We start from the raw sequence: 57671 nt of genomic DNA, 5'->3' as shown, positions 1-57671 counted from the left end.
AAACACAGTCACCGGGAGATACGAATTCATTGATTAAGCCGAAGCAAGCCATTAACATCCTGTTTGTCAATAACAAACTTGTTTCCGGTGATGTGGTTACAGATGTCAGTATCGGATTTTACACACGGTACCCGCTCGATAGTGGTGTACAGGTGTTCGCTCCGACATGGGGAATCACCGTTAATGAGGAAGAGGATTTTTACGTCACGGCTATCGAAAATCGCGTCTTTACCAGTGATGAGGTTAACTTCTTAAAAACGGCTGCAAGATCTGTTTTTAATAAAGTCAGAACGACCGGAGAAGAGACAAAATTGAAGGAATTTGTCATGGATCGTATTAATAAAAAGCTATCAGAACTTAATCGGAGTGAGACAGAATGACATTACGGTTTAGTGTACTTGCCTCGGGGAGTACGGGGAATGCATTTTATATAGAATCGGACCGGGAGAAGATACTTGTTGATGCTGGACTCAGCGGGAAGCAGCTGGACAGGCTTTTTGGGGAAATTCAGGTAAATCCGGCTGAGTTGTCCTGCATCCTGGTAACGCATGAGCACAGTGATCATATAAAAGGGCTCGGGATTTTTGCGCGTAAATATAATTTGCCTATTTATGCTAACGAAAATACATGGAAGGCAATGGAGAACGCAATAGGAACTATTTCACTGGATCAGAAATTCACGTTTGGAACAGGTGAAATCGAAACATTCCGTGATATCGATGTGGAATCATTCGGCGTATCTCATGATGCTGCAGAACCGATGTTTTTTACCTTTCACCATAACCGGAAAAAGGTAGCGCTTGTTACGGACTTAGGTTATGTGTCGGAACGGATCAAAAAGACGGTGGAGGATGCAGATGCCTATATTTTTGAAGCCAATCATGATGTCAGTATGCTGCGGATGGGACGGTATCCGTGGAATGTGAAACGGCGCATCCTTGGTGACTCCGGCCATGTTTCCAATGAGGACAGCGGTCTTGCTCTCAGCGACATCATTTCCAACCGGACCAAGCGTATTTATCTGGCACATTTAAGCCAGGATAACAATATGAAGGATTTGGCACGTATGTCCGTTTCCAACGTGCTGAAGGAACGCGGGATACAGCTTGATATCCAGGATACAGACCCGAAAACGGCAACATCACTTTATGAAGTCGTATAATCATAACCCCGGAAACAGACAATAGTATAGAACTGTATAAGAGGATTTTTGAACACATACGTTTAATCCTTTTATTGAAGGAGATGGGTCAATGGGGTACTTTGATGAAGATTACGTACCGAAGTCGAAAAAAGAACGGCGTTGGCTGGTTCCGGTTCTTTCGGGGATTATCATTGGTATGATTATCGTCCTGGCAGCATTACCCGGGATATTGAAATCAGACATACTTCCGGAATCATGGACTGGCGGCACGGAAATCACGGATTCAGGCAAGGATGGCAGTGGATTGAAGTCGACTGATTTTGTATCTGTGGATGTATCCACACAGATTACCGATGTTGTCGATGAAGTTTCCAAAGCAGTAGTCGGTGTCATAAATATTCAGCGGCAAGGGAACTTCTGGGAACAGCAGGAGGATGATCAGGCTGGCACGGGTTCCGGGGTCATTTACAAGAAGGAAAATGGCTATGCATACGTCATTACCAATCATCACGTTATCGAAGGTGCTGATACCGTCGAAGTCGTGTTGTCAGACGATACACGTGTTCAGGCAAAAATTCTTGGGAGTGATCTGTTTTCCGATTTGGCTGTTTTGCGTATGAAGGCCAAACAGGTTAAGAATACCATTAAGATGGGTACTTCGGGATCAGTTAAAGTCGGCGAACCGGCGATAGCGATCGGCAATCCACTTGGAATGAAGTTTTCCGGATCGGTAACCACTGGGGTCATCAGTGGGAAACAACGGACGATTCCCCAGGATTTCAACCAGGACGGCCGTGCTGACTGGCAAGCGGAAGTTATCCAGACCGATGCTGCGATCAACCCCGGCAACAGCGGGGGTGCACTGATTAATATTGAAGGTCAGCTGATTGGGATTAATTCGATGAAAATTAATGAAACATCGGTCGAAGGGATTGGATTCGCGATTCCGATTGATACGGCCAAGCCGATTATTGAAGAACTGGAGACAAAAGGGGAAATCACCAGACCATACATGGGGGTTGAAATATATTCCCTTGATGATATTCCACAGACCGAATGGGATAAGACATTGAATCTCCCGGAAAATGTAAAAGGCGGAGTTTACGTCTGGACGGTTGAACCGTTGTCACCAGCAGATCAAGCAGGAATGAAGCGGTTGGATGTCATTACAAAAATCGATGGAAAAAAAGTTATGAACATGATTGATTTGCGAAAGATCCTGTATGAGGAAAAACAAGTCGGTGATTCGCTGAACGTAACGTTTTACCGCGATGGCAAGAAAAAAGAAACGACAATCAAACTTGGTGTACAGGAATAAGCTATCCTTTGCGGGTAGCTTATTTTTTTAGGGCAGATAAACTTTCTTACTGGATAAGTGCAACTAAGGCTGTCACCTAAAGGCTTGCACTCAAGAGCATAAGGGCTTCTAAGAAAGCACAAAACGCTTTCATAAGATTCCCTTTAATGACAACCAGGTTTTCTAAGATTGAGATAGTAGGGGAGATCATGACCACTTTAATAAGTTATCCCCAACCTGTGAATAAAATGTTTATAAAAACTATATATAGTACAGAACAAAAATTCTATAACAAAATAACTGCGAACATTTGTGCATATGTGGATAACTCTGTGGATAGTGTGTCGTTTACATATAATTCAGAGTATACTAAATTATTTAGGGTACGAAATATTCGAATGCGAAAGGAAATACCTGCTTATGACGAACGATTCTTCACAAACAGGTACATATCGATGATTTTGCAGCTGATTCCGGTGATGTTTTTAGTTGCCTTTACCATCTCAGCTATCGGTCTGTTAATTGCCAGCACACTAAAAACAGCACAAGGTTTTCAAATGGTCATTCAAATTCTGTTATTCCCGATGCTATTTTTATCCGGTGCCATGTTTCCACTGAACGGGCTTCCCCTATGGATGGACATTATCGTAAAAATTAATCCGCTCACCTATTCGGTTGATATGTTCAAAGACATTATCCTGAAGCCGGAAACGATGAGTGCTGCAATAAGCCAGGCAATGGGGCTCGACCTGGAAAATTTCAATCATATCATCACATTTGCCGAGGAAGCTATTGTTGTTGGTGTCATTGGTGCTGTGTTTGTTGTTTTTGCCACGATACGATTTTCAAAGGCAGAAGCATAATTCATTTCAGCAGTTTGCCAGGTGCATGCTGAAAAATCAAAATCAGCAGGATAAGTACGACAATATCCAATCTTGCATGAAGCAGGAATTGTAAAATCCCTTCGTTCCCAGTCAGAATGGGGATTTTGGTAAGAAAAATTGCCGCCAGTATAATTAAAATCAAGGGTGCGGTCGCGTGTTTTAAATAGAGCCTGGCAACAACAAGCGCGCCGCACACAATTTCTACAAGCGCAACCACAAACAGTATCGTGTGCGGATATGGCAATCCCAAATCGGTAAATACCAGTTTAAAATCTTGTTCAATCAGCTTGAGCGTTCCGGTTGTAATAAAGACAAATCCGACTGCATAACAGATCCACTTATCCATCGGTAAATTCTTCATCAAAACACCTCCACGGTCATTCTGATTCATATATATGCAGCTTCAGGGACAACCTTGACAACCTTTTTTAAGAAGAAAGATCCATCCATTGCCATTCCTGTTGTTTAATCGTATAATTTCTTTTGTATATAACGTAAAGGAAGTGCAACCATGATCAGACGATTTTTTTCATACTATAAACCGCATCGCCGGCTGTTTGTTGTCGACTTTACTTCAGCGGTGATTGTGGCATTACTCGAACTTGCTTTTCCGATTGCGGTACAGGCCTTCATTGATAAGCTGCTGATAACCGATAATTGGGATTTAATTGTACTGGTCAGTATTGGGCTGCTGTTCGTATACATGCTGAGCACATTTTTGCAGTATGTCGTTACATACCTAGGCCATAAACTCGGAGTGAATATTGAAACCGATATGCGCCAGGACTTGTTCCAGCATGTGCAGCGGCAGTCATTCCGGTTTTTTGATAATACAAAGACCGGCCATATTATGAGCCGGATCACCAATGATTTATTTGATATCGGTGAACTTGCCCATCATGGACCAGAGGACTTTTTTATCGCGATAATGACGTTTGTTGGTGCATTCTGGTATATGTTCTATCAAAACGCACAGCTTGCCTGGATTATCTTAATTGCGGTACCGATTCTCGTATTTCTGATTTCGTACAGTAATATAAGAATGAATCAGGCGTGGCGCGCAATGTACCGTGATATTGCTGAGGTGAATGCGCGTGTTGAGGATGCTGTGTCCGGTGTCCGTGTTGTTCAGTCATTCACTAATGAACCATATGAAATGGATCGTTTTACAAAAGATAATTACAGTTTCCGAAAAGCGAAAATTGGTGCATATAAAGTAATGGCATTTGTGCATTCCAATATTTACATGATGATGCGGTTGATTATTATCATTGTTTTGGTTATCGGTGCGTGGTTAACGATTAATGACAGGCTGTCCACTGGGGAATTGGTTGGATTTGTGCTGATTGTGAATGTGTTATTTAAGCCAATTGAGAAAATCAGCGCATTGTTGGAACTGTACCCGAAAGGCATGGCCGGATTTAAACGGTTTACCGATATGCTGGATATTGCACCGGATGTCGTTGACAGGGAAGATGCAAAAACAGTGGAATCGCTGACAGGGAGGATTACGTTTGAGGATGTCACGTTTGCCTATGAAAAAACACAGTCACCTGTCTTACATGATCTCAGTTTTGGCATTCAAAAGGGTGAAACCGTCGCATTTGTTGGTCCGTCCGGCGCAGGGAAAACGACGATTTGCTCGTTGATTCCCAGGTTTTACGATGTCGATCGCGGCAGTATTATGATTGATGGAATCGACTTGCGCGAGATGACCAAGGAGTCGCTGCGGAAACAGATTGGTATTGTGCAGCAAGATGTGTTTTTGTTTACCGGAACACTGCGGGAGAATATTGCATACGGAAAGCTTGATGCAACGGATGAGGAAATAAAGCGGGCTGCAAGACAAGCCCATATGGAAGATTTCATCCAGGAACTTCCGGATGGTTATGAAACACAGGTCGGGGAGCGCGGATTGAAATTGTCGGGCGGTCAAAAGCAGCGGATTGCCATTGCCCGCATGTTTCTAAAGAACCCGCCGATTCTCATTCTGGACGAAGCAACATCAGCACTTGATACCGAGACAGAGACAATTATCCAAAAAGCGCTGACTGAGCTCTCTAAAGACCGGACAACTTTAGTCATCGCCCACAGGCTTGCCACTATCAAGAATGCTGATCGGATTATGGTCGTGACCAAGGAAGGCATCGAGGAAGAAGGCAGTCATGAAGAACTGCTCGAGCGCGACGGGATTTTTGCACATTTGCATAAGGTGCAGATGCGCTAATGAAGTGATAAAAGAAAGGCTCTGCTGTTGCGAAAAACAGTGGAGCCTTTTAATCGTCAGTACGCCGTATTTTTTGAAACAACAGTGTCATTGCATAAGCAATAAAGACAACTGCTACATCAATCAGCGCCAGTATAAACAGATTCATCCCTTTATGAAATCGGGCCATATCAACGGCTTCTGCCAGCGATCCAAAACCGTATGCGAAAACAAAACTGCCAATTAACGAATAAACCCAGAAGTTTTTATTGCGTTTCATACAGTATTGGTAAAGAAGCATGAAAAATACCGGGAATAGAACAGATGAAACGGTTATTCCCTGTGGAAGCAGATAGGAAAGACTGTGAATGTGATTAAAGTAATTGTTTGAGGTCAAATAGCTGTCCACCGTTACCCACAGGATATGATTGGAGTAACCAAAAAACGCAATCCTGAAGATGTTTTTCCGGTCTACGACAATAAACCAGATAATCAGCGGTATCAAAACGGTGAGTATATTAATCCAAAAAAACATCGTTCCCGGATTGGAATAAAGTTTCCAGTATTCTGTAATAAGACCTCCGAGTTGTTCTTTTAAATGATAAATTTGCTGATACAATTCCTGTTCTTTTTCGCTCATTTTGCAAAATACCCCGCTTAATCAGAATCATTTTATTAGCTTGGCCATTTCGAAAGATCCTATACAATGTTCATGTTATCCCCAATTTTCTGTGGATAACCTGTTAATAATTGTTAGCTTTAGCCAATTTATACAACGATTGGTATAATAAAAACAGCAGCATGGTTCGACTACGTTAAAAATAAGGAGGAGAAAATCGATGGAACGCTTAAGTGAGGAACAAATTGAAAAAGAATTGGAAGCAGTACCGGACTGGAAACGTTTGGATGAAAAATGGATTGCCCGCAAATACCGTTTTAAGGACTTTCTGAATGGAGTCCGCTTTGTTGACCAGGTAGCGGCATATGCTGAAGAAAAACAGCATCATCCATTTATTTCTATTGACTATAAGGCCGTAACATTGAAAATTTCCTCGTGGCAGATGAAAGGCCTGACAGACCTGGATTTTGAAATGGTCAACCACTTTGATGAATTATACGATGCGACAGCAAAATAAGCTGGGAAATTTGTCGATATTTCCCGGGAAATATTGAACCCTTATGGTGAATCATAAGGGTTTTTGGTTTGTTGAATTTTAATAAACGGAAGTGGAAGGATTGCGGGAGGTATTGGAATTTATCAGACACCAAGCAGACCGTGTGACTGAACATCATTTACAGCCCTAGCGATAATTCGGGCAGCGGTAAACCTTTTGATCTATTCCTTATTGAATTTGTGAATAAATACACAGGAACAGTGCATATAGTATGCGCAAATAGTACCTATTCTTTGATCGTTTATTGTAAATGACCGGCAGTACTGTTAATCTTAAACGTAATTATAATGGTTGACCATGTTTCGTATCTGCTTCAAAACGATTCTGCACAACATGTTTATTATGGCACATTACTTCACGCGGTTAACCCAGCCACTCATGATGATTGCTACATATTCGATACCACCACGACAAATAAAATGATAAAGGATGTGAACTTGTTTATGCAGCGAAGTTTTATTAAAAAAGCTTCCATTTTCCTCGTTCTTGTACTGATGGTTTCCGTTGCATTTATGTACGGGGGAAAAGCGTCAACATCCGAAGACTCCACACAAATTGCCTCCGCAGAATCTGTTCAACTCGATGAAAAATTGGAAGAAATCCTGCAAAATGAACATTTGGATGGGACGACAACTGGTATAAGTATTCGTAATGCCGATTCAGGCAATATTTTATTCCAACATGCCGGAGATAAACGGCTGCACCCTGCCTCCAACATGAAACTGCTGACTGGAGCAGCAGCATTTGCGACCCTCGGTCCTGATTACCGGTTCACAACAGAAGTATTAACGGATGGAAAGATCAGAGGTAAAACACTCCAGGGTAACCTGTATTTAAAAGGTAAAGGGGATCCAACGTTGATGAAAGAGGATTTGGATCAGTTTGCCAAGGAATTGAAGGAAAAGGGCATCCGGAATATTCATGGGAACCTGGTTGCCGATGACAGCTGGTATGATGCTGTCAGACTATCACAGGATTTAAACTGGTCGGATGAGCCTTTTTATACAGGTGCACAAGTTTCAGCACTATCTTTGTCACCAAATGAGGATTATGATGCGGGCACCGTTATTGTGGAAGTATATCCTGCGTCAGAGGCCGGCGAAGGTCCGAAAGTGAAGGTAACCCCAGAAACAGATTATGTAACGATTGTAAATAAAGCTAAGACCGTGTCCGCCGATGGTTCAAAAGATATTTCCATCAAGCGTGAGCATGGTTCAAATGACATTGTAGTGAAGGGTACCATCCCGCTTGATGGTTCCAGATCAAGATCATGGGTGTCGGTTTGGGAGCCAACTGGTTACGCGCTGGATGTATTTAAAAAATCGCTTCAGGAACATGGCATTAAACTTGTCGGTAATTCAAAAGTGAAGAGAGGTGTCACGCCGGAAGATGCCACTTTGCTTACATCACGAAAATCGATGCCGCTGAAGGATTTGTATATTCCATTCATGAAGTTAAGCAATAACGGGCATGCCGAAATATTGACGAAGGAAATGGGCAAAATCGTAAAGAATGAAGGCAGCTGGGATAAGGGATTGCAAGTGATTGAGGAGACTGTGGCAACGTTTGGGGTGAATGTTGATACACTCAGGCTTCGCGACGGATCCGGTATGTCACATAAAAATATGATTCCGGCCAATGAGATTTCCCAATTGCTGTATGCCATTCAGGATGAGCGCTGGTTTCCTGCATTTAAAAAATCACTGCCTGTCGCCGGAATGTCTGAACGATTTGTTGGCGGAACACTGCGCTACCGGATGACCGAGGAACCGGCAAAAGGGAATGTAACAGCGAAAACAGGCTCCTTGACAGGCATGTCCACCTTGTCCGGGTATGTGACAACGAAGGACGGACAGAAATTAATCTTCTCGATCCTGGTCAATAACTATCTTGGATCATCGTCCAACATCACTGCAATTGAGGATAAAATAGCAACCGTACTGGCGAAGTATGAATTTGATTAAAAAAGAAAACAGGGAGTGAATTTTCACTCCCTGTTTGCATATTAATAGCCGACTTCAACTGCTGCATTTACGATATACATCAAGTCATTTTCGTCGTCCTTGTCCTCCAGAATAATTCCACTCGATGTCGCCATGCCGCCATCTGTAACATCAATTGTTACCGTACCATATGGCAGGACTTCTTTTACTTTATCCTTGTCCAATTTTGAACGGTCGAGCGGTACGGCAAGCCGTATATTCACTTTCATATTTTCAAGTTTCTGATCGGGTAAACTCTTTTCAATTCCCGGCATCGAGTTTCGATAAATCGCATCTTCCATGGCACGGACAGCCGCCTTTGTTACATCCTGGCCATGCACATCCATGCCGGTTCCTGTCTGGATGAAGAGAATCTGCTCCATCAGGTAACACTCCTTTTTGGATTGTCGTATCAATCCATTTCCCGCTGCAGAAAAAGTATAAACAACCCTCTAAAATTATTGATCGTTCATATCTTCTACGCCCTCATTATAACGTCGCAGCAGCTCCCCGAATATTTTTCTGTCTTCCTCCGGCCATTCCGACAACATATATCGCAGCCGCCCATATCTGCGCTCTCTGTTTGCTTCCAGTTCTTTTTTGCCGGTATCTGTAATCTGGTAAAAATACGAACGGCCGTCAGCAGGATTCGGTTCCTTCACCGCATAATTTTTTTGGACGAGTGCTGCAGCTTGTCTGCTTATCGTGGAACTATCCAGTTGCAGGTCATCGGATAATTTTTTCACCCCTGCTGGCCCATGTGAAGCCAATTGCCTCAGAATGACATATGTGGAACGATCCAGTCCGTCCATCCGTTTTTCCGATAAAATAATACGCCGGATAAAGCTCGTAATTTCTTTTTCAATTCCCGCAATGGTTTCGTCATTCATTGTCATAACACCTCATCGATTATTATACGACAATCATAACTTTCTGTGTTGAAATGTCAATTTATTATGTGTACTATACAACCATTTAGTTGTATGGTACAATCAATTGGTATTTTTAAAATTAAAGGAGTTAAGCATATGTCAACACCAACTGCATCCAAATCAATGGAACATCGTGTGCCCGACGCTGCTGCTGTTGAAAAAAGCGGTATTCTCAGCCAGCCAAAAGCAGTCTGGGCAGTCTTTTTTGCATCGATTATTGCGTTTATGGGACTTGGGCTGGTCGATCCGATTCTGCCGGCCATTTCCAAGCAGCTCGATGCCACAAAAAGCGAAACCACATTGCTTTTTACAAGCTATAATGCCGTCATGGCCTTTGCAATGCTTGTTACCGGTGCCATTACATCACGCATCGGCATCAAGCGCACACTTATTGCCGGCATTATCATTATTGCCGTATTTGCCGGACTTGGCGGAGCGTCAAACGGAATCTGGGAACTTGTTGCGTTACGCGGCGGCTGGGGACTCGGAAATGCGCTCTTTGTTGCCACCGCACTGACTGCCATCGTGACCTTATCTAACAGCGGCAATGCAAAAGCAATTATTTTATATGAAGCAGCAATTGGACTGGGCATTTCCGTCGGTCCGCTCATCGGCGGATGGCTTGGCGCCATGTCCTGGCGCGGTCCTTTTTTTGGTGTGGCGACATTGATGGCCATTGCTTTTGTCGGACTGATGACACTGATGCCATCAGCTCCGTCCACGGCACAGGCTAAACAAAAAACATCGCTGCTGGATCCATTCCGCGCACTGAAACATCGATCCCTGCTCGTATTCGGCATCTCAGCAGCCTTGTATAATTTCGGGTTTTTCACGCTGCTTGCCTTTGCACCATTTGTGCTTGGACTGGATGAACATGGACTTGGACTCGTGTTCCTTGGCTGGGGGCTGCTTTTGGCGGTCACGTCCGTTTTCATGGCACCAAAACTGCAAAAGGCCTTTGGAACCGTCAAATCGATGTGCCTGATGCTCGCCCTGTTCGCACTTTTATTGTTGGCAATGGGAATCTGGACATCGACACAGTGGGTTGTTATTGCAGCAGTGATTGTGGCCGGCGCACTGCTCGGCAATAACAACACACTTATAACAACCGCGGTCATGAACGCCAGCCCTGTTCAGCGATCCACTGCGTCTGCAGCATACAGTTTTCTCCGTTTTATCGGCGGAGCCATCGCGCCATATCTTGCCGGAAAGCTGTCCGAAATCTATAATTCCAGTGTACCGTTTTATGTCGGAGCCGCATTTGTCGGGCTTTCCGTCCTGTGTATCTGGCTGAATGACAAACATATCCGCCATGTGGACACAGCAGAAAACGCACATTGATTACAAAAGGGACTATCCATCGTAATAGTCCCTTTTGTGTGAAAAAAATTAATGCGGTCCTTTTTTTTAATGTGACCCACTGGAGCGGCGGCTCGATATGGATTCGGCAAATTCAGGTGATAATCCGGCACTTTTTTGTTTTTTTCGGAAAAAACCAACGATAATTCGGCACTTTTGAATTTTATTCGGAAAAAAAGGGTGTTTATCCGGCATTTTCGCATGCCGGACATTTTTGTTTACCCAAGCACCCATCACCGGTGCCGGTAATCAACAGTCCCAATCAAGCGAAATACTTTTCAAAGCCGTCCGGAAAAACTATGATAGTATTTTAATGACACCGATGAAAGAAGTGTTCTACCGTGCAGAAATCTATCAAACTTATCCTTCAAATTGCAGTTCTATATGGAATCTACATGTTCGGCGGATGGATTCAGGATACCCTGAACCTGTTCGTTCCCGGAAGTGTTATTGGACTGATCTTATTGTTTATCGCGTTGCAGACAAACATTGTGAATGTTCGCTGGATCGAGGAAGGTGCATCCTTTTTTGTTCGTCACCTGACCTTGTTTTTCATCCCGGCAACCGTGGGCGTCATGCAGTACTACAGTGTCTTTTCAGGTAAAGGCGTTCTGCTGATTTTGATCGTTCTTGCCAGCACCATTCTTGTTATGGGAAGTGCTGGTTTTATCAGTCAGTGGATGATAAAGAGAAAGGAAATGGAATCATGATTGACATTTTGATCGCGTGCAGTGCCATTATTGGTACGTGCATCATTTATTTCACCGCATTAACTGTACATAAAAAAATCCAGCACACATTCAGCATCCCGGTCCTCACGTCTACGGTCGTCATCATACTTATTCTTGTGCTTTCACAAGTATCCTATGAAACGTACATGACTGGCGGCAAATGGATTGATGAGCTGCTTGGGCCCGCTGTTGTTGCCCTCGCCTACCCGCTCTACCAGCAGCGGGACATTCTGAAAGCCGTTTTCTTGCCGATTCTGTTTGGAACGTTTATCGGAGCGGTAGCCGGAATGTCAAGCGGCATTTTGCTTGCCAAGGCGGCCGGTTTTGATACATTAATTATTCACTCGATTATTCCGAAGTCCGTCACAACCCCTGTTGCCATGGCTGTTTCCAGCTCGGCAGGCGGTGTCACATCTCTGACCGCTGTTTTTGTCATGATTGCGGGAATCGGTGGTGTGCTGCTTCACAAGAGCGTCTTTAAACTGTTCCGTCTCAACCATTATCTTGGCCGCGGCGTCGGCATGGGCAGCGCTTCCCACGCCATCGGAACCGCCACGATGATGGAAAACAGCCAGGCAGAAGGATCCGTCAGCACGATTGCTATGGTATCAAGTGCAGTGATTGTGTCGATTGTGACACCAGGGTTGATTTTTCTTTTGTTGTGAAAAAGTAACTGGCATAACGAACAGCAAAAACGGATAAATCGGGAATATAATAACCTTTAGACAACAATAGGTTATTTGGTGATAAGAAGAAAAATACTTGTTAACTAAAAAGAGAAGTATAACTCTATTTAAGAATCCTTGGAGTTATACTTCTTTTTTTATTGGTATGCGGTAACTTGTGGCAGAGCAAAACTTTCCTTATAAATTATTTTATAATGGTTATTTACTTTCACATATACAACTTTAACAGGGCGGGTAGTTTTTGATGTTAGTCTACCATCCTCCCATCTTGCATATTATTTTATAAGAATAATGGAAAGGAGAAAATTGATAAAGTTGGTAAATGCGTGTGATAAGTACTTCGAATGTTTCAATTCATTGCAAGCCCATGCATAGTGGTAAAAAGTCAGTCAGTAGGGTGGTTTACGCATTTTTTATCACTTAATGATTAATATAGTTAATGAATTTATATATATCATTAATTAATTAAAATTGACCTTTTATTAACACAAGGGATATAATGGAGGTGAAAGAAGGTGAAAATAATGACTGCAACGATATTTGAGGAAACAGAAAAAGACATTGAAAAGGCCTTTAAGTTACAAAGTAAACCAAAGATTGAAAAAGAGACAAGTTACGTTCTTAGCCAAATTATCGTCACCATGTTAGGAACCTTCAAAGATCGCCTAAAAGAAATTAACTTTGATACGACCTACCTTCATTTCAATGAGCGGTACATTTTATCGGATAAGAACCGTCTAGCATTGTTGGAATGGTTAAAACGACTGATGTTGTTTAGTATACCAACCACTGATTTGGAGTTTGGAAAGCTAAAGTTGGATTTAGAGGACTGGTATTATCAAATTAGTGGAAAAGATATTGATTTCGAATATCGAGAGGACTACTTAATCAAACCAAAACAAGCAGCAGAATTTCTAGGTGTGTCTAACGTGACGCTGAACAAATATATGAAACAGGGGTTCGAACATATAGATACGTCTTCTCATAATAAGATTCCAAAACATGCAGTTGATCTTTGGAAAGACCCAGTGTACTGCATTAAGATGCAATATCTTTATCAAGAGAAGAAACGATTACGGCAAACACCCGAAGAACGTTTGAGTGAAGTATATGAAGAACTAGTGCAATTCAAAAAGAAATACAAAACGCCTTACATTGAAAAAGCCTTTGAGGGAATAGACATTGATGAAATGGATGATCCTTCAGACTATTATGAATGGCGGGATCTTCTTGAGGAGGAAAAGGAGATAACAAATAAAATTATAGGAGAAACATAGGGACGGATCATGCTTCCTATTTCTAATGGAAAACAACTAGTCCTTCTCTTTTCATTACTATAACCGTTATAGCTAAGTAAAAAGTGTCAATTTGATTGAGAAATTAATTAAGGATACTCTGACACTGGGAGGTCACTCAATAAAACGAGAAAGTTTAAATACACGTCTATACTTGATTTGATAAAGAAAATAAGAAAGTGTGAAAAGTTGAAAAAAAAGGTATAGACAAGTATAATTTAGTTACACTATAGCATAGGCTCCTAATGGAGGTGAGCAGATGCTACGAGAGGAGAAGAATAAAAATGCCAAAGGTAGCAGACGTTAAACCTATGGACATTAAATTTAACAGTCGTAAAGAAGAGGAAGCTTTTATAAAATGGGCTAACGACAAAAGTACTGCAAATCATCCTGACATGGTTGAAATGAGGAAAAAAATCATGGAAGTAAGAGCAATTAAAAAAAGGATGAATGAAAAGTGACCAAAAACAACATAGATATTGCCAGCATTAGGTCAGCACCCTTATCCAAAGATTCGATGAAGGATGTTGGCCTTTTTGATTGTTCCGACCAACCAAATGTCGAGGATTTTTTAAAAAGGGACGCTTTACGATTGGAAGAATGTAATGCGTGTAGAACAATATTATATTATTATAATAATAGGTTAATAGGGTTTTATACATTATTTACGGATTATGTAAACCTTGTTAATTCTAAACGAATGAGTGAAGGCTGGAGAGATGTCTCTACTGCAATGAAAAGCCAGCATTTCCCGGCTATTCGGCTACACTATTTAGGAATAGATATGAAATACAGAAACAAGGGTTTAGGTGCCTTGTTATTATTATTTGCGCTTGATACATGTATATATATATCCGAGTACGTTGGATTTAATTTCATTATATTAGAGGCATTGAAGGAATCAGTCGGTTTTTTTGAAAGACAAAATTTCTCAAAAGTAAAATTACATAATGAATTACACGTAATGGCAATTAAATTGGATGACATAAAGTTTTAATACAACTATTTGCATGAAACATTATTTTGAGCGGTAAATACCGGCAGCCATTTTCGGACGGCAAGCCACTTGTTAATTCGCATGCCAATCGGGAACACAACTATATCCTGATTATTTTCTGTCGTATATCTTCCTTCAAAGATCTTTTTTCCCATTACAATCCTTCCAACTGTTTATTGTACGGACTGTCTCATTGCACCACGACATGGAAGCTGCAGAACTCAACTAAACAAGTTAGGGGCAGGCAAAAACATGCCCACCCAATAAATTTCAACCCCCTACCTCAAAAGCTGACTTGACTCCAATATCCCCATACCATACATAAGAAGCAGTGCCAATATAACGGCAAGGCCGAGATAGAGAATTAATGCACGGATTTTTGTGCCGGCGGATGTTTTGTAATAGGTCTTTGCCCGGTTTATTTCTTCCCGGATCGTTGTTAATTTCGCTTCGTTTTCGCTGATGACTTCCTGCAGGTCCGTGCTGACTGGTGTATATTCGTAAAATGACAGTTCATAGTTCTTTAATTTGTTCAGCATGATAGATAATATTTCTTTTTCCCTGCTGAGCTTTTTAAGGGAATTTCGCTTTTTTTCCTGAATGACGGGGAGAGCGGATCCCGAATCTGCTGAAAGGTGCTTATTAATTTCATTTAATCGATAGCTGATTTTATTTTTCAGGGAGACGATATCTCCAGATCCCGGCATTTCCGGGTTGGATTGATACGGATTGGATGCCACGATGTGTTTCAACCCGTTATTCACCCCTGTCAAAACACTTTCCTCATGTTTCATCGTTTCCACGCGTGCATTGTCTTTGAACCGGTCCCACCAGGTGAAAATACCAAAGATGAAAATCAAAATAATAATCGGGTCCGGTGACAGGAAAATAATTGGAATCATTGCCAGCAGTCCGATTAACCATATTTTCGTTGACAGAACGGTAACAATACGGCCTCCGTCAAGCGGAGAGACCGGAAAAAGGTTAAACAGATTGATCAGGCCGCCAAGCTGTATAATCAGTCCCCAGTATGGATCTTGTGTAACCAGGTACAATCCGATTGCTGGAAGAATGGAAATTAACCCAGCCAATGGACCGCCATATGCTACAAAAAATTCTGTTTCGGCATCTTTTATTTTTTTCGGATCAATTCCGATTGCCGCTCCCATAAATGGAATGAAAATGGCAGGGCTGGTCGGGATTTTCTTCATTTTTGCTGCGACGAGATGTCCCATTTCGTGGACAAAAATAAGGTATACGATGGCGAAAGCGAATTTCCAGCCAAATATTAAGGCGTACCCGCCCAATGAAACGAACATCGAAGCAAGCGTCGCAAACTTGCCGATTTTAAACAGGGCAAACACCCATTTCATTTTTGCCAGAAGGAATAAACCGATTGCAATGATCCATCCCCACAAGCCTTTATTTGACCTGTTTCCTTCATTTGCTGCCATATTTGCCGCAACCTCCCTAATCATGCTCTTCCAGTCTTTATTTTATCATATTCAGTGGGTCTCCCGGATAGGATTACCTGAATTCATTTTCAGGCACCAACTTAAAAAAATGGCATGCCACCATTTATGGCACACCATTTATATAGCCGTCAGTCAGTGTGTTGCATGTACCGTTTCCTGTTCTTCCCCGGCTTCTTTTGATTTTTGCATTTTATAAATGACAACCAAAGCTATAAACCAGACAGGGGTAATGAACAAGGCTACACGTGTATCTTCTGCCAGTGCAAGCACAACAAGGATAAATGCCAGAAAAGCAAGTGTCAGGTAATTTGACAGCGGATACAATGGCATTTTAAACTTGCTTTTCTTTGCCAGTTCCGGTCTTGTTTTCCGGTATTTCAGATGGCAGATAACCAAAATGCCCCAAATCCAAATGAAGCATGTTGTCGCGATACTTGAGACGAGTGTAAATACACCGTCTGGCATCACATAATTCAGCACAACTGCAATAAAAATGACGACCGTTGAGAGGAACAATGAATTGGATGGTACATTTCGCTTATTCAGTTTGGACAATTGTTCAGGTGCATTTTTTTCTTCGGACAGCGAATACAGCATCCGGCTTGTACTGAAAACGGCACTGTTGCATGCAGATGCTGCGGATGTCAGCACAACAAAGTTAATAATACCGGCAGCTGCAGCGACTCCAACCGTTACAAACACTTGAACAAAAGGGCTTTCTGCAGGTTCCACGGCATTCCACGGATAAATACTCATAATCACAGCCAGTGCCCCGATGTAGAAAATTAAAATTCGAAGCGGGATGTTATTAATCGCTTTCGGCAGCACTTTTTCCGGGTTTGATGTTTCACTCGCTGTAAGCCCTACCAATTCCACGCCAGCAAAAGCGAACACGACCATTTGGAATGCCAGGACAAAGCCAGTTATGCCATTTGGAAACATTCCTCCGTGGCTCCATAAATTCGAAAAGCTGGATGGACCTGAACTGGTGGAAAAGCCGCTGATAATCATATAAACGCCAACTGCAATCAATCCCAGAATGGCAATAATCTTGATCAATGCGAACCAAAATTCCATTTCGCCAAACAGTTTTACCGTTGCAAGGTTCATAACCAGTAAAATAATCAGCGCAATTAACCCCGGAATCCATTGCGGCACGCTCGGGATCCAATACTGAACATAGACACCGACTGCCGTTAAGTCAGCCATTGCGATGGTAATCCAGCAGAACCAGTATGTCCACCCTGTGATAAACGCGGGCAAATTGCCCAAATAATCTTTTACAATGTCAACAAACGAATTATACTTCAAGTTGGTTAATAGCAACTCCCCAAGTGAACGCATAATGAAAAAAGCAAAAATACCTGTAATCATGTACGCGAATAAAATAGAAGGTCCTGCTAGATGAATAGATTTTCCGGCTCCAAGAAACAGCCCTGTTCCAATCGCTCCTCCAATCGCGATCAGCTGAACATGCCTGTTTTTCAGACCTCTTGATAATTGTTGCTCGCTCATGTGATGTCACCTCTCTATTTTTTAAACCGTTTACATTTTAGCGTAGACTGAGCGCTCGTTCAACTGTTTGATAATTAAAAAAGAGGGCGGGCGCCTTGCTCGGTTGACCGATCAAGGAGCGGCAGCCCTCATTCATTCACTTGAAAATACGTATCTAAAATGCGCTCGCCGATATTTTTGCTCACTTCCGGCTGAGAGGTGGAGACGCCCATTTTTGGCACCATAACGGCAAAGGCAACCTGTGGATCATCAGCTGGAGCATAACCGACTAGGATATGGTTCTCAGCATCCAATACCTTTTCTCCATCTTTGTAAATATCATTTTCGGCAGTCCCTGTTTTACCGGCGGCAGTATATGGCTTACTTGCAAAGGCTCCTGCAGCTGTTCCACCGGTTTCCTGATAAACTTGCCGGAAGCCTTCCTGAACCCGCTCAATATATTTTTCATCCATCGTTATTTTATTCAATACTTCTGTTTCAACACTTTTATCGACTGGCCCGAGTTCCTGCTCGTGCGGCACCGGGGTGTGGACGGACTTCAAAAAGTGCGGTTTGACACGGTACCCGTCATTCGCAATGGTGGATACATACTGCGCAAGCTGCAGGGTGGTGTACGTATCATATTGGCCGATCGCAAAGTCCAGTAAGTTACCTGCTTTTGGATCTGGTCCTTCATAACCATCGGATTCACTTGGGAAGTCCACCTGGGTCGGCACCCCCAACCCGAATTGGCTGAAATAATTACGGATTTCCCGGAATGCATCGGGATCATAGTTCAGGGATTGGTTCCGATTGTAATGAAAGTCGCCGCCCATCCGCATCGCAATGTAAAACATATAGACGTTAGATGATAATCGCAAAGCATCCAGATCGTTCACCGATCCTAATGCAGCATAGGAGCTCTTTTCCGGTGTGCCGGCAATTTTAATCGGTCTGTCAAGGAAAGTTGTGCCGATGTTGATGACACCTGATTCATATCCGGAAAGCACGGTTGCTCCTTTGACGGATGACCCCGGTTCAAAACTTGCATACATCGCTTTTACACCAATGTTTCGGAATTTATTTTCTTCCTGGTCATAACGCTGGCCGGTCACTGCAAGCAGTCCGCCGGTTTGCGGATTCATCACAACCGCATAAACTTCATCCATGAATCGGTTTAAATACGGATTGGATTGTAATGCGTTATCGAATTCCTGCCGTATTATTTTATTTACTTTCTTTTGCAATTTCGTATCAATTGTCAGCACCAGATCCTTGCCGCGCTTTCCTTTTACAGCGACTTCAGAGTCAATGACCTCTCCATTACTGTTCGTCGTGTATTCTATCTTTGTTTTTCTTCCTCGCAGCACACGTTCATACTGTTGTTCCAGTCCGCTTGTGCCTACCCGGTCATTAAGTTTGTACCCCAAAGCTGTGTAATACTCCTTCTTATCGCGAGGGATACCCTGCTTTTGGGATGACAACGATCCGATAATGCCGCTGAGTGTTTCATCATATGGTTTCACGCGCCGCCATCCGACTGTGGCATTTATTCCCGGCAGCGAACCGAGATGTTCCGCTATTTTGGAATATTCCTCTGCCGTCACATGTTCATTTTTAACGACGTGCGGTGTCAGCGTCATGGCCTGGTCCAATTGTTTTTTGATCGCCATTATTTCTCGTTGCTTTTTGGTGAAATCACCCATTTCTTTCTTTTTAATCCGCTCCAGAATCGTATTGTATGCTTCACCGTTATCCATCTTCTCCTTTTCCTTATCGGACAGCCGTTTTTCCGCTTTGTCAGTGTGCTTTAAGTACCAGTATTCCTTTTTATTTCGTTCGCTGAGGTCATAGTCACCATCCTCATGCGGCATGGAAATATAATGGGACAGCTTCTCAGCCAATTTCAGCCGTTCTTCTGCCGTAACCCCTTTTGCCGGCGTGTATGTGATGGTGTATACCGACTCATTTCCTGCAAGCAGTTGATGATTCCGGTCATAAATTTTCCCTCTTGGTACAGGGAGCTGGGTGTATTCCTGATCGGTTTCGTTGATTTCCTGCTGGTATTCCTCCCCATTCAGAATTTGGACAACCCCCAACTGGATAATCAAAATGGAAAATAATAAAAAGACGATGAAAAATAAAATGTTTAACCGGAAAGGCAGCTGCATTTTACTTTTGTTTTTTTTGTTCAAATTGCCCCCTCCTTGCTGTCATGTACTATCTGTAAAAATAAAAAAGCACCCGTTAACAAATGGATGCTTTTCTTGGTTGTAAAATGTCTACTATATTGGATTATTTTATTGTTAGGCGAAAATTGCATATGCCTGCCCGCCATGCCTTAACACCGCGCTAATTCGTGAACAGTGGAATTCACGATGGATGGTAAATCGACCAGCCCCCCCTCTCAAAAAAAGTATGCTTGTTATATGTAATACCCGATATATCCATTGTGAAACAGTTCCGAATATAAAATATATGAATGAAAGTAACAAAAAATAACCTGTGATGACAGGATACATCGCCTTGTGGAAATGGTGGAATTCCGGAAATACTGATAAAAGAGTGAAAGTGACTGATAAACTACCAAAAGTGACTGATAAAAGATTAAAACCGGCTGATAAACTCCCGAAAGTGACCGATAAACCATTGAAATTGGCTGATAAACCCACCGAAGTAAGCAGCTCGCCATTTGCCCCCGTTGGTGTGGTACAATAAACCCAATAAAACACATGCAGGGAGGGGCCCCCCCGGATATGAGGTTGACGTCAGATATCGCTTTCATCAAACAGCTTTCCTTAAAAAAAGACCGGATTACTGATTACAACCAGTTCCCGCTTAATTTACCGGTGATCCAAAATTTCCGGCCCATCACATGCCATCCAAATGTGACCTATATCGTCGGCGAAAACGGTATGGGCAAGTCGACCTTATTAGAGGGGATTGCGGTTGCCATGGGTTTTAATCCAGAAGGCGGTACCCGTAATTTCAATTTCTCAAGCTATGATTCCCACTCCAATCTCGATCGGTATTTGCGGATTGGCAAAGGGGTGCACAAACCGCGGGACAGCTTCTTCTTCCGCGCCGAGACATTTTATAATGTTTCCACCAACATTGAAGAACTGGATAGTGAACCGGGCGGACCAAAGATCATCGATGGATTTGGCGGAAAATCGTTGCACGAACAGTCCCACGGTGAAGCTTTCTTTGCTGCCTTCATGCACCGCTTTACCGGCAACGGCCTGTACATATTGGATGAACCCGAAGCAGCCTTATCCCCGCTCAGACAAATGTCACTCCTGGCACGAATCGATGACCTTGTTAATGCGGGCTCCCAGCTGATCATCTCCACCCATTCGCCAATTATCATGGCTTACAAACACGCGAAGATTATCCAGCTGACTGAGGACGGTATGAAGGAAGTCATCCTTGAAGAAACGAGTCAGTACAGCATCATGAAACAATTTTTTGAAGACCGGGAGCGGTTGCTGCATCACTTGTTTGAATGAAGCATACCGGAAAAATATGAACGGAAACGGAGCGGAAAGAAAATGAACATCAAAATCATTGCAGTTGGTAAACTGAAGGAAAAATACTTGAAACAGGGAATTGCAGAGTACCTGAAACGCCTTGGCGCCTATGCAAAGGTTGATATTGCGGAAGTTGCCGATGAAAAAGCACCGGAGAACATGAGTGAAGCGGAAATGCAGGAAGTGAAGCGAAAGGAAGGAGAGCGGATTCTTGGCAATATCGGACATGATACGTATGTGATTACGTTGGAGATTGATGGGAAGATGCTGAGTTCAGAAAAGCTGGCCGCAAAGATGGATGAGCTGGCTACGTATGGAAAGAGCAAAGTTGCGTTTGTGATTGGCGGGTCACTCGGGTTGAGCGAAGTGGTGCAGAAGCGGAGTGATCTGGCGCTGTCGTTTTCTAAGTTGACGTTTCCGCATCAGGTTATGCGGCTGATATTGTTGGAACAGGTTTATCGGTCGTTCCGGATTATGAGGAATGAGCCGTACCATAAATGATGCGATGTGAAGAGAGGTTGATCGGGACAGTTTGTTAAATAAGGTGTTAAGCAAATCTCCTATATTGGACTTTTCTAAAGGATGAAATTTGCAGGAATGTAATGAAATGGGTTTTGTGGGAACCGAAACTTAAATTGATCAAAGAACATAATAATGATATAATTAAGACATAATGATGAAAAGAGGAGACGGTGTTATGCCTAAAATCCGCCCGATAAAAGATTTAAGAAATACAACGGAAATCTCTGAACTCTGTCACCAAATAAAGGAACCATTATTCATCACAAAAAATGGTTATGGTGATATGGTTGTTATGAGTATGGAAGCCTATGAGGACTCTCTAGGTAAACTGGAGTTATACGAAAAATTAGCTCAAGCGGAAGCCCAAATTAAAAAAGGAAATGAACTTCTAGATGGGGAAAAAGTTTTTAAGGACCTAAAGAAAAAATATGACAAAAAATAAATATGCAATTAAGATTGCACCTAAAGCATTTGAAGATTTGGATGATATTTATAGCTACATCTACAATGAACTTTTTAATGAAGGTGCAGCCGATAACCTTTTGAAGCAGATAGAAACGAGTGTCATGAGGCTAAAAGAATTCCCTTTTCCCTGTAGTCTTGTTACGGATGAAATTTTAAAAAATAAAGGTTATCGTAAGCTAATCGTTGCGAATTACATTGCATTTTATCTGGTTAGGGAAGAAGAAAAACAAGTTGTTGTCATGCGTGTCTTGTTTGGAGCACAAAAATACCAAGGTTTTATTTAGCATCGTATTGATTGTGAGATCTGACAATCAGACGCTTGAAAAATCACAAGCCTAATTCTCGTTCAAATGAAGAACGAGAATTTGGCTTTTAATATTTTTGTTTAGCGTGGATGTCGGCACATCGATGGAATAAGAAATATATCAATGAATAACCAAATCCAAAGCGGAATTAGCAGTAACCACCCTATTAATAGTGCAGTGGTCATCCACCCAAGAACCCCTAATATTATTTGTATAATACCAGAACCTGTTCGTCCGGTATAAATCCGGTGAATTCCAAGCTGTCCCAGGAAAAACCAGAATAGATATGCAATTACCATACTTTTTTGACCTGTCAATTTGTCTCCCTCCCTTTAAACGAATTAGTTCAAAAAATCATTCTTTATTTCATTATATTTGGCTCATTTAAAGTTGTCTAATGTCATAAAAACATTCTGACATGTACGGGCGCAAGAGCAGCATAAGAGCATGTAAATATAGTGCATCGGAATATGAAGTGATATACTGAAATTCATGGAAGGGGTAATCATTACTACTAAGGAGTGGTAAGTTGAACAGAGGCAACGATTTCGTGAAACCGAATAATGAATCTGCTGTAAAACCCAAAAAGAAAGTTATTACAATCAGCTTATTTATTGTTTTAAGCGCCGTGTTGGTATTGCAGGGATGCAATACCGAAAGCGAGAATGTAAATAACATCAACGAAGCAGCCAAAAAGGTGAGCGATTTATTTGAGATAGAAAATGAGGAAGCAGTCAAAGAGGGAAAATCAAGTAAGATAAAAGATTCAACAGACCAGGAACAAATTGACGAAGCACTTGAAGCGATCGATAAAATTGATACAAGTGACGGGGAACAGAGTGAGAATTATGCGATTGCATTCGGTCTTCAATCTGCTGTCTTCAACGCTGTATTACAATTAAAAGAACGGGAAGGTACACGGGAGTCATCTGATAACGGTGCACAGGACGAAACAAATCGGGAAGAATATCATCCGGATGAAGATGATGTTGTATTGAAAAATAATGAACTGAAAAATAAAGATATACTGGAAGAATTCATGAAAGTCGCTGGCGAAAACGGCAAAAACAATGAAAGTGAAATTAGGGTAGTGATAGATGAAGGGGCACAGGGTGTGCTTATTTATGATTTAAAATCAAGGTATGATAAAAATGCCAATCAGGCGTGGATTGGGGTTACTCCTGACTTAAGTCACTATCGTGCATCAGAAAATGAAGTGCAAAATGTTTTTAATAATGCGCGTCAGCAATGCAGCTATATGTCAAAAGATGAGGCAGAGGGGTATTATAAATTGAATGAATGCCGGACGCATTGGGAATATCGGTTTCTTCCAATTCCATGACAATGAAGGATGGCGGATTTTACGAAACTCAGATGCGTAGGCATTACGGTTCTCCTTAATACGAATCAGTATCGGAAAGTGATGTTAGGAATCTTACATGAAAGGTTCCTTTTTTTATTGAAACGTTTTAAAGAGTATCTGAGTCTAACGTGGGAAGGGGGAGAAGAAAATGCTTAAGAACAAACAGGTGAAAAAAGCGAAAAGAGGAAATAATAAAGCTTTTCAAGAATTAATTCAAGATGAAAAAGACAAACTTTATCGCATGGCTTATTTATATGTAAAAAATGAAAATGATGCTCTGGATATTGTTCAGGAAGCGATATATAAAGCGTACATATCAATAAAAACGCTAAAGGAACCACAGTATTTTTCAAGTTGGCTGACTCGGATTTTGATAAATGCTGCATTGGATTTCATCAGGAAAAATAGACGTGTGATTCCTATCGATAAGATTGAAAGCATGAAAAACGCATGGGAAGTTCATACGGTAGAAGACAATCTTGACTTGGTTGATGCAATTGACCGGTTGGAAGAGCAGTACAAGACAGTAGTTATCTTAAGGTATTATAAAGATTTTTCCATTAAACAGATTGCGGATACACTTTCATGTCCTGAAGGAACCGTAAAGACGCATCTGCATCGTGCAATTAAACAGTTAAGGGTGGATTTAAAGGAGGGACACACCAGATGAGAGATGATTTTAAGAAGGATATCAACCGCATAAAAGTACCTGAAGAGAAATTGGATCTTGCTGTTGAACGTGCGATTAAACGGGCTAAGAAGAAACACTGGAGTCCTGCCAAAAAGGTTACTTATATATGCAGTGCAGCCGTTATCGTTTTTGGTTTGTTGGTGGCGTCCGCATTTATATCCCCGACGATGGCTAAAGTAATGGCAAATGTACCATACTTAGATCAAATTATCGAGAGTATGGAACAAACCGAAAACAGGAAAGAAGATTTACAAAGCTTCTATAAAAACGTATCTGAAACGCTGGCAGGTAGTGATGATTACGAGGGTATAAGCGGGGTTTCGATGTCAACATTTTTCCCCACCGAGCCGCCTACGCTGCTTGTTCGGGTAGAAGATAAACAGTATAAAAATGAATATGAAAATGAAATCAATGACGTCATTAAAGAATTGGCGGAAACCCATAATATTGACGATGTTGGAGTCAATATAAAAGTATGGGAACCGGAAATAAGTAAAAAAGATAAAAAACAAATGGAGCATTCGCGGAAACTGTTAGACATCACACAGAATGTCCTGGAACAAAATGGATACAGCTTTAGTGCCTTAGGTATGGATCCTCGAAAACATAGCATCAGTATTGAAATGGAAGGTCAGGGGCAGGTTTCAGATAAGATGAAAGCGGAGATCGGGAAACTCGTGCATCATGCAATAGATGCCAAAATGAATATGGATTATACCATTGAAGTATCCGGGAAAAGCAAGGCAGAAATCAGGGATGAGAATTGGCAGCCAATTTTTTCAACCGTCATGGCTGAAGCGCATAAGGAATATAACGCAGTAACCGGATTTGCTTATTCCTTCCATCCTAAACCGCTTGAAATTATCTTGAAAACTTCCTTGTCACAAGGAGAGGCAGACAAGAAGAAGGCAGAAAAAATTGCAACATATGCCAAACAAGTCGTTGAGGTAAAAAGAAATAAATTATCTGTTGATAAGATACCGTATGAGATGATCATACGGGATAAAGATCAGGAAAAACTATTTAAAATACGTGTGAAATAAGGTATAGAATGGGCGCGCCAATCGAATTGGTGCGTCCTTCTGCTTTTCTTTCAACTCACGCTTCTTTAGACTGTTTCCGCGCCATTCGCTGCCCATTCCAGGATCTCCTCACTGATTGGAAAGAATTTATTTAGCATACTTGGCAAATCATATAAGACGATTAATTTAATTTAGCAGTTTGACAAAATAATATCTTTCGTTATCATATTATGTAGACACTTTGTTTAAAAAATATTAAATGTATTTAATTTAATAAAGGAGGCCGGCATTCACTACTCAATCGGAATCATTCAATAATAGCATGCTTGGCAAAGGTGTGTTTAGTCTAAATAGATTTGCCAAAATTTAAATACGAAAGGTGTATGTCATTTAATGAGTTTTCGCAGAGTTAGTCAATTGATTTTACTTACCGTTCTGCTTATTGCATTAGCAGCTTGCGGTTCAAATAGTGAAGGTGAAGGTTCAGGCAGTACAAGTGAAAGTAAAGGAAAAATCACATTTGGACAGATTAACTGGCCTGAAAATATTGCCGTTACAAATATGTGGAAGGCTATTCTGGAAGATAAGGGCTATGATGTGGAGTTAAAGCTTATTGAGATGGGTCCGCAGATGTCTGCTTTAGCCCAAGGGGAATTAGATGTGGCACCGGAAATTTGGCTGCCGGTGCAGGATAAGAGTTATTATGAAGAGTATAAAGACGATGCTAACTTTTTCGAAGACCCTTGGTATACGAATGGGAAAGTTGGATTGGCCGTTCCGACGTATATGGAAGATATAAACAGCATTAAAGATTTAAAGAAAAACAAAAAGAAATTCAATGGCGAAATAGTAGGTTTTGAGCCTGGAGCAGGAACAATGCTGGTAACGGAAGATGTAATTAAAGAATACGGTCTTGATTATGAATTGATAGAGAGCAGTACAGCAGCAATGGTTACATCCATTAAGGAAGCGGTAGATGCAAAGGAACCAATCGTTGCACCACTGTGGAAACCACATTATGTGTTTGCCGAAGTGGACTTAAAGTTTTTGGATGATCCGAAGAAAACCTATGGCGGGGTAGAAAAAATTTATATGGCAACCCGTGAAGGATTTGGCTCTGACTATGAAAAAGTCAGTAAATGGCTGAAAAACTTTAAATTGAACGATAACCAGCTTGGTGACTTAATGCTTAAAGTCAAAAAGCATGAAGACAATCCGCTTAAAGGCGCACAAAAATGGGTAGAAGAAAATCAGGATCTGGTTAATAAATGGGTGAAATAAACGGCAGGAAAGAGACGATTCTCGGAATGGGATCGTCTCTTTTCGCTGTAACGGAATTTAAGTTGCATATCCGTGCTTTTCATTATAAGATGGAAGAAACGTTTAATTAATTATGAACGAATTTAACAATAAAGAGTTTCTAAAGAGGTGCCGCAATGGAAGGAAATCGGGATAATCTTAATTATGAAAAAGCCGAGGAAAAAATCGACCAGGCCGAACGTTTGATGGTAAATACGATTTCAGAAACGATGGATCTTTATGGTGTCACCCCTTCAGTGGGACGTCTGTACGGCATGATGTATTTTAAACATCAGCCAATTACCCTGGATGAGATGAAAGAAGCCCTCAGCATGAGTAAACCAAGCATGAGTACATCGGTCCGAAAGCTTCAGGATATCAATATCGTTCAAAAGGTATGGCAGAGAGGTTCGAGAAAAGATTCATACATGGCTGAAAAGAATTTCTTTAATTATTTCACGCATTTTTTTGGTATGAAATGGGAACGAGAAGTGGATATGTTTCAGGTTAGTATCAGGAAATCGAAAGAACAACTCAAAGAGGTAATTGAAGATGATGAAACCGATGAAACATTACGGGAACGGGCTAAGCTGGATTATGAGCAACTCGATGAGGCCATGATCTATTACCAATGGCTGGAGAAGCTGACCAAACTTACGAAATCCGGCGAAATATATGATTATATCCCTCTGGATGATACGGATCAAAAAGGGTAGCTGAAAAATAACCATTCTTGCAGTTTAGCAGGGATGGTTATTTTTTCTCCCCATTGACATAAAATTAAAATTAGTCCATAATGTTGCTAATTTATAAATAAACAAATGCGTGCAATTTTATACAAAGTGGTAATGATTGGGAGTTAGTACATAGTCCCCGGGTGAAAGAGAGTAAAATTCATCGGCTGAAAGATTTTACAACCTGCAATGCTATCGAACCTGTCCCTTGAACTGTTGGGCTAAAACCCGACCGAGTTCCTGCGTTAAAGGGGTATGGAGTGGATACTGGAATGAATGCAGTATCAATGAAGGTGGTACCACGGATACAATGCGCTTCCGTCCTTATTATTGGGATGGAAGGGCATTTTTTTCTGTATAAATGCGAGGTGACAAATCATGAAAAAGCAGCGAATGGTGGTCAAAATTGGCAGCAGTTCTTTGACAACGAAAAATGGCGGACTGAGTGATGAGAAGTTGCATGAGCATGTGGGTGCGCTTGCCCGTTTAAAGCAGCTGGGGCATGAGGTGATCCTCATTTCATCCGGAGCGGTTGCAGCAGGGTTTGCTGACTTGGGTTATCCTTCACGCCCCAAAACAATTGCCAGCAAGCAGGCAGCTGCAGCAGTAGGACAGGGATTATTACTAAAAGGGTATACGGAAGAATTTAAACGACACGATATTGTCGCAGCACAATTACTGCTGACACGGCAAAACTTCCTGCATAAAGATCAATATAACAATGCCAATGCAACCTTATCCGAGCTCTTAAAACGCAATGTACTGCCGATTATTAATGAAAATGATTCCGTGGCAGTGGATGAATTAACCTTTGGCGATAATGACATGTTATCAGCATTGGTAAGCGGCTTGGTTCATGCGGATTTTTTAATGATCCTGACCGATATCAACGGCATCTATGATCAAAATCCGCGAACACATCCGAATGCAGAAAGGTATAACTATCTTCATGACATTGATGAAGCGTTAATTTATCGTGCTTCCGGAACCGGTACAAAGGTGGGTACCGGCGGGATGAAATCAAAACTGGAGGCAGCAAGAACAGCATTGAATGTGGGGGTTAAAGTGTTTATTGGATGTCCAACCGGTGAAGAAAAATTGGTTGATATTCTCGCCGGAAATGGGGACGGAACCTATATCGGCGACACCTCCATACCGAGCATGAACACGTCCAAACAATGGCTCGCGCTCCATTCTATTCCGACCGGGAAAATTGAGGTTGACAAGGGTGCTGCACTTGCTATATTGGAACATGGCAAAAGTCTGCTTCCGGCCGGTGTAGCAGACATATCGGGAACATTTCGGGCAGATGAAGTCGTCCGGGTTGCCGATGACAGGGGCAATATTATCGGAAGAGGCAAAGTGAATTTTTCATCCGATCAACTATTGGAAATTAAAGGGTTGTCCAGTTCAGAAGCAATGATGAAAATCAACAGTAATCAACGCGTTGTGATTCACAGGGATCATTGGGTGAGTAAAAAACGAAAGGAGAATGAAGCATGACCGAAATCATGCAGGATAATGAGTTAATTCAAAAAGCCGCAAAAGCAAAAACTGCATCTACCAAATTGGCAAAAGCAACGACAGAACAGAAAAACCAAGCACTTTATGCCATTTCCGAACAGCTGATCAACGAACAAGCATTTATTTTAGAAGAAAACAATAAAGATCTGCTGGCCGGAAAAGAAAATGGAATGAGCGAATCGTTACTTGACCGCTTAAAGTTGAATGAAGGACGCATAAAAGACATAGCAGGTGCCCTTATTCAATTAACAAAACTTGAAGATCCGATTGGGGAAGTGCTGGACAAATGGGAACGTCCAAATGACCTTAGCATCGCCCAAATCCGTGTTCCGCTTGGCGTAGTAGGCATGATTTATGAGGCCAGACCAAATGTGACGTTGGACGCATCAAGTCTCTGTTTAAAAACAGGAAATGCCGTATTGCTACGCGGAAGTTCAACAGCCATCAACTCCAATAAAGCCATTGTCAATGTCATTCAGCATGCACTTGAATCGACTGATTTGCCAACAGACGCTGTACAATTGCTGGAAGACACGCGGCGGGAAACGACATCCGAAATGTTCAAGTTGAACGACTATCTCGATGTATTAATCCCACGCGGCGGCGCAAAATTGATTCAGACCGTGGTCGAAAATTCGACGGTCCCTGTATTGGAAACTGGTGCAGGCAATGGTCACGTTTATATTGATGAAACAGCCGATCCAAAGATGGCCGTTGATATTGCCATCAATGCCAAAACACAACGTCCGTCTGTATGCAATGCGTGTGAAAACATTCTTGTCCAGCGTGACTGGGCATCCAACCATATAGCCGATTTAATAACCGCACTGCAGGAAAAAGAAGTCCAGATTCATGGAGATGAAGCGGTACAACAGGCAGGAACAAATATCACTCCAGCAACCGAAGAAGATTACGGCACCGAATATTTAGGGCTGGAAGTTGCATTAAAAGTTGTTGAAAACACTGACGAAGCTATTCAACACATTAATCAATATGGCACAAAACATTCCGAAGCGATTATTTCTGCCTCAGCGGAAAATGTAGACCAATTTTTCACAGAAGTTGATGCAGCAGCAGTCTATCACAACGCTTCAACCCGCTTTACAGATGGATTTGAGTTTGGGTTTGGTGCTGAAATTGGGATTAGTACACAGAAACTTCATGCCCGTGGACCGATGGGGTTAGTTGCTTTGACTTCGAGTAAGTATGTTGTTAGAGGGGATGGGCAGGTGAAGTAGAACATGGGTCTTGTTCGTTTTATCAGAAATAGGACGCTCTAGTCCTTTGGGGTAGCTTAAACTTAAAATGAATAGAGAAATCGCATCATGCGTAGTGCCGCACAAGTCCCTGATTTTTTTGAATAAGTGAGTAGGTCTTCTTCTGCTCCAGTAAGAAATCATCACTATTGTGCAGAGTTTGTAGTGATTTTCCATTGGCAGAAAACCGTACTCTTTTTGACGAACTTACAAATCTCTGATAAATCCCCGCTTAGGGGTAACAGGTTAACCCGGAAAGAGTTAACCTGTTTTATTAAATTCTTTATTTGAATTCCAGGGTAGGTATAAATTTTTTATCCGGCACTTTCCGTGTTCTTATTAAACTTTTCATTTATCCGTTTTTTAGCTTCCTCTAAACCTTTTTCGTTAATATTGTCTAGCTTGTTTTCCATGTAATCGGAATACGCTTCAAACTGATCGGTTCGTTCGGATAATTTCGAATCAAGGTAATCAAAGGCTTCCCCGGTTATATATCCATTTTCCCTAAGTCCTGATAGTGTGCCGCTAATGTTCAAGTATTCATGCCAATTTTGATCTCCCCATTCATTGGTGAATCCCAATATGTCAAATACTTGTTCATTATATTCTATATTTGCTTCGTGACCGGCACTCGTTTTCCAATCCTCCCACTTATCGGCAATATTTTGAGCCTTTTCAAATTGCTTTTTTAACTGTTCCTGATTTTGTATGGTAGCGAAAGTTCCATTAAGTTTTTTAGATATTTCTTTCAGTTGTTTTTGTCCTTCGTTGTCTACATCAAAACCAATAACATTTACGATCGGGTTTATATTGGATTCGCCTAATTTTTTTGCAGCTTTTACCGGATTTCCTTCGCAAGTTGATACACCATCACTTACAAGATAAATAATATTCGTATTCTTTTTGGCTGGATACTGTGCAAGATCATTTTTTGCCTCATTCAGCGCAAGGGCAATCGGAGTCCAGCCGGCTGGATTAAACTTATTTAAAGCATCATTGAATTTATCTTTATTATAATGTTGGAGGTTATAAACCAGCTTGGAACTGCTGCAGGAAAGTTCTTTATCACTATCCGAACCTGTTCCTTTATGACCATATACACGAAGGCCAACTTTGGCTTTTCCGGGAAGCGATTTTGCAAATGACCGAATGGATTCTTTTGCTGATTCCATTTTAGTTTGTTCGCCAGCATCTCCAGCCATGCTTCCACTCGCATCAATAATAATTTCGACATTTAAATTTTGCTTGAAATGAAACCGTTTATCTTTTATTTCGGGGCTGCCAAACCGGGAATATTTCAGCTCCTTCACCAGCTTTTTGGGAGAAGGATAATCCTCATGGAACAAGAACACCATTTTTCGCCAATAGGCATCCATTCTTTCTTTTGAAACACCCTCTTCCAATTTCGGGAATTTCTTAAAGAACTCCAACACCTCTTCCAAGTCCTCTTCTCTATGTTTATTAGATCCGCTAATATTATAGTCGGACAATTTTCCGTTTGGCTGATTAGCAATTTCTTCAATTGTTTGAGGAACTTCAGCCGTGTCCAGAAGTTTGTCCCATCCATATTTGTTGTTTTCTTTGCCTGTGTCCTCACCCGAAGATTCTTTTTTCACTTCCTTCTTCTCAATATTTTTATCATCACTTTGATTGCCCATTTCATCCGTGCAAGCTCCCAAAATGCAAATGAGTAGTGCCGTTAAAATAACTAGGTATAATTTCTTTGTCATGAATTAAGCTCCTTTGCATGCCTATTTCGTAATGAATATGTAATTTATCGTAACATATCCGACTGCAAAAAAGTGGAATCCTTTTTCTAGTGCCCTCAATTTCGATTATATACCTTGTGATTTTATTTGTTCAGATGTATATTATGTTTAATATACAAAATTACACTCTTTTTGGAAAAGTGGTGAAGTATATGGAAAATGATAAGGAGGAAGATAAAATGCCTGTCCTATCATTAACTGAACAATATATATTAGATGAACAAGCAGCAAAGAAGATTATTTCCACCTCCCCAATCACATTGCGTAAAAGCGACGAATTTAATGATTTATATTTAAGTGATAAGGAAAGGATTGCTTACGCTTCGAACATCCTAAAATCTAGAAAATGTAAATTATAGATTTATCAAATCTTATTGAAGCTGGTGAGGAGAGTGAAGTACGAGGCCTGAAAATTGTATGTGTGGAGTATGAGCCAAATGAAAAATTGGAAAGCTTTTATTCAACTAATTCTTTTAAATTCTTGCAACAAAACTCCAATGGAAATAATTTAGCCTTTATAAGGTTATCGTAGCGCCGTAAGAAATAATTGAGCCGTTCCTCATAATGGATGTGCGGTTCTTTTTTGTTTTAGCTGTATATTGCTTCATCTTCCCCGGAACTCCCCCTTGTTCTTTACTCAATTTCATCGTCGTCAAGGTAATCAATCATTTTATCAGCAAGACTATGGGATTGCAGTTTAATTTGAGCCCTTTTTTCAAGATACTTTTCCCAATTTGGCTGATCCATTAGCTGATTGGTTTCAATCCTCCATTTACCACTGCCTTGTAGCGTTTGGGTGGCTTTTAGATTTCCATCTGCACAATGTCTTCTAACCATTTGTGGGGAAATTCCCATTATATCAGCTGCACCAGTAACATTTACGTAATAAGGGATACCAAACTGTTTACTGAGCGCTTGGAATACCTCTTTTTTCTCATCTTCATCAAGCATTGCAGTAATTTTTTCTTTTTCTTTCTCAAGGGCTTCAGTGAATCTGATTATTTTCAGGTATTTTTTGGCTCGTTCACTATGAATGGAGTCCTCATCGGGTTTTAGATTGATTTCATCAAGTACCTTCAACATATCATTCACCTTCCTTCCACCTCCATTATACTATGATATCGAAACTAAAAGAAATAAACGAAACTTTGCGAAACCTCATTATATTGTATGCCCAAATTATGTAAAAATAACCACAGATGGGACGGCAGGACATGCTCTTTGTCCCGTCATTAAAACCTATCTCTTCCTGTGAAAAAAACCACATAACTAACAAATATTAGTTAACTATTTTGGATTTGTTGAATATGTTGGTTTTAAGTAGTAAAATATAAATAGAAAGGAGGTAGTTTAAATGGCAACTACGATGGACAATGAACAAAAAACATTATGGAATACTGTGAAGCTTTTAAGCCAATTACAGGATAAAGAAAAGGCTGAAACCCTTCTAAAGACAACAATCGAAAAATCATTGAGACTGATGAATGTTTATACACCAGTTGTTTCGCAATTAAGGTTTTCTGTTCCAGTTGAAAGCTATTTAGATGAAATGAAACAAATAGATGCTCAAATACGGGAGAAAATCGAAATATCCCAGTCTGAACAGATTTTTGAGGAACTGTTGGATTATATCGAAATGATCAGTAAAATGACCGAAAAACCACAAGAAACGAACCGAAAGATGTTGGCATCCATCCTGGCTGAAAAAACACAGAGACCTACTTATGTTGGAAAAATCCTTCATTCACCAATGAATAAAACAGTTGCGACAAATACCCAAAAAGAAAGTAACCATCCCTACTATACAACCAGAGAAGCTGCCCATAAATTAGGTCTCAGTGATCAAACCATCCGGAGAATGTGTGAAAATGAAAGATTTCAAGGCGCGTATCGTTCAGAAGGAGGACACTGGCGAATTCCGGAAGAAAACTTCATAACATCAAAGAAACAAGATAAAAGGATTGACGAATTCTTTGAACAAATTGATATGCGAAACGAAGAAGCGGGGGATGTTGATGAATTCAATCTTTAAGCAAAAAAGTCCCCCGAAAGTTTTTTTGGATACCACGGTATTATGTGGAGCAATACGAAAAAAAGGCGTTAACCGTAAAATCCTCAGAGCTGCCCAGTTTCCTTATTTTTATCGCCCGGTACTTTCAAGGGTTTGTTTATTTGAGTTTGTACGAAATGCTTCAAAAGGTCTTGGTAAAGGCGATTAAATGTTGAAGTATAAGAGTCGGGAGATTGAGTTCTTTTTAAACAAATTCATAAGCCCCATAACAGCGTATTATTCGGATCTTCCGGTAAATAGTATTGTTGGCCGCTATAGTGTGGAAACGATTATAAGAGAGAATCGACCAATTGGAGAGGTGCTAACTGAACTTAGCGGCTGCAGTGATGAAATGGCGGAACAAATTGCCTCTTCTTCAGAATTGAGTGAACCGCTATATCGCTTTGATCAGGAAGATTTTCATGTGTGGGTAACAGCTATTCAGGAAAAATGTGATTCTATCGTCACTGCCAACAGCAGAAGATTCCCGGCCAAAATTGGTAATATAGAGCGAATCCACCCCGCCGATTTTTATGATTTTTTAAATTCAGCTGCAGACTGATAACAATCTAACAATGTAATTACTCCAACCCCGTTCCCAACCGCTTCTTAGCAGTCCTAATCTCAGCAGTCACCGGCATATGTTTCGCAGTTTTAGCCAATCCATAAACAGGCATGTTCCCATAAATCGCTTCATACTTCCCCGCTGGCACGACATACGTTTCATGATAAATACCAACCGCATCGGTATTCCCAATTTTACGGTTGAAGTTTTTCCACGCCTTCAAATGTTTTTGCCCTTTTGAATAGGCAAGCAGATCCTCTTCCGACCGCCAGTAGGTGATCATAACCATTGTGCGAAGCCCGAAGTAATTTTCCATTGACAGAAATCCAAGCTCCTCCTTATTTTCATAATAACCACAGACTCTATTAAAACCGTTATCTTTAGTTAATTTCATATTGAAATTATGTTGCTTGTCCTATATAATTTACAGAAAGGTATGAAAGCGCTTTAAAATAGAAAGGCGAATGAAAAGTGATAAAAAGAAATATAATAAATCGTTATTCTAAAAATACAAGAAGCGTTATTAAATATGTACGTGAAAAGGGACCAATTTCGAGAGCAGATTTATCTGTACAAATGAATATTTCGCAGCCAACAATGACTAGAATTATTGAGAAATTAGTAAAGGCTAAAATTTTGAAGGAGAAAGGGCTAGGGACCTCTTCCGGTGGCAGACGCCCGATCCTATTGGAATTTAATAAGAATTGTTCGTATGCTATTGGAGTTGAATTGGGGAGATCAGATATAAAAGTTGCATTAACAGATTTGGAAGGTAACTTACTTTCATTCGTGATGAAAGAAACAACGCAACAATATACTATTAAAGACATCGTTCAATTGGTAGAAGATAGTATAAATAGTATCTTGTATAAGACAGAGGTTGAGGCTTCCTATATTTTAGGTGTTGGAGTTGGGATGCCGGGGCCACTGAATGAAACAGGAGATGGCCGTCTATCTCCACCAAACTTTTATGGGGAGCACGATGTTGCTTTAAAAGACATTTTAGAAAACAAATTATCTTTTCCAGTAACGATTGATAATGATGCAAATGTCGCTGCGCTCGCTGAAAAGTGGTTTGGAAATGGCATGGAGATTGAAAACTTTGCTTATATCATGGCAGACGTAGGGGTAGGTTCGGGTTTAATTATTCACAATGATATTTATCGTGGAATAAATGGCGAAGCAGGTGAGCTTGGACATTCAACCATTGATGTATTTGGGGAGAAATGTACGTGTGGTAACTATGGATGTTTGGAAACATTTATTTCTTTATCCGCAATTCTTAATAGATTTAAGAAGCGTTTAAAATTGTCAACAAAAGCCGAGCATTCCATGTTTCACCAAAATACCAACCTCATTACTTTTGAAGATATTTTATCTGCTTCTAAAAAAGGTTCGACTATAGCTTCTCAGATTTTAGAAGAGATAGGTTTATACCTTGGTGTTGGTATAGCTAATTTAATTAATTTATATGCACCTGAAACAGTTATTATAGGGGGCAAAATAGGATCATCGCACCCAATAATTATAAAAAAAACTGAAGAGATTTTACAAACAAGGGTGACTGGTATACGAGGAAGAAATACAAAGGTTTTTCAGTCTGATTTACAGAATGGTGTGGTATTGGGTGCTGCTGCACTTGTGATTCATCGTACCTTTTACTAGCTTAACAGGTATTGAAGGAGGTGGCCGTTTTCATGATTGATGGATCGTTTTAGATAACGCGTTGGTTTTTTAGTGAAGTTAAGATAATTAAAATTCGGGAGGTTGCATAGCTTGAAGAAAAAAAGGTTTATGAAACACTTTTCCATTTTTCTATGCCTTGTTTTAACGGTAGGAATCATTAAGATGCCGACACCTCAGAAAGCATCAGCCAAAACGGATGACTCCGATAATACACAGGAAACTGATTTTTTTACTTCATTTGAAAAAAATGATCCACAACCGGATTGGGAAAATACTGTTGAAACGACATCAGATGGTACTAAAAAGGAATCAGGAATAGATGGGAATATTCCTTATGATGGTATCCAGGGGGACATAACAAAGTTGGTTGAAGAAATTACGGTGAGCGCCGAAAATCCTCCAAGTGAAATTGCTTCGAAGTTAATTGATGGCGATGACCAGACAAAATGGCTTGCCTTTGAATCAACAGCATGGATTGAAATGAAGTTATCTGAACCTGAAACTGTCATAAAATACGCCTTCACTTCCGGCAATGATGCACCTGGACGTGATCCCAAAAATTGGACAGTCTATGGGTCAAATAATGGTGATGACTGGTCAAAGCTGGATGAAAGAAGCGGTGAAAACTTCACGGAACGTTATCAGCGAAAAATCTATGAATTTGAAAATGATACCGCTTATAAATATTACCGCATTAAAATAAACGCAAATGCCGGTGATGACTTAACACAGTTGGCTGAGATTAATTTATCAAATGGAATCGATGTACCGCCGCCACCACCATCTGATATGAAAACACATACAGGAGATGGTCCCGATAGCAGTTACACAGGAAAAACAAATGCTGGCTGGACTGGAATGAAGGCTTTCCATTATGCGGGCACGCATTTAAAGGAGGGAAGAGCCTATTCGTATAACAAAGTTTTTGATGTAGATATTGAAATTACGCCGGAAACCGAGCTATCCTATTTCATCCATCCGCAATTGATGGGGGAAGAGAATATGGATTATTCCAGCACCTTTGTTTCTGTCGACTTGGCATTTGCTGATGGAACTTATCTTAGTGAGCTTGGTGCGAAAGATCAACACGGCATTAAAATGAATCCTCAGGCACAGGGGAAATCAGAGACATTATATCCAAATCAATGGAATTATAAAGTCGCTGATATAGGAAAAGTTGCTGCTGGCAAAACGATTGAAAGAATACTAGTTGCTTATGATAATCCTGAAGGGCCTGGTATTTTTCAAGGTAGTATTGATGACATCAAAATTGACGGCAATCCCAAGACAGAAAGTTACTCAAGTCCTGTTGATTATGTGAATATATTAAGGGGAACCAATTCCAATGGCACGTTTTCAAGAGGTAATAACTTTCCAGCGATAGCTGTTCCCCATGGATTTAATTTTTGGACTCCGGCGACCGATGCAGGTTCAACAAGTTGGTTATACAGCTATCAACAGGCGAATAATGAGAAGAATCTTCCGGAAATCGAAGCATTTTCACTCAGTCATGAAACGAGTCCATGGATGGGAGATAGACAGACGTTTCAGGTAATGCCGTCGTCTGCTGAACAGCCGAGTGCAAATCGGGACGAAAGAGCATTAGCCTTTACACATAAAAATGAAACGGCAAAACCACATTACTACTCGGTAACATTTGAAAATGGGATCAAAACGGAAATCACTCCAACAAACCATGCTGCAATGTTCCGATTTACCTTTAATGATGGTAACTCGAATCTCATCTTTGATAATGTTAATAATAATGGGGGTCTGTCGCTAAAACCAGATAAGCAGGCTATTACCGGATATTCCGATGTTAAAAGTGGTCTTTCGGCAGGGGCATCTCGAATTTTTATTTATGCCACTTTTGACCAAAAGATATCGGAAAGCGGGAAATTAACAGGCGAGAATAGAGATAATGTTTCCGGTTATATTGGATTTAATACAACAGAAGAAGATAAAACGGTAACCATGAAAATCGCAACTTCACTGATTAGCGTTGAACAGGCCAAGAAAAATCTGAAACAGGAAATCAGCCCGGAAGATACATTTGAATCGTTAAAAGCAGATGCAAAAGAGAAGTGGAATGAAAAATTGGGTATCATTGAGGTTGAAGGGGCAAGTGAGCAAGAGCTTGTTACACTACATTCCAATATGTACCGTCTCTTCCTGTACCCGAATAAGTCCTATGAAAATACCGGAACAGTAGAGAAGCCGGTGTACAAATATGCCAGTCCGTTTTCGGAACATGCAGGTGAGCCGACTCCGACCGAAACCGGGGCAAAAATTGTAAAAGGAAAACCTTATGTAAATAATGGTTTTTGGGATACTTACAGAACGACATGGCCGGCTTATTCACTGTTGACACCAACACAGGCGGGTAAAATGATTGATGGATTTGTGCAACAGTATAAAGATGGCGGTTGGATTTCCAGGTGGTCATCACCAGGATATGCGAATCTTATGGTTGGAACTAGCTCCGACGTTGCATTTGCCGATGCTTATTTGAAAGGCGTAACCAATTTTGACGTGTTAGCTTTTTATGAATCTGCATTGAAAAATGCAGCAGTTGTGAGCAAAAATGAAGCTGTCGGAAGGAAAGGGCTTGAAACTTCAATTTTTGACCGCTTTACAAATACCCAAACAGGTGAAGGCATGTCATGGGCATTGGATGGTTATATTAATGATTTTGCGATAGCCAATATGGCAAAGGCACTCTCCGGACAAGCAGATAAAGGTGATCCTGATTATGAACAATACAGGACTGACTATAAATATTACATGAACCGTGCACAAAATTACGTAGAAATGTTTAATCCAAAAGTGGACTTCTTTATGGGTAAGAAACCATCGGGAGAATGGCGGACTACTCCACAGAAATTCGACCCGCGTGAATGGGGAGGCGACTATACGGAAACGAATGCCTGGAATATGGCCTTCCATGTTCCCCAGGATGGACAAGGATTAGCAAATTTATATGGCGGGCGAAATAAATTGGCGGATAAACTGGATACATTTTTCTCCACTCCGGAGAGAGCATCACATCCAGGTCATTATGGTGGTTTAATCCATGAAATGCGCGAAGCAAGAGATGTAAGAATGGGCATGTATGGTCACAGTAATCAACCATCGCACCACATCGCTTATATGTATAACTATGCCGGACAACCTTGGAAAACGCAGGAGAAAGTTCATGAGGTGATGTCACGACTGTATATCGGCAGTGAAATTGGACAAGGTTATCCGGGTGATGAGGATAATGGGGAAATGTCAGCCTGGTATATCTTCAGTGCAGCAGGTTTTTATCCATTGCAAATGGGGAAACCGGAATATGCGATTGGTGCACCATACTTTGAAAAAATGACAATTCATCTTGAAAACGGCAACGATATTGTTATCAAGGCACCGAATGTAAGTGATAAAAATAAATATGTACAGGGATTAAAAGTAAATGGGAAGTCCTATAACAAGCTGACAATCTCCCATGACATGCTGACAAAAGGAGCAACGTTGGAATTTGAAATGGGACAGGAACCATCGGAGTGGGGCACAAGTGAAAATGCATTACCATCTTCCATAACCCCTGCTTCAACGGATGGGTCATCATTGCTTCCATTTCCGTTAAGGGATTTGACGGATCACTTACTTGAAAAGGATAAAGCAAAAACCTTAACAAGTGATAAATCAAATGCGGCCCATTTATTTGACAATACATCAGAGACAGACCTGACCTTAAATGGAGACCAGCCTTGGATCCAATTTAAGTACAAGCACCATAGGAAAAGGGCACAGATGTATACCGTAACAACAGCAGAGGATCCAACACAAGATCCAAGGAGTTGGGAATTGCAAGGATCCAATGATGGTGAAAATTGGGCGGTTCTTGACAGAAGAGAAGATATATCTTTTAAATGGCGAAAGTTTACAAAACCTTTTTTAATTGAAAATCCTGGTAAGTACACGTACTACAGACTCAGCGTTAACGAAAATGGAGGTGCTTCTTCCACTTCATTTGCCGAAATTGAATTACTTGGTTATGGAGATATGGGTAACCAATTTGAAAAAGTGCATAGCGTTTTGAATGAATTTATAAAAAGTGGAGATATCTCAGGACCGCGGGCTAAGCAATTGACAAAAAAATTGCAGCAAGCAGGAGACCAATATGATAAAGAACATTTTCCACAATCTATTAAGAAGTTGCGGGGATTCTTGAAACACTTAAACAAAGAGAACCCAGGTCATGTCTCCGATGAAGCCGAGGACCAACTAAGTGCAGACATTCATTCTTTAATGGAGTTAATTTTGCGGCAAACTGAGAAATAGTATTAAAAAGTAAAAAGGTAAACGTTAAAGGGTTAAAATACCATCCGACATTTCATGAAATACGGTGGTATTTTAACCCTTTTGTTTTTGGAAAACCGTATTGTTATACCTGACAGTTGGCTGGATGGTTAGGCTCCATTATAGGCTGGTTATTTTAATATGCGAGAAATGAAAGGGGTTGAAAATATTCAAAATTAATGTATAATTTCAATAAATAATTGTACTATAATTTTGTAGTACAAAATATAATAATGTAAACGCTTACTAAAACTTTGATGAGGAGGAAAAAAGATGGACGGCGCTACGACAGTGGGGTTTGTGTCAATACTGCCTCCGTTAATTGCTATTGTACTTGCTTTTTGGACTAGGGATACCATTTTGTCCTTGGCAATTGCTTGTGTTGTTGGAGTTCTTATGGCGGGGGAAGGATTACTCGGGTTTCCGAATTTAATGAAGGAAGCGTTGGGGAATGCAAGCTTTTCGTGGATTTTCTTGTTGGAAATTTTTATTGGCATTTTAATTGCTTTCTTTCAACGTACAGGAGCAATTCAAAGTTTTACCGACATTATTAGTAATAAAAATTACTCAAGGAAGCGTATTGGGATGTCCACTTGGTTTATGGGACTGTTTGTATTCTTTAGTGATTACTTTAGCCCGGTATTTGTTGGATCCACGATGAGAAAGGTGACCGATAAGGTGAAAATTTCTCGTGAAAAGTTAGCTTATATTTGTGATTCCACATCTGCACCGGTAAGTGTCATTGTCCCGATTACTGGGTGGGCTGTGTTTATATCTGGTTTATTAATTGGGATGGGTCCGATACAAAATGAAGCTGCCGCCTTGGACGTTTTTACTAAATCTATTCCGTTCAATTTCTACGCCGTGTTCTCTGTATTATTGGTTGGGCTCGTTACATCCGGCATCATCAAAGATTTTGGTCCAATGAAAAAGGCAGAAAAAAGAGCAATTACCGAGGGGAAATTAATACGAGATAATTCAGACCCATTAATCTCGAAAGAATTAACTAATATTGCTCCATATTTCGAGGATAAATTATTAAGCATTACATGGAACTTTTTTATGCCTGTGTTGCTTATTATCGTTATTGCAGTGGGTACTTATATTGGTTTAGGGTCTGCAAAAACAATGGAAGCATTTCTCGCGGCAGCCATTTTTTTAGGCATTGTAATGCGGGTTCAGGGAATACCGGTGAAAGATATTATGGATACCGCTATGAATGGGATAAAAGGTATAATGCCAGCTGTTATGATTCTGGTTTTTGCTTATACGATAAATGAACTAAGTGAACAAATGGGAACGGCCAATTATTTGGTTCAAGTAACTGAATCGTGGCTTAATCCTGGGTTATTACCGGCAATAACGTTTTTGCTTGCAGCCTTGATATCATTCTCTACAGGGACATCATGGGGAACTTTTGGAATCATGATTCCAATTGCAGTTCCTTTAGCATTTAGTTTTGCAGGGGGTGACGTTAATACGGTTGTTCTAGCAACTATTGCTGCAGTCGCAGGTGGAGGAGTCTTTGGCGATCATTGCTCTCCACTTTCAGATACAACAATCCTAGCTTCGACAGGTGCAGCTGTTGACCATATTGATCATTGCCGCACACAGATTCCTTACGCAGTGGTAGTTGGCGTTATCGGATTATGTATATATTTAGCACTTGGATTGTTAGTTTAAGAGGGAGGTTTTTCTAATGAAAGTTGTTGTGTTAGGTGGGTCAGGTTTACAAGGCAGGGCAGCATTGCAGGATCTAGGTAATAACGAGGATGTAAAGAAAGTTATATGTGCTGACGTATCTTTTGAAGACTTAGATTCGTTTAGTCGTCACTTGAATATGGAGAAAATAGAAAAAAGGGAAGTGGATGCTACCTCAGCGGAAGAATTAGAAATACTTTTCGCAGAGGACATTGATATTGTGATTGATTTACTTCCAAAACAATTTAATGACTTTATTGCAAAAGTAGCCATTAAAACAGAGGTGCCATTGGTTAATTGTTCATATGCTAATGGGTTATCGGATGAAGTATTTGAGAAAGCAAAGGAAAAAGGGGTTTCCATAGTGCCTGAGTCCGGTTTAGACCCGGGAATTGATTTGGTGCTATGTGGTTATGGTGTCAACCAATTAGATGAAGTTCATGAGATGTATTCATATTGTGGTGGTGTACCGGAGGCCAACGCAGCTGATAACATATTAAAATATAAAATTTCCTGGAATTTAGATAGTATCCTGATGTCATATAAACGTCCGTCTGTAATGAAACAAAATGGTGAGATTGTTGATATTCCTGCTAAGGAACAACATAATAAGGAGTGGATAAACGATATTACCGTATCTGGAATTCAGGGACTTGAATCAATTCCGAATGGTGATGCAATGAGTTTTGCGGAAACGTTGGGAATTGATTATGAAGTAATTAATATGGAGCGCCGGTCTATTCGATGGTCCGGGCACGCTCAGGTTTTGCGTGACATAAAAGAATTGGGATTATTGGAAACAGTACCCGTTGAGGGAATAGAAGATCATATTACACCTTATGAATTTATGAAAAAACATCTGGAACCTCGCCTGCAATATAAAAAGGATGAGAAAGATCTTGTACTAATGAAAAATATTATTAGAGGTAAAAAGAATGGCCAGAGCCAGGAAATAATCTATGAGATGCTGGACAAAAGAGATTCGCATACAGGGTTGTTTGCCATGAATCGAACGGTTGGTTATACAGCCAGCATCGTGGCTCAAATGGTTGCGAATGGAACTATAACCAAAAAAGGTGTGCTTTCACCAACTACAGATATACCTCATAGGTTGTTTATTGACGAGATTAATAAACGTGGCATTACAATTAAGGAAACAAAGCGTCAATTAAATAAATCCTTTGCTTGATGAAAATGTTGAACCCTGTTTTTATATTCATCAATAGCGGAGGTAATATGTGTTGCTAATAAAGAAAAGAATGCCTCCGCTTTATTTTGTTCAATATACTCAATTAACATCTGGTGCTCATTCGGGCCACGGATGTCTTTTTTTTCAGGGATGAAATAAAAACGATCATATAAAGCAAGATAAATATGTGTTTGATCAATCATTTTTTTCGCATGGTTTATTAAAAATCTATTATTACAACTGTTTATTAATAAATAGTGAAATTCCTTGTTCACTTTAATATAGTTCACAAGATTTTTTTGTGTATGCGTTTCTTTTTCCAACTGGATAAGTTCCTTCAATCGGGTAATATCATCAGCGGAAATGGCTTCCATTATTTTTTCCGATGCCAATAATTCAAGCTGTTTACGATGAATAAAAGCATCGGCAATCTCATCGACTGAGGGATTTATCACCATGGCTCCCCTATTAGGTAGTATAGTAAGAAATCCTTCCTCCTTCAGCCGTGAAAATGCATGACGAATTGGAGTTCGACTGATTGAAAGTGAATTTGAAATATCATTCTCCACCAGTTTTTGTCCTGGCACCAGTTTTTGTTCATAAATAGCAGATTTTAATGATTCGTAAACATAATCAATCATGGATTGTTGTTTTTTCATAATGACACACCTAATTTAATGTATTTTCTTAATATTATATATCTATTATATAAGAATTGGGAAAGAAATCATATAGAGATACTTATATCATTTGATAGGCAGAAATATGGATAGGATATTTAAACATGGTATAAAAGTGATTCACCCCAATTAGAACAAATAAACCGTGCTCCGGAACTGTTACTTTGGTGGGTAACGGCGGAAGAAAATTAAAATTGGAGGTCATTGTCAACGTCAACCAGTATGCGCTTGAATCAACTGTTGAAAAACATAAGGCGGGAAACGACATCCGAAATGTTCCAGTTGAATAAATATCTTGATGTTTTAATCCCATGCGGCAGCGGAAGATTGATTCGGACGGTGGTCGAAAACGTTGAAGACGCAATTCAGCACATTAATCAATATGGAACAAAACATTCCAATAGAAAATGTAGAACAATTTTTCACAGAAGTTGATGCAGCAGCTGTCCATCACAACGCTTCAACCCGTTTCACAGATGGCTTTGAATTTGGATTTGGTACTGATATTGGGATAAGTACACTGAAGCATCATGCTCCGGCCGATGCGGTTGGGAGCTTTGACATCGACTAAATATGTAGTTAGGAGAAGTGGGTAGGTGAAGCAGGACACGGGTCCTCTTCATTTTATCAGAAACAGGATGTAAGCATAGGGACGGAGCTTTTGCTTCATATTTCCTAATGGAAGCAGTCGAACCGTCCCAGTGCTTCATGGGACAGCGTCAATGTGGTAGTTCCTGTTTATAACGCCGAATTACTTCAGACAAGTGACTATCTTCAACCAACCTATCCAAATATCCGATCAACAACAAACTTCCCACGAAAATAAACTCGCTGAATACTCTCTATATCCGTGATTTCTAGTCCAGGGATGCCGTCCGCTACTAAAAAGTTAGCATCCATGCCTATTTGTAACTTTCCAAACTGGTCCCCTTTTCCTAAAATAGATGCCGGGTTTGCGGTCAACAATGCCAGTGTTTGATTTTCATCATACCCGTTTCTTTGTAATAGTTTCATTCCGGGTTGGGCAATCAGCATGAAAACATCCGGTCCCTGTAATGCTTGTGTTTTAAATGGCAGCCAATCGACTTCGGGGTAAGGTGGTAAATAGGCGTCGGTTGCGATGGAGACATCGATATTATTCTCTACTAACTTAACTATATTTTCTGGTGAGTTCGGTTCTAAATGTGTTCCGCCCATTGGAGTTGCGACGATTTTTGAGCCTTGTGATTTTGCTTTTGCAATCTGTTCATCGGTAATACCATGTGCATGATGCAGAACGTCGACACCTGCATCCAGTGTCATATCAATTGCTTTTTCACCGGCAACATGCACACCGATTTCCTTCCCTTGTTGGTGGAAAATCCCGACTATTTCTTTCAGTTCGTCAAGGGTGTAGATGATTTCTCCTGCCCGTGGAACATCAATTGCTGTAAAATTTGCTGGTGTTGCATTAACAAATAGATTCTCACCCGGGTAATCATTCCTGCTTGCCATATCCTTTATTAGTTGTGGATTGGATAAATCCGATTGACTGACACTTTTTGCCCCGGTGATCGATGTGAAGTGAGCTAATTCGCTAAACCCAATCGAGATACTCGTTGCGGCAAACGTTATATCCATTGGAAAATCTTTCACAGCATTCCGATAATCGTTAATCGAAAAAACGCTTTTGGGATGCCCACATATCTGTTCACCAAGTGCGGTTATGCCGGAAGTTAAGGCGTGTAACAGTAGTGATTTACCTGCCATAAAATGGGTTTCGGCTGTAATCGTGTAAAGAGAACCCGGCGCGAATTCCAAAAGATGTGTATGACAATCGACCAAAGACGGTGTGACCACCAAATCGGAATAATCCATGACACGAAGGGAAGGGAATTGTTGATGGAGTGTGTCCCAATCTCCAACCGCCTCAATCATTCCATCTCTAACCACCATTGCCCCATCATAAATGGTGCCTAGACTGCTTACGGTTACTAATTTACCCGCACGAATGACATAAACATTATCCATGAATTAAGCCCCCACCAAGAAAGGAGTTAGGAAATACCCAAGTAAACATGCAGTCGCAATTCGGATGATCATTCCGACCAATGCAGCGTAAATGACTTCTTTTTCATGCAAGTCAGATGCTTCCGCCCAGATGGCAGGTGTTTGGCCAACAATGACGTAGATTGGCAGGCCGGAGTTTGCCAGGACAAAGCCGCCGACAATTAATGCCGGGTCAATCGTAGCTGCCAATTCAGCCATTTGTGCTACCGCTAATGTTGGCGCAACCAGAAATGAGACAATTCCTGTGTCGGGTTCAATGCTAAGGATGGTAAAAAGGCTTGCCATGCTTCCTTCAATTGGAGCCCAAACCCCAGAGAATTTCAGAATTCCGATTAAAATAAATACGACAGTGACAGCTGGGATAATCACTAACAACAGTAAACTTGTTCCTTCTTTGGCAGAGGAAAAGATGGTATTTAAAAATGTCGTTTTTGGTGTAAACCTTGGTAATTCATTAAGGGTAACTTTTTTCGTATCGCGGTAAATGGTTTTTGATAATAGGAAAGGTACAACAATTAAAGGTGCAAAAATGGATAAAATAATGAGTGGAAACGCATTTATCCCAAAAACGGATAAAGCAATGAGTCCTAATACAAAAGTTGCGAATGATTGCGGTGATTGAATCATAGTTGCCACCGCTATCTTTTGTTCGGCTTTCGTGGCCTTTGCTTTCACAAGGATAGGACCCGCAATTTTACCAGCTGCGTTGATATCGCCAAGAATATTATAAGCACTTGGAATAACAACGGCCGGATTTACCTTGAACAACTGCAAAATCGGAACAATAAGCCGGATTAACCCATCCGTAAAGCCAAGGCGCTCTAATACACGTCCCACAATAACACTGACAATGACAGCAATCCCAACTTCACTCGTTAAAAAAGTGTCCACAACAACTGGTTTTACCTCTTTGATAATGGTATCAAAAAGCTTAGAAAGTGAGTCAGGCGCAAAGAAAAGCAGGACAAGTGAGATGATAACAATGGAAACACCAATTATTTCATAAAGATGCCACTTCGATCGATTCTGAGGAACTTCTGAATCACTTTTTTCTTCATCAGCCATGGAGCATACCTCCTATACGTTTAGACGTTTTGGTATAGGCTATGTTCATGGGGGGAATGTGTGTATGGCTATGTGGGGTTGGATGTGATTGACGCCGATGATTTTTTTGTTTTGTATTTCTGTCTAGGAAGCATGAGAATTGTCCCGTGATTCTAATAATGTATTTCGAGGCGATTTTCAAATTGAGTATCCCTAAGCCACGCAACAAACATTGATTTGAATAGGTTTCAAATGTATGATTAAGGTGGTATGATAATGTGTTTGTATACCGAGATCTTTTTGAATGATTATTGATTGTGCAAGGATAAATTCTGGAAGACAAAAATCTTGCTGGGCAAGTACCCGATTTGAAAGGATTTTAGTGGGTGTTTAGTTTATAAGGAAATGCGAAATAAAATGCATTTTGGAGAAGTTTGAGTAACAGTTGATTTAGGAAAATAAAAAGTATCATGCAGATGCAACGGGAAAAGATAAAATCACTTATGATGAGATTGTGAAAAATCTATTGTCGGGGATAAGTGTGATGGATATTCGTCGAAAAACTAATATTGTAAGAAGTACGATTTATTCAATTAAAAAAGAGCTAGAATTTGACGAAAAGGGGATAAGCTAATGGTTGCAAATTTTCAAGATAAAGTAAGTTTTATATGGTCGATTGCTGATATATTAAGAGGTCCATACCGTCCAGAAAATTATGGGGATGTTATTTTGCCAATGGCCGTATTAAGACGATTTGATGCAGTCTTGGCAGATACAAAAGAAATTGTTTTAAAAGAGAATGAAAAATATCAATCATTACCAGAGTCCACAAAGGATGAAATATTAAATCGTAAAGCTAAACAAGGCTTTAATAATACGAGTCAATTTGATCTGGAAAAGTTATTAACCGATCCAGACAATATTGCGGATAACCTGCGGGATTATATTCAAGGCTTCTCGAGCTCAGCACGTGAAATTTTAAATCAATTCAATTTCGACAATGAGATAGACAAAATGGATGATAATAACCTGCTATATCTTGTTATAAAACGCTTCTCGGAAATTGACTTGCACCCATCTGTCGTTTCGAATATGGAAATGGGATACATTTTCGAAGAGCTTATTCGACGTTTCTCTGAACATGCAGAGGCGGGTGACCATTATACACCGCGTGAAGTGATTCGTTTGATGGTACATTTGTTGTTCTTTGAAGATGACCCTATCCTAAATACACCAAGTGTCACGCAAACACTTTATGACAGTTGTGCTGGTACGGGTGGCATGGGTACGGTAGCTGAAGAATATATTAAAGAGCAAAACCCATCCGCACATTTGGAGTTTTTTGCACAGGAAATCAACGGGGAGTCGTATGCGATATCAAAAGCAGACATGCTTATTAAAGGGCATGATGCTCGCAATATTAAATTGGGAAATACATTGTCAAATGACCAATTTAAAGATGCTAAGTTTGACTATATGATTACGAATCCGCCATATGGAGTCGAATGGAAACCAGCAAAAAATGTGGTGGAAGCAGAACATGAAGACTTTGGGTTTAGCGGCCGCTTTGGTGCCGGATTGCCCCGAATCGGGGATGGACAGCTATTATTCTTGCAGCATCTTGTCTCGAAAATGAAACCTGTTACAGAAGACAATCCAAATGGTTCACGTGTAGCTATTATTATGAATGGTTCTCCTCTATTTACAGGAGATGCCGGAAGTGGTGAAAGTGAGATTCGTAAATATTTATTTGAAAATGACCTTGTAGAAGGGATTATTGCACTGCCAGATGAACTGTTTTATAACACAGGTATTTCAACATATATATGGATTTTAACGAATCATAAAGCAACCTATCGTCGTGGCAAAGTGAGGCTCGTGAATGCAGTTGATTATTTTTCAAAAATGCGGAAGAGCCTGGGGAATAAGCGGAATGAAATCACAGAAGAACAAATCAATGCGATTGTACAGTTGTATGGTCAAACTTCCGATGATGAGAACGTGAAAATTTTTGATAATGAGGAGTTTGGATATTATCGCGTCACAGTGGAAAGGCCGCTTCGCCTAAACTTCCAAATAACAGAGGAACGAATAAATCGGTTAGACGATGAACGGGCATTTCAAAACTTGGCCAAGTCCCGGAAAAAAGGCGAAGCAAAGGAAGTAGAAATAGCACATGGCAAAGAACAGCAAGAAACAATTAAGCGTGTTTTAATGGATATGCAAAGTGATTTCGCGTATGCAAACCGAGAAGCTTTTATTGATTTAATCAAAGAAGCATTTAAAGACACGGATGTTAATTTACGCGCACCGCTGATAAAAGCAATTTGGACGGCTTTATCTGAACGTGATGAAACAGCGGAACCTTGTATGAAGAGCAAAAACAAAGTGGAAGCAGATTCGGAATTAAGGGATACAGAAATTATTCCACTCTCGGAAAATATCGAGGACTACTTTGAACGTGAAGTTTTACCACACGTGCCGGAGGCATGGATTGGTGAAGATAAGACACGTATTGGTTATGAGATTCCTTTTACACGTTATTTTTATAAATATACAAAACTACGTCCGTCAAGTGAAATTAAGGCAGAGATTGAAGAACTGGAAAAAAGTATTGTTGAGAAGTTGAAGAAGGTGATGGAATGATATCACAAGAAATATGGCCAAAGAAAAAAATCAAACGTATTTTAAATATAAAGAATGGGGGGACACCTAAAAGTAGCGAACCCAGTTACTGGGAACCAGGGGAAATAGTATGGATTACACCTGAAGATCTAAGTTCAGGTCATTCAAAAATAAATACTTCAAAGAGAAAAATTAGTTACGAGGGATTGAATAATTCATCAGCAAATTTAGTGAAACGAGGAAGTATAGTTTTATCAACTAGAGCACCAATTGGAAACATAAAAATTGTGACTTCCCCTTTTGCAACAAATCAAGGATGTAAGAGTTTAGAAAGAAATAATGACATAGATATTCGTTACTTTTACTACTATTTAAGTATAAACAAAGAGTATTTAAATCAGTTAGGTAGAGGAACTACTTTCCTTGAACTATCAAACGAATCATTAAAAAATATTGAATTAAAGCTACCCTCACTACCAGAACAAGTATCTATTAGTAACTATTTGGACAAAAAAACCTCCGAAATCGATGCACTTATTGCGGATAAAGAAAAACTTATTTCTTTGCTGGAGGAAAAACGTCAAGCTGTGATTACAGAAACGGTCACAAAAGGATTTGATCCAAATGTCAAAATGAAGGATTCCGGTATTGAATGGATTGGGGAAATACCGGAGTATTGGGAAGTAATTAGACTAAAGTTTCTTGTGAATAATAAAACACATAAAAAGAAAAAAGAGTTAGAATTACCTTATGTTGGTTTGGAAAATATAGAAAGTAATAATGAAACTATATTAAGTAAAATAAGTAGCAATGAAGTGGAAAGTGAATCTTTACTTTTTGATGAAGGCGATGTTCTTTTTGGTAAGTTACGTCCATATCTTAAAAAAGCAACAAGGGTAGACTTCCATGGTTGCTGCTCGTCCGAATTTTTAGTGTTAGCTTCCGATAATTCCTTGATATTGTCTAGTCTTTTATCAAAATTATTATTATCTAATGATTTCATTGAATATGTAAACTCATCTACTTATGGTGCAAAGATGCCTAGAGCTTCATGGGAATTTATGAGTAATGTCTATGTGCCATTGATTCCGATAAGAGAACAAAAGGTAATAATTGAAAAGCTAAACAGTTTTTCAAACGGCATATTTAACTCTATAAAGGCGTTAAAAAAGTCAATTCATCAACTAAAAGAATACCGTGAATCCTTAATCTACGAAGCGGTCACAGGCAAGATAGATTTACGAGATTATAAACAAGAAACGGATTCTTTAGTAGCGGAAAGAGGTGTAACATATGGCAATTGATTACACAGAAGAAGGTTTAGAAGCGAACATTGAAAGAAGCTTACTCGAGTCTGGTTACAGACAACGTCGATTGGAAGGAGAAGCATTGAAAGCTTTTCAAGAACACGCGATTGACGTGGAAATGCTTTTTGAATTTCTGCAGAAAACACAGTCGAAAAAAATGGAACGATTAAAAACAATTTATGGAGCCAAATTTGAAAAACGTTTTTTACATCGCTTAGAACAGGAGCTAAATCGTCGTGGTGTGATTGACTGTATTCGGCATGGAATCAAGGACCGCGGTGTTTCACTCCGACTTGTTTACAATAAGCCGCCAAGTAAGTTAAATAAAATGCTTATCGAAAACTATGAAAGCAATATTTTTACGGTGAGCCGACAAGTTTATTACAGCAGTACGCATAACAACAGTTTGGATACTGTGCTTTTTATAAATGGGCTGCCTGTCGTTATTATGGAATTAAAGAATCAGTTCACGGGTCAAACAGTGGAACATGCCAAACTTCAATTTCAAAAAGATCGTGATCCTAAGGAACTTCTGTTTCAGCCTAAAAAACGAGTTGCTGTTTATTTTGCTGTCGATACCGATGAAGTGTGGATGACAACCATGCTCAATAAAGAACAGACATTCTTTTTGCCATTTAACCGTGGCAATCAAGGCGGGAAAGGGAACCCTGTTATTTATAATAATTACCGTACGTCCTACCTTTGGAACTCTGTTTTACAAAGAGACAGTTTGCTGGATATCTTGTTCCGTTTTGTCTATATCGAGAAAAAAGATGTGAAAGATGCGACAGGAAAAGTGATAGATGAAAAGAAAATAGTTATTTTTCCACGTTATCATCAGTTAGATGTCGTACGTAAAGTCGAACAAGATGTGCAAGAGAACTATGTTGGAAACAACTATCTTGTGCAACATTCCGCTGGTAGTGGAAAGACGAATAGTATTTCCTGGCTTTCCCATCGTTTGGCAAAAGTACATGATGAGAACAATGAGGCAATATTTGATAGTATCATTGTCATCACAGATCGCCGAGTGCTGGATAAACAACTTCAGGATGCAATTTATCAATTGGAACATGAAGCGGGTGTTGTCCAGAAAATTGATGAAGATTCCAATCAACTAGCAGAGGCTATCCAAAATAAAACGCGAATCATCATTACAACCCTGCAGAAGTTTCCTTTTATTATTGAAAAAGTTGGCGAGTTTGCCCGCGGAAAATATGGGATTATTATTGATGAAGCACACAGTTCGCAAGGCGGAAAAGCTTCTACAGCGATGACTAGTATTTTATCTGATAAATCACTAGAGGATGCGTATGAGGCTGACAAGGTGATGGAAGAAGAATTGAACGATACGGAAGAAAAGATTGTTGAAACGATTGAAAAAAGCGGAAAACAAAATAATATCTCGTTCTTCGCTTTTACCGCGACACCAAAGCCAAAAACAATCGAAAAGTTTGGCACACCTAATGCAGATGGTATACCTGAGCCTTTTCATGTCTATTCGATGAGACAAGCCATTGAAGAAGGTTTCATTTTGGATGTATTGCAGAATTACGTTACTTATGAAACGTTTTATAAAGTAGAAAAGAGTATTCATGAAGACCCGGAAGTTGCAAAACGAAAGGCTGCAAAGGAAATTGCCCGTTTTGTTTCTTTACACCCGCATAGTATTGCACAAAAAACAGCAATTATCGTTGAGCACTATAGGCAGGTGACACAACACAAGATTGATGGAAAAGCAAAAGCAATGTTGGTTACACGCAGTCGATTACATGCTGTTCGTTATAAACGGGCGTTTGATGATTATATTAAAAAACAAAACTATGATGATTTAAAAACACTTGTCGCATTCTCTGGTACGGTTGATGATGATGGTGTTCCATATACGGAAGCCGAAATGAACGTAATAAATGAAGCGGAACTTCCCGATAAATTTTCAACAGATGAATATCAAGTGTTAATTGTTGCTGAAAAATACCAAACAGGTTTTGATGAACCATTGTTACACACGATGTATGTGGACAAGCCTTTAAGCGGGATTAAAGCAGTGCAAACATTATCACGCCTAAACAGGACATGCAGAGGAAAAGGAGATACCTTTGTACTTGATTTTGTCAATGAGCCCGAAACAATTCAAAATGCTTTTCAAGATTATTATGAAGTAACAGGATTAAATGATGTAACAGACCCAAACATTTTATACGATTTAGAATATGAACTTGGGACAATGCAAGTATATACAGAGTCTGAAATCAACGCAGTAAGCAATCTAGAATTTAACGGGAAGTTAAAAAATAAACAAGCACAAGCTAGATTAAATCCAATCATTGATCAAGCTGTTGATCGATTCAAGAATGAATTAGAAGAAGAAGAGCAAGATCAATTTAAAAGTCTTGCAACAAAATTCATTCGAACATATGCATTTGTGCTGCAAATAGGTCCATTCACAGATGTGGTGCTGCATAAACTGTATGTGTATTTGAACTACATGTTAAGGAAATTACCTAAAAAGCCGAATGAACGTTTATATTTAGCAGATGATGTTGCCCTAGAATATTACCGGAATGAAAAAGTATTCGAAGGAAGCATTGGATTAGAACAACAAGGGCAAGTGAACTTAGACGGGCAACAACACGGTGGTAGTGCCAGCAACCCTGAGGAAGAAAAAGAGAAGTTGTCATCTATAATTGAACGGATGAATGAACGATTTGGTACAGAATTTGACCCACAAGATAAACTATCCCGAGATCAATTAGTGGAAGACATGGTGCAGGATGAAGACTTACAAGAAAGGGCAAAAAATAATTCAATGGATAACTTTGCATTTACGTTTGAGGATCGTTTTATGGACTTCCTGATTGATCGAATGACAGATAGGAACTTCTTCCAGAAGATGATGGAGAATGAGGAGCAGCGTGCATTTTTGATGAATGAGATGAAGGAAGAGGTTTATTGGCGGTTAAGGGAACAGTGAAGAAGGACCTCCACTCACTCTTCAGTGGCATCGAATATGGTGTGGTTTTGAAGAAACAGACTTTTACTTCGGCAAAATTAAAGGGGAGGATAAAATGAAATTAAAAAATATTAAAATAAATAATTTCCGTAACTTTAAGGAAGTAAGTTTGGACTTGGATAATAAAAATATTATTTTTGGAAGAAATGATTTTGGAAAAACAAATTTTTTATATGCACTTCGCTTTTTGTTTGATCCAACCGTTAGAAAAAATGGCTTTCAAATAACTGATTATCATAAACGGAATATTGATGAAAAAATTATAATTCAAGTTGAATTAGATATAAGTGAACAATGTGACGATAATGAATTTATTAGAGCAAGGGTGAAGGGAGCAACCTCTTTTTCAGAAGATACATTAATAATCCAGATTGAAGGTGAATTTGATCAAGAGAAACAAATAGGAAATCCAGTATTAAAATGGGGTGGCGCAATTGATGAGATGTCACTTATTACACAAAAGGGTATTATATCTTCCTTGGATAATATATTCGAAGTAATATACGTTAGTCCAAATATATCCCCAACTGAATTGTTTAAAAAGCACAGAACACTATTGTATAAAGAAACAAAAACAGATAATACAGACAAAATCAATAGGGCAATAGAATTTTTAAATACAGTTATAAGTCAGGACAGTAGAGTTCAGCATGTTAATAGTCAATTAACTGAGAAATATAAAGAAATTAGGAGTGAAAGTGTACAAATAAAATTACAATCGGAACATGAGGTAAGTGGAATATTTAATCATTTAACACCGTATATTCATGATGAAAATCCGGCAGTAGAAGAATTTCTATATCCAACAGCTGGAGACGGTAGACAAAAGATTTTAGCATATGCACTTACAAATTTAATTGAGGAACTAAAAATTGAAGAAAAAGCGGATAAAAGAATATCTATTTTTCTAATGGAAGAAATCGAAAATAGTTTACACCCAACTATGCAACAAATTATATCACGTAATTTATTTTACAAAAATAAGGATTTATACCCGTATTTATTTGTTACTACACATTCGGAACATATGTTTACATATGCGGATGAAGTAAAGTTAATACGAATATACAAAGATAAAGAAGGATTTGTGCAAAATAACTCAGTATTTTTTTTAGTGCCTGAAGAATATAAGGGTACTAGAAAAATATTCAATGAAAAATTAGCAGAGGCATTATTTTTCGATAGAGTGTTGTTAGTAGAAGGTATGTCTGAAAAAATCCTTTTTGAGTACATTATTGAAAAAATGATTTATGAGGTCGGATGTATAGATTTTAATGTAGTTGAAGAAATAAAAGTATTAAGTATAGAAGGAATAGGTTTTGAAAGTTACATTAGAATTTTAAATGAACTAGGGATAACGGCATTAATAAAAACTGATAATGACATTAAAAAAATTAATAATGAAAACAAAGTTACATTACTTGGGATAAGAAGATGTCAAAAAATGAACGCCATGATTAACGGTGTAAGTAATGATAAATATGGCTTAGCTGAACCATATCAGTATTGCACAGGCTTGAATTATGAATCTATCAGTGATCGAAATAAAGTAAAACATGAGGTATATACAACATATAAAAGTGAAATAGAAAAATGGGCAGATAATGGAATATACTTGTCAGAAATAGAACTTGAAGAAGATTTATATGCCGCACTACCTGAAGATCATATACATAAACTTCCCTTTAGTAATTTTATTACTCATTTACAAGACGCAAAAAAGAAAAATATGAATGAATACGTTAATAATTACTTAACTACGGATATAGCTAAAACAATTTTTTATGATGATCGGTTTAATTGTCTGAAAAAATTAGTTGAGGTTGACGAGTATGATTATTGATCAAAATACAAGAGACGAAATATTAGCTAGTAATCATCCACATTACTTAATATCGGCAAGTGCAGGTTCCGGGAAAACAACGATTTTAGTTGAAAAGGCTTTCGCTATGATAGAAAAGAAACTAATCCAACCATATCAACAAATAGCCATGATAACATTCACTAGATTGGCCACAAGACAAATTAAGGATAAGGTAAAAGAGTTGCTTCCTATGGAAAGTACTGATAACAAACATTATTTGAAGGCGATTAAGGTTATAACTACTGAATCTTTTATTTTATCTGAAGTAATAAAGCCTTTCATAAGAGATGCTTTTGGAAAAGAGTTTCCAAGCGGGGAGGACTTCGTTCAAAATTATAATAATATTTATAAATTTGATGACTTCGATAAAGGGTTATTGCAAATGAAGGGACAAAATGTGATTGGAAGTTATAGGGATAATAATAAGAATTTTACATATCAATTAGGTTTAGAGATTTTAAAAAAGTCCTTAAATGCACAAAGATATTTGAAAGCGCGTTTTCAGGTTGTTATGGTCGATGAATATCAAGATGTAGATTATGATATGCATCATTTGTATATGTATTTAAAAGATGAATTAAAAATTCGTTTAGTTATTGTTGGAGATTTAAAGCAAATGTTGTATGGCTTCCGAGGTGCTGATGCAGAAATCATGAAAAGTTTAGAAGATGATTATGAATTTAATAATTATCGTTTAATCCATAACTTCAGATCCCATTTATCAATTGTAAATTATAGCTATCAATTTTTTGAACAAAGCCTTGATATACCCCATGAAGAGAATAGAATTAGGTATTATTCGAATTTAGACGTTTTGAAAAATATTAATATGTTTATAAGTGAACCAAGCACAAAAGACGATGCCTTTGTCTATTTATTTGCTAGGAGAAATCAGTGGGGTAGAGAAAGAACTTATTGGGAAAACAAGGGTTTTGTTTTTATAGACAAGACTCCCCTAAATTCGAGTTATCCAAATTATGAAGTGTTGGAGCCGGTTTTAAAATTATATTTTGATTCCAGTCATTATAATATTTATAGTATGTTGGACGATTTGGATGTTGAAATTAAGAGTTCAACGGTTCGTAAAGCTGAACTTCTTCAAGAAAATCTAAATATCGACACAATAAAGGCGCTGAAACAAATTGAAGAAATAACGGACAGGAATCTCTTGGAGGTAGAAAAACAAAACTTTTTTGAAACCCTAGATAAACAGTATAGTGTAAATTTTATAGCTGAAAAACCTAAGAAGCTAGCACTAACTATACATAGTGCAAAAGGATTGGAATTTGAACATGTTTTTATAAATGCGGATTCGTTTTTTGATTTCCATAATAATTTTGCTAAACAAAATCATTATGTTGCAATTACTAGAGCTAAGGAAAGTTTGCATATTGTAAAGAATGGGTTATATGAATCG

The 57671-nt window shown here is 39.6% G+C and carries 53 protein-coding genes, 2 pseudogenes and 1 other annotated feature (2 of these 56 running past the window's edge); of the genes and pseudogenes, 40 read left to right on the top strand and 15 right to left on the bottom strand.

Annotated features, from left to right (window positions below):
* From ABD010_RS13485 to ABD010_RS13470, 4 genes are all read left to right on the top strand, one after another.
* On the top strand, positions 1–380 hold the end of the coding sequence (locus ABD010_RS13485; protein ID WP_343814062.1) for a two-component system regulatory protein YycI. The gene continues 547 nt to the left of window position 1, outside the view; only the last 380 of its 927 coding nucleotides appear in the window; the start codon falls outside the window, past its left edge; it ends in the stop codon at positions 378–380.
* Positions 377–1162, top strand: coding sequence for an MBL fold metallo-hydrolase (locus ABD010_RS13480; RefSeq protein ID WP_343814059.1), 786 nt, complete (start codon positions 377–379; stop codon positions 1160–1162). Before ABD010_RS13485 ends, ABD010_RS13480 begins: the two co-directional genes overlap by 4 nt.
* 91 nt (positions 1163–1253) lie before the next feature.
* Positions 1254–2462 (top strand): S1C family serine protease, encoded by a 1209-nt coding sequence (locus ABD010_RS13475; protein ID WP_343814056.1) that lies wholly within the window; start codon positions 1254–1256, stop codon positions 2460–2462.
* A gap of 377 nt (positions 2463–2839) precedes the next feature.
* Positions 2840–3304, top strand: coding sequence for an ABC transporter permease (locus tag ABD010_RS13470; RefSeq protein ID WP_343814053.1), 465 nt, complete (start codon positions 2840–2842; stop codon positions 3302–3304).
* A 1-nt stretch (position 3305) separates the two neighbouring features.
* On the opposite strand, the gene ABD010_RS13465 is transcribed toward ABD010_RS13470, so the two are convergent.
* Positions 3306–3686: a DoxX family protein gene (locus tag ABD010_RS13465; RefSeq protein ID WP_343814050.1), complete on the bottom strand. Its 381-nt coding sequence runs from the start codon at positions 3684–3686 to the stop codon at positions 3306–3308.
* 150 nt (positions 3687–3836) lie between these two features.
* Between ABD010_RS13465 and ABD010_RS13460 the strand changes: the two genes are divergently transcribed.
* Positions 3837–5552, top strand: coding sequence for an ABC transporter ATP-binding protein (locus tag ABD010_RS13460; RefSeq protein ID WP_343814047.1), 1716 nt, complete (start codon positions 3837–3839; stop codon positions 5550–5552).
* Positions 5553–5601: 49 nt separating this feature from the next.
* Here the strand turns inward: ABD010_RS13460 and ABD010_RS13455 are convergent, their stop codons facing one another.
* Positions 5602–6171, bottom strand: coding sequence for a hypothetical protein (locus ABD010_RS13455; protein ID WP_343814044.1), 570 nt, complete (start codon positions 6169–6171; stop codon positions 5602–5604).
* Positions 6172–6370: 199 nt separating this feature from the next.
* Between ABD010_RS13455 and ABD010_RS13450 the strand changes: the two genes are divergently transcribed.
* Both ABD010_RS13450 and dacB read left to right on the top strand, forming a co-directional pair.
* Positions 6371–6667 carry a 4a-hydroxytetrahydrobiopterin dehydratase gene (locus tag ABD010_RS13450; protein ID WP_343814041.1) on the top strand — a complete coding sequence of 99 codons (297 nt, stop codon included), beginning with the start codon at positions 6371–6373 and terminating at the stop codon, positions 6665–6667.
* Between the two features lie 482 nt (positions 6668–7149).
* Positions 7150–8670 carry a D-alanyl-D-alanine carboxypeptidase/D-alanyl-D-alanine endopeptidase gene (dacB, locus tag ABD010_RS13445; protein WP_343814039.1) on the top strand — a complete coding sequence of 507 codons (1521 nt, stop codon included), beginning with the start codon at positions 7150–7152 and terminating at the stop codon, positions 8668–8670.
* 41 nt (positions 8671–8711) lie between these two features.
* On the opposite strand, the gene ABD010_RS13440 is transcribed toward dacB, so the two are convergent.
* Together ABD010_RS13440 and ABD010_RS13435 are read right to left on the bottom strand one after the other, a co-directional pair.
* Complete coding sequence (locus ABD010_RS13440; RefSeq protein ID WP_343814036.1) at positions 8712–9071, bottom strand: Lin0512 family protein; 360 nt, start codon at positions 9069–9071, stop codon at positions 8712–8714.
* A 75-nt stretch (positions 9072–9146) separates the two neighbouring features.
* On the bottom strand, positions 9147–9578 hold the full coding sequence (locus tag ABD010_RS13435; protein WP_343814034.1) for a MarR family winged helix-turn-helix transcriptional regulator: 432 nt from the start codon (positions 9576–9578) through the stop codon (positions 9147–9149).
* Positions 9579–9743: 165 nt separating this feature from the next.
* On the opposite strand from ABD010_RS13435, the gene ABD010_RS13430 reads away from it, so the two are divergent.
* From ABD010_RS13430 to ABD010_RS13405, 6 genes are all read left to right on the top strand, one after another.
* Positions 9744–10961, top strand: coding sequence for an MFS transporter (locus ABD010_RS13430; protein ID WP_343814504.1), 1218 nt, complete (start codon positions 9744–9746; stop codon positions 10959–10961).
* A 359-nt stretch (positions 10962–11320) separates the two neighbouring features.
* Complete coding sequence (locus tag ABD010_RS13425) at positions 11321–11689, top strand: CidA/LrgA family protein (RefSeq protein WP_343814031.1); 369 nt, start codon at positions 11321–11323, stop codon at positions 11687–11689.
* Complete coding sequence (locus ABD010_RS13420; RefSeq protein ID WP_343814028.1) at positions 11686–12375, top strand: LrgB family protein; 690 nt, start codon at positions 11686–11688, stop codon at positions 12373–12375. The genes ABD010_RS13425 and ABD010_RS13420 overlap by 4 nt, the downstream gene beginning before the upstream one ends.
* 545 nt (positions 12376–12920) lie before the next feature.
* On the top strand, positions 12921–13673 hold the full coding sequence (locus ABD010_RS13415; protein ID WP_343814025.1) for a DNA-binding protein: 753 nt from the start codon (positions 12921–12923) through the stop codon (positions 13671–13673).
* Between the two features lie 302 nt (positions 13674–13975).
* Entirely contained in the window at positions 13976–14152 is a 177-nt protein-coding gene (locus ABD010_RS13410) for a hypothetical protein (protein WP_343814022.1), read from the top strand.
* Positions 14149–14688 carry a GNAT family N-acetyltransferase gene (locus tag ABD010_RS13405; protein WP_343814019.1) on the top strand — a complete coding sequence of 180 codons (540 nt, stop codon included), beginning with the start codon at positions 14149–14151 and terminating at the stop codon, positions 14686–14688. Before ABD010_RS13410 ends, ABD010_RS13405 begins: the two co-directional genes overlap by 4 nt.
* 29 nt (positions 14689–14717) lie before the next feature.
* Here ABD010_RS13405 and ABD010_RS13400 read toward each other — a convergent pair.
* The 4 genes and pseudogenes from ABD010_RS13400 to ABD010_RS13385 form a co-directional block, all read right to left on the bottom strand.
* Positions 14718–14843, bottom strand: a pseudogene (locus ABD010_RS13400) (monooxygenase family protein); the annotation flags it as partial.
* 123 nt (positions 14844–14966) lie between these two features.
* Positions 14967–16142: a site-2 protease family protein gene (locus tag ABD010_RS13395; RefSeq protein WP_343814017.1), complete on the bottom strand. Its 1176-nt coding sequence runs from the start codon at positions 16140–16142 to the stop codon at positions 14967–14969.
* Positions 16143–16295: 153 nt separating this feature from the next.
* Positions 16296–17678, bottom strand: coding sequence for an amino acid permease (locus ABD010_RS13390; protein WP_343814014.1), 1383 nt, complete (start codon positions 17676–17678; stop codon positions 16296–16298).
* A 128-nt stretch (positions 17679–17806) separates the two neighbouring features.
* Complete coding sequence (locus tag ABD010_RS13385) at positions 17807–19852, bottom strand: peptidoglycan D,D-transpeptidase FtsI family protein (RefSeq protein ID WP_343814011.1); 2046 nt, start codon at positions 19850–19852, stop codon at positions 17807–17809.
* A gap of 376 nt (positions 19853–20228) precedes the next feature.
* Between ABD010_RS13385 and ABD010_RS13380 the strand changes: the two genes are divergently transcribed.
* The 5 genes from ABD010_RS13380 (at position 20229) to ABD010_RS13360 (ending at position 22458) form a co-directional block, all read left to right on the top strand.
* On the top strand, positions 20229–20375 hold the full coding sequence (locus ABD010_RS13380) for a hypothetical protein (RefSeq protein WP_343814008.1): 147 nt from the start codon (positions 20229–20231) through the stop codon (positions 20373–20375).
* Positions 20376–20413: 38 nt separating this feature from the next.
* Positions 20414–21166: an AAA family ATPase gene (locus tag ABD010_RS13375; RefSeq protein ID WP_343814005.1), complete on the top strand. Its 753-nt coding sequence runs from the start codon at positions 20414–20416 to the stop codon at positions 21164–21166.
* Between the two features lie 42 nt (positions 21167–21208).
* Positions 21209–21688, top strand: coding sequence for a 23S rRNA (pseudouridine(1915)-N(3))-methyltransferase RlmH (rlmH, locus tag ABD010_RS13370; RefSeq protein ID WP_343814003.1), 480 nt, complete (start codon positions 21209–21211; stop codon positions 21686–21688).
* 196 nt (positions 21689–21884) lie between these two features.
* The gene (locus tag ABD010_RS13365) at positions 21885–22151 is read left to right on the top strand and encodes a type II toxin-antitoxin system Phd/YefM family antitoxin (RefSeq protein WP_343814000.1); all 267 of its coding nucleotides are present in this window, start codon (positions 21885–21887) and stop codon (positions 22149–22151) included.
* Complete coding sequence (locus ABD010_RS13360; protein WP_343813997.1) at positions 22138–22458, top strand: type II toxin-antitoxin system RelE/ParE family toxin; 321 nt, start codon at positions 22138–22140, stop codon at positions 22456–22458. Before ABD010_RS13365 ends, ABD010_RS13360 begins: the two co-directional genes overlap by 14 nt.
* Before the next feature lie 101 nt (positions 22459–22559).
* Here ABD010_RS13360 and ABD010_RS13355 read toward each other — a convergent pair whose 3' ends face one another.
* Entirely contained in the window at positions 22560–22796 is a 237-nt protein-coding gene (locus ABD010_RS13355; protein WP_343813994.1) for a TM2 domain-containing protein, read from the bottom strand.
* A 212-nt stretch (positions 22797–23008) separates the two neighbouring features.
* On the opposite strand from ABD010_RS13355, the gene ABD010_RS13350 reads away from it, so the two are divergent.
* From ABD010_RS13350 to ABD010_RS13315, 8 genes are all read left to right on the top strand, one after another.
* Positions 23009–23821, top strand: a complete 813-nt coding sequence (locus tag ABD010_RS13350; protein ID WP_343813992.1) for a hypothetical protein — start codon at positions 23009–23011, stop codon at positions 23819–23821.
* Positions 23822–23990: 169 nt separating this feature from the next.
* Positions 23991–24512 (top strand): sigma-70 family RNA polymerase sigma factor, encoded by a 522-nt coding sequence (locus ABD010_RS13345; RefSeq protein ID WP_343813989.1) that lies wholly within the window; start codon positions 23991–23993, stop codon positions 24510–24512.
* The gene (locus ABD010_RS13340; protein ID WP_343813986.1) at positions 24509–25576 is read left to right on the top strand and encodes a DUF4179 domain-containing protein; all 1068 of its coding nucleotides are present in this window, start codon (positions 24509–24511) and stop codon (positions 25574–25576) included. The genes ABD010_RS13345 and ABD010_RS13340 overlap by 4 nt, the downstream gene beginning before the upstream one ends.
* 372 nt (positions 25577–25948) lie before the next feature.
* Positions 25949–26836 carry a glycine betaine ABC transporter substrate-binding protein gene (locus ABD010_RS13335; protein ID WP_343813984.1) on the top strand — a complete coding sequence of 296 codons (888 nt, stop codon included), beginning with the start codon at positions 25949–25951 and terminating at the stop codon, positions 26834–26836.
* Entirely contained in the window at positions 26824–26946 is a 123-nt protein-coding gene (locus ABD010_RS13330) for a hypothetical protein (RefSeq protein WP_343813981.1), read from the top strand. The genes ABD010_RS13335 and ABD010_RS13330 overlap by 13 nt, the downstream gene beginning before the upstream one ends.
* A 45-nt stretch (positions 26947–26991) precedes the next feature.
* The gene (gene cudC, locus ABD010_RS13325; RefSeq protein ID WP_343813978.1) at positions 26992–27570 is read left to right on the top strand and encodes a choline uptake/conversion transcriptional regulator CudC; all 579 of its coding nucleotides are present in this window, start codon (positions 26992–26994) and stop codon (positions 27568–27570) included.
* 123 nt (positions 27571–27693) lie between these two features.
* Positions 27694–27917 (top strand) — a binding site (T-box leader).
* A gap of 49 nt (positions 27918–27966) precedes the next feature.
* On the top strand, positions 27967–29091 hold the full coding sequence (gene proB, locus ABD010_RS13320; protein ID WP_343813975.1) for a glutamate 5-kinase: 1125 nt from the start codon (positions 27967–27969) through the stop codon (positions 29089–29091).
* Entirely contained in the window at positions 29088–30350 is a 1263-nt protein-coding gene (locus ABD010_RS13315) for a glutamate-5-semialdehyde dehydrogenase (protein WP_343813973.1), read from the top strand. The genes proB and ABD010_RS13315 overlap by 4 nt, the downstream gene beginning before the upstream one ends.
* A 332-nt stretch (positions 30351–30682) precedes the next feature.
* On the opposite strand, the gene ABD010_RS13310 is transcribed toward ABD010_RS13315, so the two are convergent.
* A complete protein-coding gene (locus ABD010_RS13310) occupies positions 30683–32098 on the bottom strand; it encodes a VWA domain-containing protein (RefSeq protein WP_343813970.1) in 1416 nt (471 codons plus the stop codon).
* Between the two features lie 191 nt (positions 32099–32289).
* On the opposite strand from ABD010_RS13310, the gene ABD010_RS13305 reads away from it, so the two are divergent.
* Positions 32290–32496: a hypothetical protein gene (locus ABD010_RS13305; RefSeq protein WP_343813968.1), complete on the top strand. Its 207-nt coding sequence runs from the start codon at positions 32290–32292 to the stop codon at positions 32494–32496.
* A gap of 274 nt (positions 32497–32770) precedes the next feature.
* On the opposite strand, the gene ABD010_RS13300 is transcribed toward ABD010_RS13305, so the two are convergent.
* Positions 32771–33229, bottom strand: coding sequence for a MerR family transcriptional regulator (locus ABD010_RS13300; RefSeq protein ID WP_343813966.1), 459 nt, complete (start codon positions 33227–33229; stop codon positions 32771–32773).
* Positions 33230–33491: 262 nt separating this feature from the next.
* Between ABD010_RS13300 and ABD010_RS13295 the strand changes: the two genes are divergently transcribed.
* From ABD010_RS13295 to ABD010_RS13285, 3 genes are read left to right on the top strand one after another with little or no spacing between them, the layout of a single operon-like run.
* Positions 33492–34169 (top strand): helix-turn-helix domain-containing protein, encoded by a 678-nt coding sequence (locus ABD010_RS13295; RefSeq protein ID WP_343813963.1) that lies wholly within the window; start codon positions 33492–33494, stop codon positions 34167–34169.
* On the top strand, positions 34153–34356 hold the full coding sequence (locus tag ABD010_RS13290; protein WP_343813960.1) for a hypothetical protein: 204 nt from the start codon (positions 34153–34155) through the stop codon (positions 34354–34356). The genes ABD010_RS13295 and ABD010_RS13290 overlap by 17 nt, the downstream gene beginning before the upstream one ends.
* Positions 34357–34749, top strand: a complete 393-nt coding sequence (locus ABD010_RS13285) for a hypothetical protein (protein ID WP_343813957.1) — start codon at positions 34357–34359, stop codon at positions 34747–34749.
* A 19-nt stretch (positions 34750–34768) separates the two neighbouring features.
* Here the strand turns inward: ABD010_RS13285 and ABD010_RS13280 are convergent, their stop codons facing one another.
* Positions 34769–35146, bottom strand: coding sequence for a DUF4188 domain-containing protein (locus ABD010_RS13280; RefSeq protein WP_343813954.1), 378 nt, complete (start codon positions 35144–35146; stop codon positions 34769–34771).
* 77 nt (positions 35147–35223) lie between these two features.
* On the opposite strand from ABD010_RS13280, the gene ABD010_RS13275 reads away from it, so the two are divergent.
* From ABD010_RS13275 to ABD010_RS13260, 4 genes are all read left to right on the top strand, one after another.
* Positions 35224–36417: an ROK family protein gene (locus tag ABD010_RS13275; RefSeq protein ID WP_343813951.1), complete on the top strand. Its 1194-nt coding sequence runs from the start codon at positions 35224–35226 to the stop codon at positions 36415–36417.
* Positions 36418–36528: 111 nt separating this feature from the next.
* Entirely contained in the window at positions 36529–40764 is a 4236-nt protein-coding gene (locus ABD010_RS13270) for a GH92 family glycosyl hydrolase (RefSeq protein ID WP_343813948.1), read from the top strand.
* Positions 40765–41055: 291 nt separating this feature from the next.
* Positions 41056–42465 (top strand): Na+/H+ antiporter NhaC family protein, encoded by a 1410-nt coding sequence (locus ABD010_RS13265; RefSeq protein WP_343813945.1) that lies wholly within the window; start codon positions 41056–41058, stop codon positions 42463–42465.
* A 16-nt stretch (positions 42466–42481) separates the two neighbouring features.
* A complete protein-coding gene (locus tag ABD010_RS13260; RefSeq protein ID WP_343813942.1) occupies positions 42482–43672 on the top strand; it encodes a saccharopine dehydrogenase family protein in 1191 nt (396 codons plus the stop codon).
* Here ABD010_RS13260 and ABD010_RS13255 read toward each other — a convergent pair.
* The gene (locus ABD010_RS13255) at positions 43648–44331 is read right to left on the bottom strand and encodes a GntR family transcriptional regulator (protein ID WP_343813939.1); all 684 of its coding nucleotides are present in this window, start codon (positions 44329–44331) and stop codon (positions 43648–43650) included. The genes ABD010_RS13260 and ABD010_RS13255 overlap by 25 nt on opposite strands.
* Before the next feature lie 360 nt (positions 44332–44691).
* Between ABD010_RS13255 and proA the strand changes: the two are divergent.
* Positions 44692–44948, top strand: a pseudogene (gene proA, locus ABD010_RS13250) (glutamate-5-semialdehyde dehydrogenase); the annotation flags it as partial.
* Between the two features lie 187 nt (positions 44949–45135).
* Here the strand turns inward: proA and ABD010_RS13245 are convergent.
* Positions 45136–46362 carry an amidohydrolase family protein gene (locus ABD010_RS13245; RefSeq protein WP_343813936.1) on the bottom strand — a complete coding sequence of 409 codons (1227 nt, stop codon included), beginning with the start codon at positions 46360–46362 and terminating at the stop codon, positions 45136–45138.
* A gap of 3 nt (positions 46363–46365) precedes the next feature.
* Positions 46366–47466, bottom strand: a complete 1101-nt coding sequence (locus tag ABD010_RS13240; RefSeq protein ID WP_343813933.1) for a hypothetical protein — start codon at positions 47464–47466, stop codon at positions 46366–46368.
* Positions 47467–48078: 612 nt separating this feature from the next.
* Between ABD010_RS13240 and ABD010_RS13235 the strand changes: the two genes are divergently transcribed.
* The 5 genes from ABD010_RS13235 to ABD010_RS13215 form a co-directional block, all read left to right on the top strand.
* Complete coding sequence (locus ABD010_RS13235; protein WP_343813930.1) at positions 48079–50091, top strand: type I restriction-modification system subunit M; 2013 nt, start codon at positions 48079–48081, stop codon at positions 50089–50091.
* Complete coding sequence (locus ABD010_RS13230; protein WP_343813927.1) at positions 50088–51374, top strand: restriction endonuclease subunit S; 1287 nt, start codon at positions 50088–50090, stop codon at positions 51372–51374. The genes ABD010_RS13235 and ABD010_RS13230 overlap by 4 nt, the downstream gene beginning before the upstream one ends.
* Positions 51364–54351: a type I restriction endonuclease subunit R gene (locus tag ABD010_RS13225; RefSeq protein ID WP_343813924.1), complete on the top strand. Its 2988-nt coding sequence runs from the start codon at positions 51364–51366 to the stop codon at positions 54349–54351. The genes ABD010_RS13230 and ABD010_RS13225 overlap by 11 nt, the downstream gene beginning before the upstream one ends.
* Positions 54352–54445: 94 nt before the next feature.
* On the top strand, positions 54446–56233 hold the full coding sequence (locus tag ABD010_RS13220; protein ID WP_343813921.1) for an ATP-dependent nuclease: 1788 nt from the start codon (positions 54446–54448) through the stop codon (positions 56231–56233).
* Positions 56223–57671, top strand: partial view of a UvrD-helicase domain-containing protein gene (locus ABD010_RS13215; RefSeq protein WP_343813920.1) — the 5' portion only. The gene runs 36 nt beyond the window's last position; 1449 of the gene's 1485 nt are visible here — the first part of the coding sequence; it begins with the start codon at positions 56223–56225; the stop codon falls past the right edge of the window. The genes ABD010_RS13220 and ABD010_RS13215 overlap by 11 nt, the downstream gene beginning before the upstream one ends.

Origin of the sequence: Virgibacillus siamensis, assembly GCF_039522605.1 — a bacterium.
GTDB classification, from domain to species: Bacteria; Bacillota; Bacilli; order Bacillales; family Amphibacillaceae; genus Lentibacillus; species Lentibacillus siamensis.
Note: the sequence above shows the minus strand (reverse complement) of the source record. Positions and strands in the feature narration are given on the sequence as shown.

Coding starts and splice junctions, on each gene's coding strand:
- ABD010_RS13480 (WP_343814059.1), top strand. CDS start 377: ATGACATTACGGTTTAGTGTACTTGCCTCGGGGAGTACGGGGAATGCA.
- ABD010_RS13475 (WP_343814056.1), top strand. CDS start 1,254: ATGGGGTACTTTGATGAAGATTACGTACCGAAGTCGAAAAAAGAACGG.
- ABD010_RS13470 (WP_343814053.1), top strand. CDS start 2,840: ATGCGAAAGGAAATACCTGCTTATGACGAACGATTCTTCACAAACAGG.
- ABD010_RS13465 (WP_343814050.1), bottom strand. CDS start 3,686: ATGAAGAATTTACCGATGGATAAGTGGATCTGTTATGCAGTCGGATTT.
- ABD010_RS13460 (WP_343814047.1), top strand. CDS start 3,837: ATGATCAGACGATTTTTTTCATACTATAAACCGCATCGCCGGCTGTTT.
- ABD010_RS13455 (WP_343814044.1), bottom strand. CDS start 6,171: ATGAGCGAAAAAGAACAGGAATTGTATCAGCAAATTTATCATTTAAAA.
- ABD010_RS13450 (WP_343814041.1), top strand. CDS start 6,371: ATGGAACGCTTAAGTGAGGAACAAATTGAAAAAGAATTGGAAGCAGTA.
- dacB (WP_343814039.1), top strand. CDS start 7,150: ATGCAGCGAAGTTTTATTAAAAAAGCTTCCATTTTCCTCGTTCTTGTA.
- ABD010_RS13440 (WP_343814036.1), bottom strand. CDS start 9,071: ATGGAGCAGATTCTCTTCATCCAGACAGGAACCGGCATGGATGTGCAT.
- ABD010_RS13435 (WP_343814034.1), bottom strand. CDS start 9,578: ATGAATGACGAAACCATTGCGGGAATTGAAAAAGAAATTACGAGCTTT.
- ABD010_RS13430 (WP_343814504.1), top strand. CDS start 9,744: ATGGAACATCGTGTGCCCGACGCTGCTGCTGTTGAAAAAAGCGGTATT.
- ABD010_RS13420 (WP_343814028.1), top strand. CDS start 11,686: ATGATTGACATTTTGATCGCGTGCAGTGCCATTATTGGTACGTGCATC.
- ABD010_RS13415 (WP_343814025.1), top strand. CDS start 12,921: ATGACTGCAACGATATTTGAGGAAACAGAAAAAGACATTGAAAAGGCC.
- ABD010_RS13410 (WP_343814022.1), top strand. CDS start 13,976: ATGCCAAAGGTAGCAGACGTTAAACCTATGGACATTAAATTTAACAGT.
- ABD010_RS13395 (WP_343814017.1), bottom strand. CDS start 16,142: ATGGCAGCAAATGAAGGAAACAGGTCAAATAAAGGCTTGTGGGGATGG.
- ABD010_RS13390 (WP_343814014.1), bottom strand. CDS start 17,678: ATGAGCGAGCAACAATTATCAAGAGGTCTGAAAAACAGGCATGTTCAG.
- ABD010_RS13375 (WP_343814005.1), top strand. CDS start 20,414: ATGAGGTTGACGTCAGATATCGCTTTCATCAAACAGCTTTCCTTAAAA.
- rlmH (WP_343814003.1), top strand. CDS start 21,209: ATGAACATCAAAATCATTGCAGTTGGTAAACTGAAGGAAAAATACTTG.
- ABD010_RS13365 (WP_343814000.1), top strand. CDS start 21,885: ATGCCTAAAATCCGCCCGATAAAAGATTTAAGAAATACAACGGAAATC.
- ABD010_RS13360 (WP_343813997.1), top strand. CDS start 22,138: ATGACAAAAAATAAATATGCAATTAAGATTGCACCTAAAGCATTTGAA.
- ABD010_RS13345 (WP_343813989.1), top strand. CDS start 23,991: ATGCTTAAGAACAAACAGGTGAAAAAAGCGAAAAGAGGAAATAATAAA.
- ABD010_RS13340 (WP_343813986.1), top strand. CDS start 24,509: ATGAGAGATGATTTTAAGAAGGATATCAACCGCATAAAAGTACCTGAA.
- ABD010_RS13335 (WP_343813984.1), top strand. CDS start 25,949: ATGAGTTTTCGCAGAGTTAGTCAATTGATTTTACTTACCGTTCTGCTT.
- ABD010_RS13330 (WP_343813981.1), top strand. CDS start 26,824: ATGGGTGAAATAAACGGCAGGAAAGAGACGATTCTCGGAATGGGATCG.
- cudC (WP_343813978.1), top strand. CDS start 26,992: ATGGAAGGAAATCGGGATAATCTTAATTATGAAAAAGCCGAGGAAAAA.
- proB (WP_343813975.1), top strand. CDS start 27,967: ATGAAAAAGCAGCGAATGGTGGTCAAAATTGGCAGCAGTTCTTTGACA.
- ABD010_RS13315 (WP_343813973.1), top strand. CDS start 29,088: ATGACCGAAATCATGCAGGATAATGAGTTAATTCAAAAAGCCGCAAAA.
- ABD010_RS13310 (WP_343813970.1), bottom strand. CDS start 32,098: ATGACAAAGAAATTATACCTAGTTATTTTAACGGCACTACTCATTTGC.
- ABD010_RS13305 (WP_343813968.1), top strand. CDS start 32,290: ATGGAAAATGATAAGGAGGAAGATAAAATGCCTGTCCTATCATTAACT.
- ABD010_RS13295 (WP_343813963.1), top strand. CDS start 33,492: ATGGCAACTACGATGGACAATGAACAAAAAACATTATGGAATACTGTG.
- ABD010_RS13290 (WP_343813960.1), top strand. CDS start 34,153: ATGAATTCAATCTTTAAGCAAAAAAGTCCCCCGAAAGTTTTTTTGGAT.
- ABD010_RS13285 (WP_343813957.1), top strand. CDS start 34,357: ATGTTGAAGTATAAGAGTCGGGAGATTGAGTTCTTTTTAAACAAATTC.
- ABD010_RS13280 (WP_343813954.1), bottom strand. CDS start 35,146: ATGAAATTAACTAAAGATAACGGTTTTAATAGAGTCTGTGGTTATTAT.
- ABD010_RS13265 (WP_343813945.1), top strand. CDS start 41,056: ATGGACGGCGCTACGACAGTGGGGTTTGTGTCAATACTGCCTCCGTTA.
- ABD010_RS13260 (WP_343813942.1), top strand. CDS start 42,482: ATGAAAGTTGTTGTGTTAGGTGGGTCAGGTTTACAAGGCAGGGCAGCA.
- ABD010_RS13255 (WP_343813939.1), bottom strand. CDS start 44,331: ATGAAAAAACAACAATCCATGATTGATTATGTTTACGAATCATTAAAA.
- ABD010_RS13245 (WP_343813936.1), bottom strand. CDS start 46,362: ATGGATAATGTTTATGTCATTCGTGCGGGTAAATTAGTAACCGTAAGC.
- ABD010_RS13240 (WP_343813933.1), bottom strand. CDS start 47,466: ATGGCTGATGAAGAAAAAAGTGATTCAGAAGTTCCTCAGAATCGATCG.
- ABD010_RS13235 (WP_343813930.1), top strand. CDS start 48,079: ATGGTTGCAAATTTTCAAGATAAAGTAAGTTTTATATGGTCGATTGCT.
- ABD010_RS13230 (WP_343813927.1), top strand. CDS start 50,088: ATGATATCACAAGAAATATGGCCAAAGAAAAAAATCAAACGTATTTTA.
- ABD010_RS13225 (WP_343813924.1), top strand. CDS start 51,364: ATGGCAATTGATTACACAGAAGAAGGTTTAGAAGCGAACATTGAAAGA.
- ABD010_RS13220 (WP_343813921.1), top strand. CDS start 54,446: ATGAAATTAAAAAATATTAAAATAAATAATTTCCGTAACTTTAAGGAA.